Here is a 57671-nt window from a genome sequence, read left to right as displayed (position 1 = left end):
GCCGCTGTCCGGTGCTTCGACCTGGTCGATGCCGTACTCCACGCCCTGCTGGTAGGTCACCGGCAAGGACGTGATCCCGGATGGTCTGAAAGTGGAGTAAGAGAAGTGAATGCGATCGCCGTTGGCGTACTGCACCACCGCCTGGCTGCCGCCGCCCGCGCCATTGAAATTCGCCTCGAACAGGCAACCGATGAACGTAACGTCGGTAGGCGTTCCCGGAACGCCTGACGTGCCGATCACCAAGCCATTGGGGAAGTAGCAGTAGTGGTAGGTCTGGCCGCTTTGGATCGGGCCGGAACACTCCGTGCCGTTTGGCGTTTCGGAATACGTCGTATAGGTGCCCGGATAGCCCAGTGCGGCCTGATAGCCGGTATTGGCCGAAGTCGGCCAACCGGGCGGGGGCTGGGCCACTACGGCGGCGGCTATGCCGCTGTAGGCAATGAGGCAGAGGGGTAACAATCGAGTGATGAGATTCACTGGCCTTGAATAACTGACTTCCATCGTCTGCTCCGTGGTCGGTGTTGTTAACCGCGCGCCAGACTAGCTACACCCAACGGCTTGAAGTGTGACCGGATCGCCTGGCTGAATACCGGCCAGGTAATGAAAACGCTGCAGTCATGACCCGCTTGATGCCGCAGGTAATGGCTTTACGGCCTGCCTCGCTGGAAAGCGAAAATTTACGCGTTCTTTATGCGAGGTGCCGTTTTCGCTACCCGCTTCTTATGCGCCGGTGCCTAAAGTGCGCAGCTGTAAAGCATCGAGCGACACCCATGGACTTTGTCTATCTACTCTTCGGCTTCGTGCTGGCAGCGGCCACGCTTGGCTTTTTGATGCTCTGCGACCGACTGGGGCCGCGCAGCTGACCGCGCGAGGCGCGGCCAAGACTTCATAACGGAGCGAATCGCATGAACTTCTTCTACGGACTGGCTGCCGCGATCGCGGTGGCTTTGACGGTTTACCTGTGCGTGGCCCTGCTCAAGCCGGAGTGGTTCGAATGACTGCCAACGATTTCCTGCAGATCGGCATCTTCCTGGTCGTACTGCTGCTGCTCATCAAGCCGATGGGCAGCTATATGGCGCACGTGTTTGCCGACGAACCCAACCGGCTCACGCGCATCGGTGCCGGCTTCGAGCGCCTGGTCTACCGCGTCTGCGGCATCGATGCCCAAGAAGACATGGGCTGGAAGCACTATGCCATCGCGATGCTGCTGTTCAATGTGTGCGGCATGGTGCTGGTGTACGCATTCCAGCGCCTGCAGGGCTATCTACCGCTCAACCCGCAGCATTTCCCGGCTTTGAGCCCGGACCTGTCGATCAACACCGCCATCAGCTTCATCACCAATACCAACTGGCAGGCCTATTCGGGTGAGTCGGCGATGAGCTACCTCACGCAGATGGCGGCGCTGGCAGTGCAGAACTTCTTGTCGGCCGCGACCGGCATCGCCGTTGCGATCGCCGTTATCCGCGGTTTTGCGCGCAAGACCGTCAAGGGTATCGGCAACTTCTGGGTGGACCTGACGCGCACCACGCTTTATGTGCTGCTGCCGATTTCGTTCCTGCTCGCGCTGCTGCTGGTGTCCCAGGGTGTCATCCAGAACCTCAAGCCGTACGTGGACGTGCCGGTGGTGCAAACCACCACGTATGCCAATCCCGTGACCGACGCGGCCGGCAATCCGGTCAAGGACGCGTCCGGCAACCCCGTCACCAAACCCGCGCAGCTCACCACGGAAACCCTGCCGATGGGACCGGCGGCCTCGCAGGTTGCGATCAAGATGCTGGGCACCAACGGTGGCGGTTTCTTCGGCGCGAACTCGGCTCATCCCTATGAGAATCCCACGCCGTTCTCCAACTTCCTGGAAATGCTGGCGATCTTCCTGATTCCCGGCGGCTTGTGCCTAACCTTCGGCCAAATGGTGGGAGACAAGCGCCAGGGCTGGGCAATTCTTGTCACCATGCTGGTGATCTTCATACCGCTGGCCATTGGCGTTACGGCGGCCGAGCAGGCCGGCAATCCGATCCTGCATACGCTGTCGATCGACCAGCATGCCTCCGGCCTGCAGTCGGGCGGCAACATGGAAGGCAAGGAAACGCGCTTCGGCATCGCCGCCAGCAGCCTGTTCACGGCAGTCACCACAGCTGCATCGTGCGGGGCCGTGAACAACATGCACGACTCGCTCACCCCGCTCGGCGGCCTGGTGCCGATGTGGTTGATACAGCTCGGCGAGGTGATCTTCGGCGGCGTCGGTTCGGGCTTTTACGGCATGATTGCCTTTGCGGTGGTGGCGGTGTTCATCGCCGGGCTGATGGTGGGACGCACGCCCGAATACATCGGCAAGAAGGTCGAGGCCTACGAAATGAAGATGGCCAGCCTGGCCGTGCTGATTCCGTGTGCGCTTGTGGTGATTTGCACGGCAATCGCCGTGATGACGCCGACAGCTACCGCTACGGTCGCCAATCCCGGTGCCCACGGCTTCAGTGAGATTCTCTATGCCGTAACGTCTGCTACTGGCAATAACGGCAGCGCGTTCGGCGGCCTTTCCGCGAACATTCCCTTCTGGAACGTGATGCTGGGCGTGTGCATGTTCTGGGCGCGCTACACGCTGGCCATTGCGATGCTCGCACTGGCCGGTTCGCTGGCCGCCAAGAAGCATGTGCCAGCCTCGGCTGGCACGCTGCCGACGCACACGCCACTGTTCGTCACCTTGCTCGCCAGCGTGGTGATCGTGGTTGGCGCGCTTACCTTTCTGCCTGCCCTGGCGCTCGGCCCGATCGCCGAATACCTGATGTCGGTCCACTGATCGTATGGATACCCGTTCCATGACCTCGCATACCCATACCGTAAGCACGTTCAATCGTGCCCTGATCTGGCAGGCCGTTGCGGACGCGTTCCGCAAACTCTCGCCACGACTGCAGTTCCGCAACCCGGTGATGTTCGTCGTGTTCGTGTGCAGCGTGCTGACCACGCTGCTGTGGATCCAGGCGCTGACCGGTCACGGCGAAGCGCCCACCGCCTTCATCTTCTGGGTGACGATCTGGTTGTGGTTCACGCTGTTGTTTGCCAACTTCGCCGAAGCGCTGGCCGAAGGCCGCGGCAAGGCGCAGGCGGCTGCGTTGCGCAGCACCCGCAAGGACGTGATCGCCAAGAAACTGGCCGAACCCAAGCGCGATGCCGCGATCGTGTTCACGCCGTCGAACGAACTGCGCGCCGGCCACTATGTGCTGGTGGAAGCGAACGAGCAGATTCCCGGCGATGGCGAAGTGCTGATCGGGGCGGCGAGCGTCGACGAGAGCGCCATCACCGGCGAATCCGCACCGGTTATTCGCGAAGGCGGCGGTGACCGCAGCGCCGTCACCGGCGGCACCCGCGTGCTGTCGGACTGGCTGGTGATCAAGATCACGCAGAACCCGGGCGAGAGCTTCCTCGACCGCATGATCGCGATGGTGGAAGGCGCTTCGCGCCGCAAGACGCCGAACGAGATCGCGCTGACCATCCTGCTGGCCAAGTTCACGCTGATCTTCCTGCTGGCCTGCGCCACGCTGCTGCCTTATTCCATCTACAGCGTGCAGGTGGCGGGCAAGGGCAATCCCATCACCCTCACCGTGCTGATTGCGCTGCTGGTGTGCCTGATTCCCACCACTATCGGCGCCTTGCTGTCGGCGATCGGCATTGCCGGCATGGACCGCATGATCCGCGCCAACGTGATCGCCACTTCCGGCCGAGCGGTGGAAGCGGCCGGTGACGTGGACGTGTTGCTGCTGGACAAGACCGGCACCATCACGCTCGGCAACCGCCAGGCGGTGGCTTTCCATCCTGCGCCCGGCATCGAGGAGCGTACCCTGGCCGATACCGCGCAGCTGGCCTCGCTGGCCGATGAAACCCCGGAAGGTCGCAGCGTGGTGGTGTTGGCGAAAGAGCGCTTCGGCCTGCGCGAACGCGAGCTGTCCAACCTGCATGCGGAATTCGTGCCGTTCACCGCACAGACGCGCATGAGCGGCGTGGACTTAGGAAGCCGTCGCATCCGCAAGGGCGCACTCGACGCGGTGGAACGCTATCTCGACGGCCTGGGCAGCCATCTGCCGCCGGCGGTGAAGCGCATGGCCGAAGACATCGCGCGTCGTGGCGCCACGCCGTTGATCGTGGCCGAAGGCGACCGCGCGTTGGGCGTGATCGAGCTGAAGGACATCGTGAAGGGCGGCATCAAGGAGCGCTTCGCTGAACTGCGCCGCATGGGCATCAAGACGGTGATGGTGACCGGCGACAATCCGCTGACCGCCGCGGCCATCGCCGCCGAAGCGGGTGTGGACGATTTTCTTGCCGAGGCGACGCCGGAAGCCAAGCTGAAGCTGATCCGCCAGATGCAGGCTGAAAGCCGGCTGGTGGCCATGTGCGGAGACGGCACCAATGATGCGCCGGCGCTGGCGCAGGCCGACGTGGCGGTGGCAATGAACACCGGTACGCAGGCCGCGAAGGAAGCCGGCAACATGGTGGACCTCGATTCCAACCCCACCAAGCTGATCGAAGTGGTGGAGATCGGCAAGCAGATGCTGATCACGCGCGGCTCGCTGACCACCTTCTCGATCGCCAACGACGTGGCGAAGTACTTCGCGATCATTCCGGCGGCCTTCGCTACCACTTACCCCGCGCTCAACGCATTGAACGTGATGAAGCTGGCCACGCCGCAGAGCGCGATCCTGTCGGCCGTGATCTTCAACGCGCTGATCATCATTTTCCTGATTCCGCTGGCGCTGAAAGGCGTAAAGTACCGCCCCTTGGGAGCTGGACACCTGTTGCGCCGGAATCTGCTGATCTATGGCCTGGGCGGCATCGTCGTGCCGTTCGTAGGCATCAAGCTGATCGACATGCTGCTCGTCCTGTTTGGTCTCGCCTGAGGAGGCGTTGCGAATTATGCAAACCGTAAAACTCTCCCTTTCCCTACCGGATGCCACCCACCCCAACATGCAGGTCCATGTTTCCTCGGGGGAAGCCGACTGCGACGTGGTGATCGAACTGCCGGTACGCGCCAAGGGGGCGGTCACACGGACGCCGGACACACCCATGACGGCACAAGACGAATACGTGCTTGGCGGTTACGCCGGCATTTGACAAAAAAATCGGTATCGCTGACTGGGCGATGCCGCCCAGTAACGATAGGTTCGAGAGGAAGGTATGTATATCAAGAAGGCTCTAGCTGCAGCGATCCTGCTGGCCGCAGCACCGGTATTTGCGCCGGCAATGGCACAGTCCACCAACGTCAGCAACATGCCTGCAAGCACCAGTCTGCCGGCATCCCCCGTCGTAGCCGAAAGCGGCGATTGCAGCAGGGGTTTCCTATCGCGCTTCGCCGCAGCCTATCGTGAAGATGCGCAGCCAGCCGACCCGAACGCCGCCGCGCCCAAGCGCCGCGCAATGGATGCGCCGTTCGACTCCCCGCCGTTCCCCAACTCCGAATGGCAGATGGGCGGCGTGCCCGCGCCGATCGGCGTACCGGACACGGACAGCACCTATCCGCTGGAGAAGGCGCTAGGCTGCACCAAGGTAGGCCAGTGGATGCAGCGCAATCGCATCGAGGTGTATGGCTGGCTGACGCCGGCATTGAACGCCAGCAGCTCCAACTTCAGCAATTTCCCGCTTTCCTACAACACGCGCCCGAACCGCGGGGAACTGGATCAGTTCGTCACCAACATCACACGCGTCGAGGATACCGTCCAGACCGATCACATCGACTGGGGTTTCGACATTTCCAACCTCTATGGTTACGACTATCACTACACGGTGACCAAGGGCGTGTTCAGCAATCAGCTGTTGAATCACCCGGCGCCGAATCAACCGCTCAACGGCAAGATCTACGGTGATGATCCGATGCTGTTCTACGGTGACATCTACATTCCATGGGTAGCCGAGGGCATGATCGTGCGCATCGGCCGCTGGCTGTCGCTGCCGGACATCGAGGCGCAGTTCTCGCCGCAGAACTATCTGATGACGCACTCGATCCTATATACGGCCGATCCGTATACGCAGACCGGGATCATGACCACCACCCGGCTCAACCAGCAGTGGACGTTCCAGATCGGCATCAACGCCAGCAACGACACCGCGCCCTGGAACCATTCCGCGCGTCCTTCGCTGCAGACCTGCGTGCGCTGGGTGTCAGCCGACAACAATGACATGCTTTATCCCTGCATCAACAACTGGAACAAGTCGGACTACAACTACAACAACGTGCAGATGTACGTGGCCACCTGGGGTCATCGCTTCAGCAAGAACGTGCATATGCAGACCGAGGCCTACCGCATGTACGGCCGCAATGTTCCCGGCTTCGGTCCCTACGGTACACCTGGCTCTGCGGGCTCGTCGTCACTGCCCGGCACGGCAGGCGAATTCGGCATCGTCAACTACCTGAACTTCGAGCTGGATACGAACAACATGCTGTCAGTCCGCAACGAGTTCTACAACGACGAGAAGGGCCAGCGCACCGGCTTCGCCACCCGCTACAGCAGCCACACCGTTGGCCTGACCCACTGGGTGTCGCAGGATCTGGAAATCCAGCCGGAACTTCGCTACGAGCGCTCGTATGACACGAACGCGTACAACGCCGGCAAGAAGGACTACCAGGTCATTGCCTTGCTCGACGCGATCATTCACTACTGAGGTAACCGCCATGAGCCGGTTGATTCGCAATGCCGTATCGATGCTGTTGGTGATGACCGTCATCACCGGCATCGCCTACCCGCTGGTGGCCACCGGTGTGGCGCAAGTGCTGTTCCCGCACCAGGCCAACGGTAGCCTGATCGAGCAGAACGGCAAGCCGATCGGCTCCGAACTGATCGGCCAGTCCTTCGACGACCCCAAGTATTTCTGGGGTCGTCCTTCGGCCACCGCGCCGCAGCCGTACAACGGCACGGCTTCCAACGGTTCCAACCTGGGTCCCAGCAACACCGCCTTGCGCGACGCGGTGCAGCAACGCATCGATGCCTTGCGCAAGGCTGATCCGGGCAATACAGCGCCGGTGCCGGCGGATCTGGTCACGGCCTCGGGCAGCGGGCTGGATCCGGACATCAGCCCGGCAGGAGCGCAGTATCAGGTGGCGCGCGTGGCACGCGTGCGGCATCTGGACACTGCCCAGGTGCAAGGGCTGGTGGCGAAATACACGCAAGGGCGGCAGCTCGGCTTGCTGGGCGAGCCGCGGGTGAATGTGTTGCAGCTGAATTTGGCGTTGGATGGCCTGCAAAACAAGTAACAAGTCACTTGCTCCCTCCCCTGCGTGAGTAGGGGAGGGAGCCGATCGCGGCGAGGATGCGAGTACACGCCTATGATGTCCCCATGACCGACACCTCCCGTGACGCCCGCGCCGACGCCCTGCTCGATGTCGTGCAGGAAGAAAGCAGCCGCCGATTGAAGATCTTCCTGGGTGCAGCACCGGGCGTTGGCAAGACCTACGCCATGCTGTCCGCTGCGCGCGAATTGAAACGGCAAGGCGTGGACGTCGTGGTCGGCCTGGTGGAAACCCATGGCCGCACCGAAACGGCGGCGCTGCTGGAAGGGCTGGAGATCCTGCCGCGACTCGCGCTGAGCTATCAGGGGCGTGAATTCACCGAGTTCGATGTTGACGCAGCGTTGGCGCGCAAGCCGGACATCCTGCTGGTCGACGAACTCGCACACCGCAACGTACCCGGCAGCCGGCACGAGCGTCGCTGGCAGGACATCGCCGAACTGCTCGATGCCGGCCTTGAGGTCTATACCGCGCTCAACGTGCAGCACCTGGAAAGCCTCAACGACCAGGTTCGCCGCATCACTAGCATCACCGTGCGCGAAACGGTGCCAGACGCCGTGCTTGATCGCGCACGCGACATCGTGCTGGTGGACTTGCCGCCGCGCGAACTGATCGACCGCCTGCGGCAAGGCAAGGTCTACGTGCCCGAAACCGCAGCCGCCGCGCTGGATGCGTTCTTCTCGCCCACCAATCTGGCAGCCCTGCGCGAACTGGCCGTGGATACCGTCGCCGGCCACGTCGACAACGACTTGCGCGAACACATGCTGGCGCGCGGCGGCAAGATGCCGGTGCGGCGCCGGGTGATGGCCGCCATCGACGGCCACTCGCAAAGCGAATACCTGGTGCGCGTCGCGCGCCGCATTGCCGAGCGTCGCGGTGCGCCGTGGACTGTGGTTTTCGTGGACACTGGCGCTGCCCTGGACGACGCACGCCGAGAGCGCATCGATACGGCGATGCGGCTTGCACGCCGCCTGGGTGGTGACGCGATGATCTTGCGTGGCCATGCCATTGCCGATGAGTTGCTGGTGCATGCCGACCGCGAAGGCGTCGGCCAGATCATCCTGGGCCGCACGCGCGAGCGGCTGATCGCGCGCATGCTGGGCCGTTCGCTCACCCAGCAACTGCTACGCCGTGGGGCGCATCTCGAACTGACCATCATCGCCACGCCGGCCGAGCGCGTGCGTGCGCGCAAGCGCTTGCGCCTGATGCCGATGTACGGACGGCGCGACGAATACATTTTCGCCAGCGTGGTCACGGTCATCGCGATCGGATTGTCCTTTATCGCCGACCGCTATCTGTCGGTAGCCAATCTCGCCCTGATTTTCCTCATCGCCGTGATGATCGTGGCGGTGCGCACACGCATGGTGGTGGCGGTTTACACCGCAACCATGTGTTTTCTCGGCTACAACTTCTTTTTCGCGCCGCCACGCTACACCCTGGCCATCGCCAATTCCGACGACCTGCTGGCGGTGACGCTGTTTTTCGCGGCTGCGCTCATCTGCAGCCGCCTGGCGACCCGCCTCGCCAGCCAGGTGGAATCACTGCGTGCCGCACATGACTATTCCCACGCGTTACTGACGCTGGGGCAGCGCCTTTCCGCCAGCACCGACGCGGACGGCATCCGTAATGTGGGCGGCGCGGCCCTGGCGCACGCCCTGCGCTGCGACGTGGCCATCCTTTCGCGCGACGTGGAGCACCGCCTGCAGGTCGCGGCCAACAGTTCGCGCACGCTTACGCTGACTACGCAGGATATGGCAGCGGCCGAATGGTGCGAACAGCATGTCGAGCCGGCCGGACGCTATACCGATACGCTCAATGCCGCCCGTTGCTGGATGCTGCCGCTGGGTAGCGAAGATCATCACCTTGGCGTGGCGGCGTTGCACTTCGAAAGCGGGGTGTCGCCGGATATCGACCGGCGCAGCCTCGCGCTGGCGATGGTGCAGGATATCGGCCAAGCCCTGGAACGTGCGCGGCTCGCTTCCGAACTGGAAGGCGCGCGCGTGCAAGGCGAAACCGAGCGCTTGCGCAATGCGCTGCTCTCCTCCGTGTCGCACGACCTGCGCTCGCCACTGGCTTCGATGATCGGCTCCGCCGGTACGCTGTCCAATTATTGGGAGCAGCTTCCTGCCAACGAGCGCCAGGAATTGCTCGATGCCATCCTCGGCGAGGGCCAGCGGCTTGACCGCTATATCCAGAATCTGCTCGACATGACGCGCCTGGGCCACGGTACGCTCAAGCTCAACCGCGACTGGACCGATTCGGCCGAGATTGTCGCCTCGGCCATCACGCGCATGCGCAAGCTGTTTCCGGAGTTGCGTGTGGATACCACACTGCCCGACGAAACCGTCTTGCTGTTCGTGCATCCAGCCCTGATCGAGCAGGCGTTGTTCAATATCCTGGAGAACGCGGCGCGTTTTTCGCCGCCCGGTGAAGCCGTGCGCGTGGTCGTGCGCGTGGCGGGGGATCGGCTGTTCATCGACGTGGTCGACCGCGGCCCGGGTATTCCCGAAGAAGAACGCGCACGTATCTTCGACATGTTCTATTCGGTGTCGCGCGGCGATCGCGCACCGCAGGGTACCGGCCTCGGGCTTGCGATCTGCCGCGGCATGATCGGTGCGCACGGCGGCAGCGTGGAAGCCTTGCCGGGCGATGGCGCAGGCACCACCATTCGCATCAGTCTTCCCTTGCCGACGCCGCCATCGCCATGACAGCCGCCACTCCCTGCGTCCTGGTCATCGATGACGAAACGCAGATCCGCAAATTCCTCGACATCGGTTTGCGCGCCGAGGGTTACGACGTGCTGCTGGCGGCCAACGCCGCCGAGGGCCTGGCGCTCGCGGCCACCCGCAGTCCCGACCTGGTGATCCTGGATATCGGCTTGCCCGATCGTGAAGGCCACGAAGTGCTGGCCGAATTGCGCCAATGGACGCAGGTGCCGGTGCTGATGCTTTCGGTGCGCGATGCGGAAAAGGAAAAGGTAAAAGCACTGGACTCGGGCGCGAACGACTACATGACCAAGCCGTTCGGCATCCAGGAGTTGATGGCGCGCTTGCGCGCCTTGCTGCGCAATCGCGCCACGGGCGCGAGCACCGAAGCCCTGCCGCGCTATCAGGACGATCGCCTGCATATCGACCTGGGCTTGCGCGAGGTGACGCTGGACGGCGAACCGCTTGCGCTCACGCGCAAGGAGTACGCGGTACTGGCGATGTTGGTGCTTCACGCCGGCCGCGTGGTGAGCCAGCAGCAGTTGTTGCGCGAGATCTGGGGCGGCACGCATGTGCACGACACCCACTACCTGCGCATCGTGCTCGGCAAATTGCGGCAGAAGCTGGGGGACGATCCGGCGACGCCGCGCTGGCTGAAGACGGAGCCGGGAGTGGGGTACCGCTTTTTGGCGGGGAATGGCTGAGCCCGGCATTGTCAGGGGGAGTAAGGGCCAGCTTCCTGCTTGTGTCGATGTTGCGGCCGGCACTCATATCGTCCCGGCATCGTGGGTAGCCATGCTGCCAAGACATTTGTAATGGTTCCTGTTCCCTTTCAATATGAGAGATCCAGGCAAAATGGCCGTGCCAACCTTCCCGATGCGAAAAACCAAACTTGCCTGTCTGATTGTTGCGCTGGCGCTATTTGCCACCCAGTCATTGGCCGTGACCCGCGATGAGGCAATGAGTCTTATTGCACAAATCAACGCAAAGTGGGCCGAGGTTCCCGCGGCCCAGGAGCACTACAAGCCCGCCCCTGCCGGCTGGCACCAGGTCGCGGAGAATTCCGTACCTGTCACGTTGTCCTTTCCCTGTGCGCCGCAACTGCTCGGGTCATCCAACCAATCAGGTGCGGACGCCTTTCAGTATGGCTGCGCCAAAGATGGTTTGATTTATGGCTTCGTTCTTCTTCAACGCCACGCCGACTATAGCGATGAGATAGCGAAAGCATTTCTTGCGGGACAGGAAACGAGCATAAGCGGGCACTTTCAGGGCGGCGCGCAGAATGCTTCGATTCATCCCCTGCATCGGGTCTCCTATGAAGGTGCCTGGGGTAGGCAGGAGATCTATTCGTCGAAAAACCTGAGCATGGAAACGCGAGTGCTGATACGAAAGAACCTGGCGGTTGAACTGGTCGTCCGGTCAAGCTCGGACATGCCTCAGGATGCCGCGGAGACTTTCTTCAACTCCCTGCGATTCAAGGAACCGTAGGAACGCGGTTCCGCCGGAAGGAAGGCACGGACCGCGGGAAGGATTGATCGCTCCTTCAACCGCGGCATCCCGTGCACATCAGGTTCCTCGTTGGCGATTGGCCGTGTATCCAGCCGCCCGCCCTTCAGGCAGCACTTCCGGGCTGCTTCCGCAGGCCATCGCTGTGGGTGTCCCCCAAGAGGAGCAATGGCGTTCAGCGCTTCGAAAACAGACCACCCGCTGCCAGTAGCGCGCCCACCACGATACCGCCGATGCCCATCCATGACGGAATCGCCTTGTCATGGGTGGCGGTGAGCTTGGCCGAGCCGATCTGCACCAAGGTGTCGGTTTGCGAATAGCTGCCGTGGCCGAATACGACCCACAGGCCGCCGGCCAGCAGCACGAGTCCCAGGACGATCAGAATGGCGCGCATGCTTGGCTCCGCGAAAATGTTGGGGCGATCATAGGCGCCGGCATCGAGTAAAAGGAAGGCGGTACCCATGGCCGCTTCACGGACGCTTCATTCGTAGGCTGGGATGACAATCCCAGCATCAGGAAGCCATATAGATAGCTGGGATGTCATCCCAGCCTACGCCTGCGTTAGAACTTGTAGTCGAGCATCAGGCGGTTGTAGACGAAGCTCTGGTTGGTCGGATTGAGATTGTCGACGCCGCCGTTGGAGAGTTCCCAGCGGTCGCGCAGCGTCAAGCCCTTGAGGGCGCCGTCCAGGTGATAGATCACGTCGAAATACAAGTTGTGGCTGTTGCCGCGGTAATACGTCAGATACTTTGCGTAGGCGGCGGTAAGTTCCAGTTTCTTGTCGAGCAGGTCGTAGGTGAATTTGCCTTTCCACGCATGACCCGGGCCGGTTTCGACCAGGCCGCGGATCATCGAAGTGGTGAACAGCGGATCGGAGCCGTAGTTCATGGTGTATGGCGAAATTGCCGCGCCGCCGCCCACCGCGCCGGCTTCGCGCGCCAGCTTGTTGTAGTAAATGTCAAAGCGGCCATTGGGAATTACCACGCCGAGGTCGCCGCCGATGGCTCGACTCTTCACGTGTGTTCCCGCCACGCCGAAAAGCTTGGTGCCCGTTTCGGTGAAGCGGTTGTCCGATCCGTCGTTTTGCACCAGGTATTGCGCGCCGATAACGGGATCGAAGCCCGAACCGGTATCGAACACGTAGCTGCCTACTGCATACACGGTGCGGGCGAAATGGATGAAATCGTAATAGCGCAGCTGCGCGCTCAGCCCGCCGTGGACGTAGGTAGTGCCGCCCTCCCAAGTGCCCGGTGCGGAACGCGCGTGCAGCGGGAGGGAGCCGTTGTTGCCGTACATCGAATCGCCGTCGTATTTGGACGGGTAGTACAGGTTGTCCGGATACATGCCGGGGGAAGTGCGGCTCTTCCAGCTGTATTCACGCAGCGCGAACACGTTCCAGCCGCGCAGTGGCGTGATCTGCAGCTTCAGCGCGTTGTACGAGGAAGGAATGACGCGCGAATCGTTGTTGCCCATCCACGGATCGTCGGCGAGGTATTGATAGCCGCCGCGAAACAGGAACATGTCGTGCTGGTATTGCAGATAGGCTTGGGCAAAGGTGCCGATCGAGTTGTTGGGGCCGGCGAGCGTGGTGTCGATCTTCGCCGGGTTGTTCGAATGCGTACCGAAGGAGTTGACCGTTGCGAACGTCCCGCCGACGCTGAAGCCGGTGAGGAAGCTGCCGGTTTGCGCGTTGATCAGGGCGCCGGTGGAGAACGCGCTGGCGTTCGGTACGGTCTTGCTGGCGTAGAGGCGGTTGAAGTTGTAGAGGCGCAAATCGCCGTCCACATGGCCGTTGCTGAAGATGTCGCCATCGGCGTGCGCCACGCCGCACGCCGCGAGCAGTCCAACCATGGCGGCGGCAAGGGCCCGTTGCTTCGTCATGCCAGTACCCCGTCCCAAAGTGATCGATCGCCGGGCTCCCCAGCCTGGCGTTATGTAGTTGAGTATATGACGGTTGGCGGGCCGCGCTTATGACGGTTTTGGCAGCCGCGGGCGTCCTCTTAGCGAGTAGTCCCGAGCATCACGCTGGAGGCTTTCACGACAGCCAGCACGGGGGTCCCTTCCTTCAGGCCCAGCTGGGACACGCTTTCCGTGGTAACGACTGCAGCCATCACGTTGCCGCCGGAGAGCCGTACCCGTACGTCGGCATTCACCGGCCCTTCGATGACCTGCACGACCGCACCGGGAAATTGATTGCGTGCCGATAGCCGCATGCCCTCTTCGGGCAGGGCCAGCAACACTGAGGAAGCCTTGATCAGGGCGATGGCCTCGCTGCCGACCTTCAAGCCGAGATTTTCCGTGCTCTCGCAGGTCAGATTGGCGACCACCCGTTCGCCGCCGGGCAACTGAAGCTCCACGGTGTCATTGACCACGCCCTTGTGGATCGCCGTGACTCGGCCGGAAAACTGATTGCGTGCGCTGGTGCGGAACATAAGGCTCCTGATCAGCTGGATGTCGGCGGCGGAAGCGTCGGTGAGGTTCTCGAATTGTTCGAGAAAACGTCGATGCACCTCTTCCAGCGCCGCAAAGGTTTCGACCAGGCGCCGGCCGCGTTCGGTGAGATGCGTGCCGCCGCCACCCTTGCCACCGGCCGCGCGCATCACCAGGGGCTCGTCCGCCAGATTGTTGATGGCGTCGATCGCATCCCATGCCCCTTTGTAACTCATGCCGCACGCGCGCGCAGCGGCGGTGATGGAGCCGGTCTGTTCGATCTTCGCCAGCAGGGCGATGCGATCGGCGCCAGCCAGCGCCTGGTCGCCCAGCTGCAGTGACAATATGCCTTTGAGCTTGAACATTCCCCGCCTGCTGAACTTAATTGGCTGACGGGATCCATTGTAGGCTGGGATGAAATCCCAGCATCGCGCCACTGCACGTAAGCTGGGATGGTCATCCCAGCCTACGTATCCCGGCGAGGGGGAAGATCACTGGGCGTAGTCGTAGTAATCCACGCCCAGGTCCTGGAACGCCGCCTCGTACGTATCGCCGGTACGCGCGATCACGAACTGGTTGGTGGGAGGGCGGTCGAGCGCTACGTCGTGGCCATCGTGCAAGGCTTCGTACTGCTCACGGGTGAGGTCGGTGGATTCGGCCAGTGCTGCGCGGAAGCCGATCTTCGCCGCCGCTTCGCGCCAGCCCGGCACCACGCGCAGCGGGATCGCTTCGGATGCGTCGCCACTGCCATAGCCGATGGCATACAGCTTGGCGTTGGTCCATTCGACCTGGTCTTCCAGCGCCTGTTCGAAGCCGGCGGCGATCCATGCTGGCAACGCGGCGGTGTAGAGATTGCCCAGCTCCATGGCCCAATCGGTGCCCAGGTTTACGCGCGTAGCCAGCAATTGCTGGAACGCGGCACTCTTGCGCACCAGGCCGGACAGCTTGGTAGTGAGCGGGTGGGCATCCTGGGCGGCGTCGGCATGCGCGCCCTGGCGCACGAACTCGCCATACAGGTCCGGCGTGTTGCGGCATTCGGCCACTACGCCTTCCGGCGATACGCCAGCCTGCTCGCACAAGGCCCGGAAGTCGGCGTGGGGCTGCGGCGCGCGTGCCAGCGCGCGGGCATAGATGAAGGCCAGGGCCTGCAGCGGCATCATGTGGTACGGGCGGTGGAAGAACAGCCCGCCGGCGCCGTTGAGGAAATCCAGATCCGCCATGCCCAGTCGTTGGATCATGGCGTCGGTGGCCTGGCCCACTTCGTCCAGGTAGGCGAAGGTGGAGTACTTGCCGCTGAAGATCGGGAAATCGTGCAGGCGACGGTGACGTTGACCGTATTCGTGATGGAAGTGGCGCAGGAACGGCTTGCGGAAATCGGGGCCGCGGTAGTCCGAGGCGCTGCCGGCGTGGGCCAGGTCCACTTCGAACATCTTCGGCTGCGCTTCCACCAGCATCGCCACCGCGCCAGCGCCTTGCGTCTGCTCGCCGCTGGAGCCGCGCTCGTAGGCGGCGATGTCGCTGCACACCACGATCGCCTGGCGGCCGTTGGCGTCGAACGCCACGTAGCGCAGCGCGCTCTTCAGCGCATATACGCCGCCCAGGCAGGCGTGCTTGAATTCCGGCACTTCCAGCTGGCGCGAAAGGCGCGGCAGCCCCAAGCGTTCCAGCTCGCGATCTACCATGCCGCGCACGATCACCGCACCGGCGGAGTTGTCCTTGCTGCTTTCGGTGCCGAGCGCCAGCTGGCCGACGTTGCGCGGGTCGATGTTGTACTGGCGGATCAAGCGCAGCACGGCGGTGGCGGCCATGGTGTAGGCGTCTTCATACGCCGCCGGCTGACGGAAGCTGCGGCCGACCACGGCCTGAACCTTATCCCAGGAGTTGCCCGTCCATTCGCACCAGTCGCGCAGGGATACGCGGGGGCGGGGTACGTACAGGCTCATGCCGCTCACGCCTGGGTTGCTTCGTGCTGCCGTCTCGTTCGCTGTATTCAAAAGCTTGTTCCTCGGTGGTGTCGGACTCCGGCCGCAATGACCTCGCCGTGCGCGCTTGGGAGCACGCAAGCTGCGGGGACAGGGAGACGCGTCGCAGGGCGGACGTTCTTCAAGCCGAACGCTGCCGCCCGGGCGGGGGGATGCGAGCGCCCGGCCGAACCACGAGATTTTAACCACGTTAGCTTTCAGCGAGTCGACTTTTGGTTACATTCGCAATCGCCGGCCCCCTTTGGGGCGGCGGCGTGAACGATGTCGACGCGTGGAATTACCAGGCCTTGATCGCCGTGTCCGGTCCAGTAAAGGCCTGGGTGCCGGGCTGCGAGCCCAGCCAGTCCCGATAGCCGCTCATCCAATGCTTCAGTCCACGGATGTAGGCGGACAAGGCGGGGCCGGCGCTTTCTCTCACCCCGCTGGCCGTGCAGATGAAGGCGTCGATCTCGCTGCGGATGCGCTCACTCACACGATCCACGCTACGCTGCAGCGTATAGCCCTGGCTGGCATACAGCGAAACCGTGTTTCGATGCGGAGCCGACTGGCGTACGTCCATGCCCAGGTGTTGCACGTCGCTGCTCCAGCACACGATGCGATTGGTGTGACGGCGCAATTGCTGCACGTTGGCCTGATCGTATTCTTCCTGCGGCAGCGGCAGGCCGTTGCCAAAATCGATCAGATACAGGCAGGGGTAAAGGCCTCCGGCATGGCGCAGGATGGCTTCGTGCCGATGCGCGCGCGGTGCGCGCGCATGCGAATGCTCCAGCATGCGCAGGCCGGCCATCCCTACCCACAGATGCATGGCATGCGCAAAACGCTCAAACTGGGGATCGGACATGCTCAGCCGCAATTGCCGGCACAGGTCCATCCAGGCGGTCTCGCCATACACCGGTTCGTTGCCGACGCGGCCGATGTCGAGCACATCGATGACCGCGGTGAGGTTGGAAATGGTATAGGCCGACACTTTCTCGGTCTGGCCGACGAACCAGTCGTCGACCAGGAAATACCAGGCATAGAAATTGGCAATGGTCTGCAGTCGCTCCAGCGACGCATACGGATGGCAGCGCGCGGCGAGCCAGCCTAATTTGGCCTGCGCAATGCGGGCGCGGTAACGCTCGTTGGGAATCAGCCCATGCTGCAGCAGCCATTGCTGCATGCGTGCTTCCACGAACGGTGCATGCGGGGAGCACGCGCTCGCCCAGGGATATCGAAGATTCGGCAGGCGCAATCCATTGGAAACCTGGTCTTCCACCGAAGGTGCGAACGGTGCGTGGGTAGCATGCAGACTTTCTAGGCGATGCATGGCGGCTCTCTCCGTGAGGAACGGCACGAACGGGATGACCGGCGAAGTGCTGCCAAGGAAAACCATGCCGCCGCCAAGCTTGTGGAAATTGTCGGGCGCCAAGCAGCCGGCCCGGGCAGCGGTCGTTACATCACGCTTTCATCGGGCGCCGGACGGGAGGCGCCGCGTGACTATCAAAGGAATTGGCCCCGGTTCCTAGAATTGAGGACTACGTGTGAAATTCTAGGCTTGGAAACGTGACGACAATGTGAATTAGAAATGCTAAGTAGTTTGATTTTTATAGGTTTAAGCGGGACGGGTTGATTCAGGGCTTGTCGGCTGGGAAGGTCATCCCAGCCTCGTGTTACGGGATGCGCGCGAATAGCACCCCATGCCCGGGCAACTCCAGTTGCCCATTGCGCAATGCGCCTTGCTGCAAGCCATGCCCGTCCAGCGGCGTGGCGGCATCGAATCCGGCCAGGGGCACCGCTTGCGGGTGCTTGCCGAGGTTGAACGCTGCCAGCACCTGCTCGGAGCCATGCTTGCGAACGAAGGCCAGGATCGGCTCGGGCAAATCCAGCAAACGGATGTCGCCCTGCCGCAGCGCAGGTTGCGCGGCGCGCCATCGCATGAAGCGGCGGAAGCCATGCAGCACCGAGTTCGCGTCCGCTTCCTGATGCGTCACGGCCAAGGTCTTGTGCGCTTCGTCGATCGGCAGCCATGGCGGCGCCGAGCTGAAACCTGCGAAGGGGCCGTCATTCCAGGGCATCGGCGTACGGCAGCCATCGCGACCCTTGAAGGTGGGCCAGAAGGTGATGCCGTAGGGATCGCGCAGGGATTCGAACGGCAGTTCCGCTTCGGTAAGGCCAAGCTCTTCGCCCTGGTACACGCATACCGAGCCACGCAGCGAGCACAGCATGGCGGTGAGCAAGTTGGCCAGGCGTGGCGAGGCATTGCCGTTGCCCCAGCGTGTAAGCACGCGTTCCACGTCGTGGTTGGAAATGGCCCAGCACGGCCAGCCTTCGCTTACCTGTGCCTCCAGTTGCGCCACAGTCTGGCGAATGTACCCGGCGCTGTAGTCGCTGCTGAGCAATTCGAAGCTATAGCCCATGTGCAGGCGCTGGCCGCGCGTGTATTGGGCCATCGTTGCCAGCGAATCTTCCGAGGATATCTCGCCGAGCGTTACCGCGCTCGGATAGCGGTCGAGCAGGGCGCGTAAATCACACAGGAAATCCAGGTTTTCCGGCTGCGTATTGTTGTACAGGTGGTATTGGAAGGCGTACGGATTATCCGGGCTGAAGCCACGGCCCACGCGCTTTTCCTTCGGCTTGGGTGGGTTGTCGCGCAGCTGCCGGTCGTGGAAGCAGAAATTGATCGCATCCAGCCGCAAGCCATCCACGCCCTTGTCCAGCCAGAAGCGCACGTTGTCGAGCACGGCCGCGCGCACGGCCGGATTGTGGAAATTGAGATCCGGCTGCGAGGCGAGGAAGTTGTGCAGATAGTATTGGCCGCGCCGCGGCTCCCATTGCCACGCCGAGCCGCCGAAGATCGATAGCCAGTTATTGGGCGGGCTGCCATCGGGCTTGGCGTCCGCCCACACATACCAGTCGGCCTTTGCGTTGTCTGTGTTCTGGCGGCTTTCCTTGAACCAGGCATGCTGGTCGGAGGTGTGGCTGAGCACCTGGTCGATCATCACCTTCAAGCCCAGGCCGTGTGCCTTGGCGAGCAGTCGATCGAAATCCTGAAGCGTGCCGAACAGCGGGTCGACGTCGCGGTAATCGGCAATGTCATAGCCGAAATCGGCCATCGGCGAACGGAAGAACGGCGCGACCCAGATCGCATCCACGCCCAGGCTCGCCACGTAGTCCAGCTGCTGGATGATGCCCGGCAGGTCGCCCACGCCGTCGCCGTTGGTATCCAGAAAACTGCGTGGATAGATCTGATAGATGACGGCGCCGCGCCACCAGGATGCATCGGTCATTGGAAACGCTTTCCTTGGATAAAGCCGAAACTCGCCGGCCCTGCTTTTTTTCCTTAAGCGAAGGCTATCCGCCCGTTGCCCGGGTTTCAGGCTAACGCGCCCTGGGCAGGCAAGCAAAGCTGTTGGCGTGGTGCAGCTTAGTCGCGAGGCTTGGATTGCTCGCAGGGCTTGCATACGTATTCATTCGTGCTGCGGTTGCGGCATCGACGGCGCGGCGAAAAAAACCTCGTCGCCAGGCAGTGCGCTCGGGCACTGCGTAAAAATGGCGTAATGCCCGCGTTTCCCGCCGTTTCAGCGTAGTAGTGCGCGCAAGCGGGTCGCGCATGTTGCGCTGCGATGACAGCTGACCAGGGCAAGGTATGAATACGTATGCAGGATGTGGTCTGCTTGGAAAAACGCGCCCTACCATCCACTCACGCCGTCGGATTCGTCCGTCTGCGTGGGCGCCGACCGTACCGCGAAGCTAAGCGTCGGCGGCCGACAAGAGGCGATTACAAGAAATGAATTTTGGGGAGGGGACTCGTGATACTCAAGCGTAATTTGCTGGTGATGGCTCTTGCTGCGGCCGGTCTCACCATGGCTTTCGGCGTGCAAGCAGCGACGGATGACACTGGCGCACAGACTGCAGCCGGCACCTCGCAGCAGACCAACACGGCCAGCACCAGCCAGGCCACCACCAATCCGAAGAGCCAGCAGGAGCTGGCCAAGAGCCTGTCCACCGTGACGGTGACCGGCTTCAGCAGCAGTGTCGAGAAGTCGATCGACTATCAGCGCTATGCCGACACCATCCAGAGCGTAGTGACCGCTGCCGACATCGGCGGTCTGCCGGACCAGTCCATTGCCGACTCGCTGACGCATCTGCCGGGCGTTTCCGCCGAGCGCATCGCCGGCCAGGCCTCGCAGATCAACATCCGTGGCTTGTCGGGCGACTTCATCCAGACCACGCTGGATGGCCGCGAACAGCCTTCCACCAGCGGCACCAACTACATCCAGTTCGATCAGTATCCGTCGGAGCTGATCAACATGGCGACGGTATACAAGACCTCGCAGGCCTCGCTGGTCACCGGCGGCGTGGCTGGCACTATTGCGCTGCAGACGGCCAATCCGCTGGAAAACAGCAAGGACCAGTCGCTCAACATCGACGCGCGTGGCAGCTATGACGGCCAGGCTCACGACGTGCCGGGCGCCAATCCGGTCGGCTATCGCCTGAGCGTTGCCTACCAGGGCAAGTTCCTGGACAACACTCTGGGTGTCGGCCTGGGCTTTGCGGACATGTATCAGCCGCATGTATCCGAGCAGTTCGTGGGCGAGGCGTCGGATGGCGGCCTGTACAAATTGAATAAAGACTCATCGCAGACGGCCTATCTGCCGGAAGGCTACCAGTTGCAGCAGAACGGCGGCGAAGAGCGTCGCCGCGGCTATCTGGGCACGGTGGTGTGGCGTCCGACCAAGGAGCTGCAGCTGACGGCGGACACCTTCTTCTCGAAGTTCAACAACAGCTCATTCGGTTACGGTCTGCGCTCGCAGAATTTCTACGGTAACAACGCGCAGATCACCAATCCCGTGCTCAGTTCACTGGGTACGGTGATCGGCGGCACGGTGGCCACTAATCCTGCCGGCGTCGGTGGCAATCAGTTCTCCAACGAAACCACGGCTGACAACTACACCACCAACACCGATGTGTTCTCCGGCGGCCTGAATCTGAAGTGGAACCACGACAACTGGCACATCGATTCCGACATCTCGATGTCGCATGCCAGCAGCCACGAAATCAACGTCGATACCACGGCCGATCCCTATACGGGCCTGGGTACCAGCAATCCGCAGCTGATGGCGCAGTCGACCAACTTCCTGTTCAAGGGTCGCAATATCGGTGACGTGTCGATGGCCAATCCGGGCCTCTACACCAACCTCAACGACATGGGTCTGTCGCGTTATGGTGTGTATCCCTACATCTACCACGACCGCGACAAGGCTTTCCGCACCAGCGTGCAGTACGACCTGCCGAACAACCCGGTGTTTTCGGCGATCGAAGCGGGTGTCTACGCCAATAACCATACTTACAATGCGGATCGCGAGGTCTACGTCTACGGTTCGGAGTGGAACACTTCGCCCGTTCCCGGCGAGCCGCCGCTGAGCATTCCTTCCTCGGCCGCTCAGGTCACCTGCTGGAAAGGCAAATTCAGCGGCTTCCCCTGCTTCCTGACCCTCAACGGCCCGGCCATCCTCGCCGCGCATGGCATCGTTGCCAATCCGGTGAAGAACATCACCGACCAGAGCTGGTCGGAAATCCAGAGCGGCTCAGTCAACGAAAAGACCCGCGACGTGTTCGTGATGGGTGATCTCGACGCGCAGGTGTTCGGTCACGAGCTGACCGGCAACGTGGGCGTGCGTGTGTCGCGTCAATCGCAGTACAGCTACGGCCTGCAGCAGGTCGGTAACGGTGCGGGCGTGCTGATTGTCGATGGCAACGGCAAGAGCAGCATGGACTATGCGCCGATCAAGTCGGGCAAGACCTATACCGACTATCTACCGTCGATGAACCTGATCTACCACTTGACGGATCAGGATCAGATGCGCTTTGCCGCGGCGAAAGTGCTGTCGCGTCCGCCGATCAACACCATGCTGGCCGGTGCTGGTTCGTGGGTATCGGCTGGCCAGTACAACGTGTGGGGCGGCACTAGCCCGCTGCTGAACCCGCTGCGCGCGCAGCAGTACGATCTGGATTATGAGCATTACTTCGATGATTCCACCGGTGCGGTGACGGCCGGCGTGTTCTTCAAGAAGATCAACTCGTTCATCGAGAACGTCACCTACAACAACTTCGACTTCGCCTCGGCGGGCATTACCGTGCCGACCGATCCGAGCACCGGCAAGCCGTACTTGAACGGCCAATACCAGACCTCGTACAACGCCAAGGGCGGCGATCTGCGCGGCGTGGAAGCTTCTTTCACCAAGACGCACTTCCTGCCGGGCATCTGGTCGGGCCTGGGCTTCGATGCGAACTTTGCGTACACCAAGAGCAACGTGCGCAACGCGACCACCCTGGCTGGTCCCACCACTTACATCGGTCTGCCAGGCCTGTCCAAGCGCGTGGCCAGTGCGGCGGTGTTCTACGACAACGGCACGTTCTCGGCGCGCCTCTCGGCCAATTATCGTTCGTCGTTCCTCTCCAACACGCAGATTGCAGTGACCAACCAGTTGGTGACGTTTGCCTCGGAAACCGTGTACGACTTCCAGGCGGCCTACAACATCACCAAGCAGTTCAGCGTCGTCTACCAGATGCTCAACCTGAGCAACCAGCCGACCAAGACCTATTTCGGCGGCAATCCGCAGCAGACCGGCACGATCCAGTACTTCGGCCGTACCAGCTACCTGGGCGTGAACTTCCAGCTGTAACACTCCCCCGGCCCGGCTCCGTTGACGATTGGGGAGCCGGGTCCTTTTCCAGGCGTGAGCCGATTCGCCTTCGTCGCTTTCCCGACTGTTGCGCGGCCGTGCCGCGACGACGACACTCCATCCCCGGGAGGGCGAACTTATGTTCAAGTTCAGAACGGTTCTACGTTCCTTCGCAGTGGCTGCGGCGCTGGCGCTGCTGTCGGTGCCATCCTTGGCGCAAGAAAAAGCACCGGCCAAGCCGGCTGCGCAGGCATCCGGCGTCTATTACGAGATCTTCGTCCGTGCCTTCTACGATAGTAACGGCGATGGCATCGGCGATCTCAATGGCGTCACCGCCAAACTCGATTACATCAAGTCGCTGGGCGTGAGCGGCATCTGGTTGATGCCGATCAACCCATCGCCTAGCTACCACGGCTACGACATCACCGATTACGAGGGCATCAATCCGCAGTACGGCACGCTGCGCGATTTCAAGAAGCTGCTGGCCGAGGCGCACAAGCGCGGCATCCAGGTGGTGATGGACATGGTGATCAACCACACCTCCGACCAGCACCCCTGGTTCAAGGCGGCACTGGATCCCAAGGACCCGCACCACGACTGGTACCTGTGGGCCAAGCCGGGTACGGACCTGAAGGCCATCAGCGCGGTTGGCGGCCCGGCCTGGCATCGCGCATCGAACGGTGCTTACTACGAGGGCACGTTTACCGCCGCCATGCCGGACCTCAATTACGATCATCCAGCCGTCCGCAAAGCCATGATCGACGTAGGCCGGTTCTGGCTGCGGCAGGGCGTGGATGGTTTCCGCCTGGATGCCGCGCAGCACATCTACGACGACCTGCGCACGGACATGAGCGATCCGATCGCGCTGCAAAAGAACGTGCGCTGGTGGGCCGAATATCGTCGCGCGCTGGAAGCGACTAATCCCCACGTATGGCTGGTCGGCGAGGTGGCACGACAGAATCCGGATGACCTGAACCCGTACCTGGGCCCCTTGAACGCCGTGTTCGATTTCCCGCTCGCCACGCAGTTGATCGAGAGCGTGACCCAGGAGCGCAACCTCGGCATCGGCCGTGGGCTCGAATACACCTATGCGGCGTATCGCAAGCATGCGAACGGCGCGTTCGACGATGCACCGTTCCTGTCCAATCACGACCAGGAACGCGTGATGAGCCAGCTCGACGACAACATGCTGCATATGCGCATCGCGGCCTCGCTGCTGCTTACGCTGCCCGGCCATCCCTTCATCTATTACGGCGAAGAGCTGGGCATGCAGGGCAGCAAGCCCGACGAGGACATCCGCGAACCGATGCGCTGGTATCGCAACGGCAAAGGGCAGGGCACGGCCAGCTGGAAGGATTGGAGCAGCACGGACGACTCGACCGTCTCGGTTCAAGCGCAGGAAGCCGATCCCGCTTCGCTGCTGAACCTGTATCGCAAGCTGATCAGCTGGCGCAAGCAAGTGAGCGCGTTGCGCGATGGCGTATTGCACGACGTGCCAGCCGCCGATCCGCATGTATTGGCGTACACGCTAGAGGATGCGCAATCGCGTGTGCTGGTCGTGCACAACCTGTCGCGCGAGCCGCGAGTGCTCGAACTGGGGAGTGAGGCGCACGTTAGCTCTGTACTGCTGCAGAGGGAGGGTGGGGCCGTCCTGGCCGATGGGAAACTGACTCTGCCGGCCTACGCCACCGTGATCCTGCAGTAGGCTGGGATGTAATCCCAGCATCGTGATGCCCCATGCATGAAAAAGCTGGCATGCCAATTGTCCCCCGCGCCGGCGAAGTATGGGTATAGTCGGGCGGCTCGTGCATGCCAGCTACTTTGCAACAGGAAAGGATGGGTGGATGACAACCCTGCGTAATTTGGCCTTCTACGGCCTGCTGATCGCTTCCATGTCGTGCTCGGCCTTCGCCGAGCAAACCCCGCCAAGCTTCCAGCTCGATCACGCGGACACACGCGGCATCGAGCTTAAAGCTGGCAACGACCGCATCAGCGTGCGTTTCGTCGCCCCGAACGTGGTGCAGATCCATGCTATGCCGCATGGCGTGAGTACGCGTCCCGGCATCGTGATGGACCCGCATGGCTCGCGCGATACCCTTGCCAACCTGCGCGTCCGCACCACAGCGAGCACGGCGTCCGTGGCCAGCGGCGAGCTGACCGCAACCTGGGACAAGCCGACCGGACGACTCAGTATCGCCGACGCGCAAGGGCACGTGCTGGTACAGACGGATCCGGCCACGCTGATGGATCGTCACATCGATCTACAACATGCTGCCGGCGATCCGCTGTACGGCATCGGCGGCTATGACGCCTTCGAGCCTGCCAAGGGTGGGCTGCTGCGCCATGGCGTACAGATCGCGAAGGCCGGCGAGCAGGGCTATCCGGGTGGTCCCTTCGTGTGGAGCACGCGGGGTTACGGCGTGCTAGTGGACACCGTCGGCGCGAAGTTCGATCTGGCCGATGGGCGTATCGACGTCAGCGGCATCCGTCGCGAGGACGTCAGCTATGACGTGATTGCCGGCACTCCGCCACAGATCTTCGCTGCGCTCGCCACCCTCAGCGGTGCGCCGCCGTTGTTCCCGAAATGGGCGATGGGCTTCACCAACAGCCAGTGGGGCATCGACCAGCAGGAGTTGCTGGCCATCGTGCATGGCTACCGCAGCCGGCATATCCCCATCGACAACTTCACCTTCGACTTCGACTGGAAGGCGTGGGGCGAGGACAACTATGGCGAATTCCGCTGGAACGAGAGCAAGTTTCCCGGTGGCTCCAATGGCCAGCTGAAGAAGGAGATGGACCAGCTCGGCATGCACATGACCGGCATCATGAAACCGCGCATCCACGTCGATACGGTGGAAGGGCGCTATGTCGAGGCGCATGGCCTGTGGGCAGCGAGTCGTCCACAGAACATGGACTACTTTTCGCTGAAACCGGTGCGCGAGGTGGACTTCGACCGGGCTGCGGCGCGCGAGTGGTTTTTCAACGACGCGCTGAAGCACTCTTTCGATACCGGCATCGTCGGCTGGTGGAACGACGAGGCGGACGATACCAACAGCAATACGCAATTCCTCAATATGCAGCGTGCGCTGTATGAAGGGCAGCGCGCCTATACGCCAACCCGTGTATGGTCGATCAATCGCGACTTCTACCTCGGCGCGCAGCGTTACGCCTATGGCCTATGGTCGGGTGACATCGATACCGGCTTCGACAGCATGGCGGCACAGCGCCAGCGCATGCTCAGCGCCATCGACGTGGGCGAGATGAAGTGGGGCATGGACAGTGGCGGTTTCAAAGGCCATCCGGACAACGAGAACTACGCGCGCTGGATCGAATTTGCCGCCTTCGTGCCGATCTTCCGCGTGCACGGCACGCTGGGCGAAAAGCGCCAGCCATGGGTCTATGGACCGGTCGCCGAAAAGGCTGCGACCGACGCGATGCGCTTGCGCTATAGCTTGATTCCGTACATCTACAGTTATGAGCGTGCCGCCACCGCCGATGGCGTCGGCATCGTGCGGCCGCTCAGCTTCGACTATCCGGACGACAGCCAGGTGCGCGATGACGTGGATGCCTGGATGTTCGGCGAAGGGCTGCTGGTGTCGCCGGTGGTGGGAAAAGGCCAGACGGACAAAGAGATCTACCTGCCGGCAGGCGAATGGACGGACTACTTCACCGGCAAGCGCTACCAGGGCGGTCAGACCATCCATTACGCGGTGGACAGCCAGACCTGGGATGACATTCCGCTGTTCGTTCGCGACGGGGCGATCATTCCCACCCAGCCGGCGATGGACTACGTAGGGGAAAAGCCTGTCACCGAACTTACGGTGGACGTATTTCCCGCCGAGCGCGCCACACACTTGGACTACTACGACGATGACGGCGACACCTATGCCTATGAACATGGCGTGTTCTACTCGCAGCGACTGACTACGCAACGTCGCGGCGATGACGCGGAATTGGGCATCGAAGCGCCGCACGGCAGTTACAAGCCCGCGTTGAAGTACTACCTGGTGAAAGTGCATGGCGTGGCTGCTACCCGCGTAGGAGCGCTCAAGCCTTATGCGAATGCGGACGCCCTGCAGGCGGCCAAGGGCGAGGGCTGGGCGGTTGGTCACGATCGCTATGGCGAGGTGACGTTGCTGCGGCTCGCAGCGGCGAGGGCGCGACACGTGGTGTTGCGAGCGGCCGGTTCGCATTGAACGGCAGCGGAGGCTGGGATGACAATCCCAGCTACCAGGCTGGCTTCCCGAGGCTGGGATTTCATCCCAGCCTACCTATGCCATCGCCATAATCGGTTATGAGTCACCTATCCGCGGAGTGTGCATGCTGAGCGTTGTAATGATGGCGGCCCTGGCCGCAGGCGCCCAAGGAGACGTATGGCGCGACGAGATCGCGTGGCGCGGACTTGAGGCGCATATGAGCGTGGCCAAAGACGGACGCTTTACATTGACCGGCCCGTTCGGCAGGCGCGACATCGGCGCACAGCGCATGCACGCGGAAACCGCCAGCCCCATGTTCGACGGCCTGTTCGCCCTGGCGCAGGACGAGCTGACGCAGGATTCGGTCACCGCCATCCGTGACGGCGCGTTCGACAACGGCCAGCCGATCCCCTGCACCTGCTTCGAGACCGGCGCGGAATGGCCATACGTGTGGACGCGCGATCTGTCTTATTCCATCGACCTGGGGCTGTGGAAATTCGATCCGCAGCGTTCGCGCAACGGCTTGAGCTTCAAGCTGTCGGATGTGCGCGATCCGGCCCAGCCGCAAGGGCGGTACGTGATGCAGGACACCGGCTCGGGCGGTAGCTGGCCGATCAGCACCGACCGCGTGGTGTGGTTCCTGGGGGCGCAGCATCTGCTCGATGACAAGGCCTTTGCCGCCGACGTGTACAAAGCGTTGAACGACACGCTGGCACAGGATCGGCAGTATGCGTTCGATCCGGGGTTGGGACTGTATCGCGGTGAAACCTCGTTCCTGGATTGGCGCGAGCAAACCTACCCGGCATGGACGGCGAGCAACGTGGTGTTCATTGCCCAGTCGTTTGCGCTGTCCACCAATGTCTTGCACTACCAGGCGCTGCAGCTGGCCGTGCGACTGGCAAAAGAACATCAGGATGCCGCCAAGGCGAAGCACTACGAAGAGCAAGCCGCCGCGCTGAAGAGCGCCATCAATGCACGCTTCTGGCGCGCGGATCGCGGCATGTACATGAGCTACATCGGTGGCGACGGCACGCCTTACGATACCTACGATCTGCTCGGCACCGCCCTGGTAATCACCAGTGGCATAGCCGAAGGCGAAAGCGCGCGCATCGCCTTGGCCAACTACCCCACCTGGCAGGCGGGCAGCCCGGTGATCTGGCCCGAACGCAGCGATCAGCCGATCTATCACAACCGCGCCATCTGGCCGTTCGTGAGCGCTTATGCGCTGCGCGCCGCCCGTGCCGTGAACGATCCGGCGCGCATCGCCCATGAGCTGCGTTCCATCATGCGCGGCGTCGCCATGAGCGGTTCCAACATGGAGAACTATGAACTGGTCACCCAGGCTACCCATGTGGATGATGGCAAGCTCAGCGGCCCGGTGGTCGATTCGCCGCGGCAGCTGTGGTCCGTGGCTGCCTACCTGGACCTGGTGAGCGAAGGCGTGTTCGGTCTCGCCGCGGATGGGCGCATCGAGCCGAAACTGCCAACTTCCCTGGTGCCGACCTTGTTCGGCGATAGAGACAGCATCAGTCTGCACGGCCCTGAGCGGACCATCACGCTGCGCTTGCCACACAAGCTGCGGGGCAATCTGCTGATAGCCGACACTATCAAGCAGCGAGGTAGCGAAACGGTGGTGACGCTAAAAGCCATCGACCAGCCCTCGCTGCCCCTGCGTACTGGCGCGCCGCTATACGCGCCCATATCTCCCGACGCGCCTGCCATCGATAAAGACAACAAGGGCTGGCGGGTGGAGGAGGATGGCAAAGTGGTGCTGTATGCGGACGGGCAGCGCGTGGGCAGCATCGATGGCGGCACTTACATCGCACAAGGGGCGAAGCCACCGTGCGTAAGCGTGACGCGGGTGGACGAGCATGGTCTCGAATCGCTGCATAGCCCGACGGTTTGCGGTGGCGAACCGGTGGCGATCGACGATAGCTGGCCGCGCACGTGGGTCGCGCCCGCCACGGGCCGCTACCGGGTATGGCTGCGCTATGAAAACAACCACGGACCGGTCAATACCGGCGTGACCGCGGCGGTGAAAATGCTGGTGATGCACTGTGGCAACGAGGCACCGCAACGTGTGCCGATAGTGATGCCGCATAGCGTAGGTGAGCAGTCATCCAGTTACGGCGTGGTTGCGGCGAAGGCCGGTGCGACCTGCCGCTTCGAGCTGGAGCAAGGCTTCAACATGAGCGATCTCAGCCATTTCGCGCACTACACCGGCGGCAAGGGGGGCAGCGAAGGGCCGCTCAACGATGCGCGCGTCGGCGATCTGATCATCACACCTGCGACAGGTACGCCATGAATCGCAAACCGAGTTTGTCGTTCTGGCAAATCTGGAACATGTGCTTCGGTTTTCTGGGCATCCAATTCGCCTTTGCGCTGCAGAACGCCAATGTCAGCCGCATCTTCCAGACCTTGGGGGCGAGCGTGGGTGACATTCCCATGCTGTGGATCGCCGCGCCGTTCACCGGGCTGATCGTGCAGCCGCTGATCGGCTATGCGTCCGATCGCACCTGGGGACGGCTTGGTCGGCGGCGGCCCTATTTCCTGGCGGGCGCCGTGCTGACCACGCTGGCCTTGCTGTGGATGCCCAACTCGGGACTGCTATGGATCGCGGCGGTGTTGCTTTGGGTGATGGATGCATCAATCAACGTGTCGATGGAGCCGTTCCGCGCGTTCGTCGGCGACCAGCTGCCGACCGGGCAGCGGCCGCTCGGCTATGCGATGCAGAGTTTTTTCATTGGCCTGGGCGCGGTGGTTGCGTCGCTGCTGCCGTATCTGCTCGCGCATCTGGGCGTGAGCAATGTGGCTGGCCCCGGCGGCATTCCCGCCACGGTACGCGACGCGTTCTATGTTGGTGCTGTGGTGTTGCTCGGTTCGGTCTTGTGGACGGTGCTGTCCACCCGGGAATACCCGCCCGAGCAACTGCACGAGTTCGATGACGCGGTGAAGTCGGAGCCGGCGCGGGTGGAGCGCGCTAGCGCGCGAGCGCATGGCCTGATCTGGCTGCTGGCCGGGCTGCTGGGTGGCTGGCTCGTGCACAAGTACGGTCTGGAGCACGAGCTGTACCTGTTGGCCGGTGGACTGGCGGCCTTTGGGCTCTCGCAATTGTGGCTGAGCGTCGCGCGGGGAAGCGGCATGTTTACGCAGGTGATGACGGACATGCACACGATGCCGCCCGCCATGCGTCGTCTGGCGCTGGTGCAGTTCTTTTCCTGGTTCGCGATGTTCGCGATGTGGATCTACACCACGGCCGGCGTTGCGCAAGTTCACTTCGGCAGCAGCGATCCGCAATCGGCGGCCTACAACAATGGCGCCAATTGGGTGGGCGTGCTGTTCGCGGCCTACAACGGCTTTGCCGCAATCGCGGCACTGGTGATTCCCTGGATGGTACGTTGTTGGGGGCTGCGCATCAGTCACCTGGTCAACTTGTGGCTGGGCGGCGCGGGACTGGTTTCGTTCCTGTTGATCCGCGATCCGCATTGGCTGTTGCTGCCGATGGTGGGCGTGGGTTTTGCCTGGGCGTCGATCCTTTCCCTGCCGTATGCGCTGCTGTCGGACAATCTGCCGGCGGAGAAGATGGGTGTCTATATGGGCATCTTCAATTTCTTCGTGGTGATCCCGCAGTTGCTTGCCGCCAGCGTGCTGGGCGTGTTGCTGCGCGTGTTTTTCCACGGGCAGCCGATCTATGCGCTGGTGCTCGGTGGCGCCAGTTTGCTGGTGGCGGGAGTGAGCGTGTTGCGGGTGAAAGAGCCTGCGCTTGAGGGAATGTCGTCACAACGCGCTTGATCCGCAAATGCTGGGATTGTCATCCCAGCCTACGGATGGCGCGCGGCTTGCGCGCTGGCGGCGGCGCGCTGTTGCAAGAAGGTTCGTTCCCGTCCATTGCGCGTCAGCGCAGCCGCGCGCTCGAACTCATCGCGCGCCTCGGCATGCCGTTCCAGGCGGCTAAGCAGATCGCCACGCACACTGGGCAGCAAGTGATAGTTGCGCAGCAGCGGTTCATCCGCCAACGCGTCGACCAGCGCAAGTCCGGCCGCCGGCCCGGATGCCATCGCTACTGCGACGGCACGATTGAGTTCGACGATCGGCGACGGCAACACCTGTGTCAGCTCGGCGTATAGCGTGGCGATGCGCTGCCAATCCGTGGCGTCGGAGGTGCGCGCACGGGCATGGCAGGCGGCTATGGCCGCTTGCAGGACATAAGGCCCACGCGGCGTGCCACCCAGTTTTTCCGCGCGTTCCAGCGCGGCCAGCCCGCGGCGGATCAGTAGCGGATCCCAGCGGCTGCGATCCTGGTCCGGCAGCAGAATGGGTTCGCCTGCCGGCGTGGTGCGCGCACGCAGGCGCGAGGCCTGGATTTCCATCAGCGCCATCAAGCCCAGCACTTCCGGTTCCTGCGGCGCAAGGCCAGCCAGCACGCGTCCCACACGCATGGCTTCGTTGCACAGTTCCGGGCGTATCCAGTCATCGCCCGAAGTGGCCGCATAGCCTTCGTTGAAGATCAGGTAGATCACCTCAAGCACGGAGGCGAGCCGCTCGATGCGCTCTTCGCCGCGAGGCATTTCGAAGGGAATGCGCTTTTCCGCCAGCGTGCGCTTGGCGCGCACGATGCGTTGCGAAATGGTCGGCTCCGGCACCAGGAAGGCGCGTGCGATTTCGTCCGTGGTCAGGCCGCCGAGCAGGCGCAGGGTGAGTGCCGCGCGCGCCTCGGCGGAAAGCACCGGATGGCAGGCCGTGAAGATCAGCCTGAGCAGGTCGTCGCCGATGTCGTCGTCGAGCATGCTTTCCAGCTCCGACTTGCCGTCCTCGGCTTCGCCTTCCGCTTCGTAGACGAGGGCCTCATGTTTGCGCTCGATCAGCTTCTTGCGCCGCAGCTGGTCGATGGCGCGGTGCTTGGCGGCTGTCATCAGCCAAGCGCCAGGATTGTCCGGTACGCCGCTTTGCGGCCAGCGCTCCAGCGCGGTCACCAAGGCGTCCTGCGCCAGCTCCTCGGCCAGCCCCACGTCGCGCACCATGCGCGCGAGGCCGGCAATCAGACGCGCCGATTCGATGCGCCATACCGCTTCGATGGTTCGATGGATGTCGGTGGCCGTCATAGCCACCGATCACAGCACTTGCCTGGGCGCGGCGCAAGTTCATGTCGGCACATCAGGCCGTTGGCTGCTGCAAGTCTTCGGCCACTTTGCGCCCGTCAGCCGGGAAATCCGCCAGTTCGAACACCTGGCGGATTTCGACCGTATCACCCGGGTTGAGCGGACAACGGGTCGCCCATGCCACCGCTTCGTCGCGCGAAGCCACGTCGATCATCCAATAGCCGCCAACCACTTCCTTGGCCTCGGCAAACGGGCCGTCGACGATCTTCGCTTTGCCGTTGACGGAGCTTACGCGTACGCCGGCCGAAGGCGGATGCAGGCCGTCCAGGGCAAGTAGCACGCCGGCCTCCTGCAGTGCCTTGTTGAAGCGCATCATTTTCTCGACCGCTGCGGCGCTTGGCTTGGCATCGGGCGCGGCATCGCAGTGGCCTGCGGGCAGCATCAGCAGCATGAAGCGCATGACCTTATCTCCCTACTGCTGCCCCGGGATGATCACCATCCAGCTGATGCCGAAACGGTCGACCACCATGCCGAAGTAGGGCGAAAAGAATGACGGAGCCAGTGGCGCATGCACCTGGCCGCCATCAGCCAGTGCGTTGAAGGCGCGATCGGCTTCGTCCTTGCTCTCGACGGTGAGCGAAAGCGAAAAGCCCTGGAATTTCGTGTCTGCATTGACGCAATCGTCGGACGCCATCAGCACGGTGTCGCCTATGCTGAAGTCGCTGTACATGATGTGGTCGGCGACTGCGTCCGAGTTCGGGCGTTGATCGGGCGGTGCGTCGCCGTAGCGCATCTTCGCGTGGATCTTGGCGCCGAGGTGCTTCTCGTAGTAACCCAGGGCTTCCTCGCAGCGGCCGCTGAAGAACAGATAGGACTGAACGTACATGGGTGCTTCCTCCATGGCTTGGACTGTGGTGACCCGCGCCCAGGGCAGTCTGTGCGGGGTCTTCGGATAGATGACGAAGCAGGAAAGCGGAAATCGACAAGCTGGTGGGGCAGGATTACGGGTTCGGCAAAGGCAAGCGTAAGCGATGTCAGGCGCGTTCTGTTCCTACGCGACAGCCAGGATCTGCCCTTCCGAAAAAAGCCGATTTCGGCGATGGCCCGGCTGCCGTTCCGGGTGTATCGATGTAGGTACCCTTAAGCCCAAGGAAGCCTCGACCATGGACCCCAGCGAAGCACGGCAGATTCTCGAAACCCTAGCCAATGGCGTAGACCCGGCCACCGGCGAGGCGATGGCCGAGCAAACCCCGTTCAACTGCCCCATGGTGGTTCGTGCGCTGTTCCACGCGATCAGGGCGCTGGAACAACGGGAGAAGCCGGCGCGACACCCCTTGCCCGGCAATGCGGGCAAGCCCTGGAGCAAGGAAGAGGATGCCAGTCTGCTTGAGGCCTACGACGCCGGCGCGCCGATCAAGCATCTGGCCCAAGAGCACTCGCGTACAAAAGGGGCGATCCAGTCGCGGCTGCTGCGCCACGGCCGGCTGCAGCCGGTGACTGCGGATGGTTGAAACGGGGCTTCGCATCCCTGACGTGTAGGCTGGGATGACAATCCCAGCTTCCCGGGTGGCATCCCGATGCTGGGATTGCCATCCCAGCCTACGTCGGCGAGAACTGGCTCGAGCGCCGCACCACCAGCTTGACCGGCAGCAACTGCGTTTGAACAGGCTCGCGGCGGATCAGGCACAGCAGGTTGTCCACCAGCGTCTCGCCGGCCAGCTTGGTGTCCTGCAGTACGGTGGTCAGCGGCGGATTGAGGAAGCGGGCCATCGGGATATCGTCGAAGCCCGCCACGGCCACCTGCTCGGGCACCTTGATGCCGTGGCCGGCGAGCGCGCGCATGGCGCCGATGGCGATCAGGTCGCTGGCGGCAAAGATGGCGTCGAACGGCAGCTTGCGTTCCAGCAGTTTTTCCAATGCCTCGTACCCGGCCTGCTCGGTACTCTCGGCGGCATCCACTTGCAAAGCGGCTTCGGCTTCCATGCCAGCCTCTTCTAGCGCGGCGACGTAGCCGCGGTAGCGGTCGAAGAATTCAGGGTAGTGACTGGAGGCATCGCCAAGGAAGGCGATGCGCCGGCAGCCTTGCTCCAGCAGATGGGTCGCCACCGCCTGGCCGCCCTGGAGGTTGTCGCAGCCAATGGAAATGTCCGGCTGGTCGGGCAGTACCGCGCCCCAGCGCACGGAGCGGGTGCCCTGGGCAGCCAGCTTCTGCATTTTGTCGCGATAGGCCAGGTAGTCGCCGTAGCCCAGCAGGATGATGCCGTCGGCCTTCTTGGTGTCCGCATAGTCGGCATGCCAATCGTCGGACAGCTGCTGGAATGAAATCAGCAGGTCGTAGCCACGCAGTGCACAGGCACGCGTGATCGAGCCCAGCATCGAAAGAAAGAACGGATTGATGTGCGAGTCGTCGGCGGTAGGGTCTTCGAACAGCAGCAAGGCTAGCGTGCCGGAGTGCTGCGAACGGAGGTTCGAGGCGTTCTTGTCCACCTTGTAGTTGAGCTGGTCGGCCGCGGCCTTGATGCGCTGTCGGGTTTCCTCGCTTACCAGCGGGCTGCCGCGCAACGCCCGCGAGACCGTGGATTGCGAGACCCCGGTCAGGTGGGCGATGTCGAAGGAAGTGGGTTTCCCTTTGATGGACACAGCAGAGCAACTCATCGCTTGACCGGCACGCAATGGCCGGCCCAATAACAGCATCCTAACGGCTTATCGGTCCCTCTGTCCCGCCGCAGGGCAAGAAAAGCGCCGGATATGAAGGGCCCCGCGGACTTTAGGGGTAAGTCCGCGGGGCCGGGGGAATCGGAGACCCAGGGGAGAGGTCCGATTCCGGGTGGCGACCCAGGGAGGTGGGCGCCACAGGGGGATGCCGTTGCGTGCATCCAATCGTTAGAACGCGCCATGCCCGGAAAAGTTGCACGAGGCTGTGCGAGCGTCAGTTTGTGGTCAGCAATGATTCATGCGCTGATGCGCAGGAGAGAAAGCGCACTACCCCATCAATGCGCTTCATCCCAGTTTTTGCCGACGCCCACTTCCACCACCAGCGGCACGCGCAGTTCCGCCGCGCTGGACATACGCTGACGGATCGCTTCGCGCACGGTCGGAACGGCGTCGGCCCGCACTTCGAACACCAGTTCGTCGTGGACCTGCATGAGCATGTGCGCGTCGTCGCGACCCTTCAACCAGGCGGCCACGGCGATCATGGCGCGCTTGATGATGTCGGCGGCGGTGCCCTGCATCGGTGCGTTCACGGCGGCGCGTTCAGCGCCGGCGCGTATGGCCTGGTTGCGCGAGCTCAGGTTTTCCAGGTACAGGCGCCGCCCGAACAGGGTTTCCACGTAGCCGTCGCGATGCGCTTGCTCACGCGTGGCTTCCATGAAGGCATGCACGCCCGGATAGCGCGAAAAATAGCGCGCCATGTAATCGCTGGCCTCGCCGCGATCGATGCCCAGCTGGCGTGCGAGGCCGAACGCGCTCATGCCATACATCAGGCCAAAGTTGATCGCCTTGGCGGCGCGGCGCTGGTTGCTGCTCACTGCCGCCGCTTCGAGGCCGAATACTTCCGCGGCGGTGGCGCGGTGGATGTCGTCGCCGGCATGGAAGGCGCGCAACAAGCCTTCGTCGCCGGACAGATGCGCCATGATGCGCAGCTCGATCTGCGAATAGTCCGCTGCCATCACCTGCCAGCCATCGGGTGCGATGAACGCCTGGCGGATGCGCCGGCCTTCCTCGGTACGCACCGGAATGTTCTGCAGATTGGGATCGGTGGAAGAAATGCGGCCGGTCGCTACCGCGCCCTGGTGGTAGCTGGTGTGCACGCGACCGGTGCGCGGATTGACGATCTCGGCGAGCTTTTCCGTGTAGGTGGAACGCAGCTTGGCCAGGCCGCGGTAATCCAGGATCAGCCGCGGCAGCGCATGCTCCTGTGCGATCGCTTCGAGCGCTTCCTCGTTGGTGGAAGGTTGCCCGGTCGGTGTTTTCAGTTTGGCCGGCAAGCCCAGTTCGTCGAACAGGATGGCTTGCAACTGCTTGGGCGAATCGAGATTGAACTCGTGCCCGGCCGATTGCCATGCTTCCTGCTGCAGCTCGTGCATGCGCTTGCCGAGCTGCTGGCTTTGCTTGCGCAGTTCATTCCCGTCGATCAGCACACCGCGCTGTTCCATGCTCGCCAGCACCGACACCACCGGTATTTCGATTTCCTCGTAGACCTTGCGCAGCTTCGGTTCGCTTTCCAGTTGCGGCCAAAGCGCGTGGTGCAGGCGCAAGGTGATGTCGGCATCTTCGGCGGCATAGTTGCAGGCGGTGTCCAGGTCCACCTGCGAGAACGAGATCTGCTTGGCGCCCTTGCCGGCAACCGCTTCGTATTTGATCGTGTCGTAATCGAGGTAGCGCTTGGCCAGCGAATCCATGTCGTGGCGCGTGGCGGTGGCGTTCCACACGTAGGATTCCAGCATGGTGTCGTGCTTCAGGCCCTGCACCACGATGCCGTAGTGCGACAGGATGTTCATGTCGTACTTGGCGTGCTGGCCGACTTTCGGTCGGGCAGGATCTTCGAAGATCGGCTTGAGCGCGGCCAGCACCTCCTCGCGCGAAAGTTGCTTGGGTGCGCCGGGATAATCGTGTGCCAGCGGGATATAGCAGGCCTTGCAGGATTCCACGGCAAGACTGACGCCGACGATATCCGCCTGCATCGCATCGAGGCTGGTGGTTTCGGTATCGAAGGCGATCAGCGGCGCTTGCTTGATGCGCGCCAGCCAGGCATCGAGCTGTGCCTGGGTGGTGACCAGCTCGTATTCGCCCTTGCCCGATTCGATGCTTGGCTTGGCGGCAGCGGGTGTGGGCGCGACGCCAGGTGCTGCCGCGGGAGCGGGCGTGGTAACGACCTCTGCCGTGGCGTTTTCCAGCTCTTTCAGCGCGGCCTTGAATTCATAGCGTGTATACAGCTCACGCAAGGCTTCGACATCGGGCTCGCGCAGCATCAACTGCGGCACGGTGAAATCCAACGGGACATCGGTCTTGATCGTGACCAGCTGGCGCGACAGAGGCAACGCGGGTAGCGCTTCGCGCAGGTACTCGCCGATCTTGCCCCCGACCTTGTCGGCGTTCGCCATCACGCCATCCAGCGAGCCATATTCGGCCAGCCATTTCGCGGCGGTTTTCGGGCCGCATTTGCTCACGCCAGGAACGTTGTCGACGGTATCGCCAGTGAGGCTGAGGAAGTCGACGATCTGCTCCGGCTTCACCCCGAACTTCTCCATTACCGCCGCGCCGTCCATGGTGGTGTTGGTCATCGTGTTGATCAGCGTGATGCCGGGGCGCACCAGCTGTGCGAGGTCCTTGTCGCCGGTGGAAATCAGCACTTCGATAGCGTGCTCGTGCGCCTGGCTGGCCAGCGTGCCGATCACGTCGTCCGCCTCCACGCCGCTGACGCGCAGGATCGGAAAGCCCAGCGCGCCGACGATTTTCAGCATCGGCTCGATCTGCGCGCGCAGGTCGTCCGGCATCGGCGGGCGGTTGGCCTTGTACTGGTCGTACAGCACATTGCGGAAGGTCGGTCCCGAAGCATCGCTGACGAAAGCCACGTAGTCGGGTTTGGCCTTCAGCGTGGAGCGCAGCATGTTGACCACGCCAAACAAGGCGCCGGTGGGTTCGCCCTTGGCGTTGCTCAAGGGGGGCAGCGCGTGGAAGGCGCGGTAGAGGTACGACGAGCCGTCGATGAGCGTGAGTTTTGGCATGCCCGGATTCTAGTGGAAGGCAGGGAGCGCGTAGGCTGGGATGGCAATCCCAGCATCGGGATGCCGGGTGAAAGTGGACGTTATCATCCCAACCATCGGGAAACGCCTGGTGCGCATGGCATGCCAGTCATTCACCGCCGGGCGAACCACGCACTGTTATGCTTTTGTGACCTTGACGAGGCTTCCCCGCCATGAAATGTGTAGCCTGCTTGCTAGCCCTTACTGTTCTGGCCGCCTCTTCGGCCTACGCGCAGACGTCCTCCAATTCTTCCGGCACGCCGCATTTCGCACCCGCGCCGCCGCCGCCGGGCATGAACGATCCGGGCGTGAATCCGGCCAAGGAGCCAGCCGCTGCCAGCACCAGCAGCAAGCCGGTATCCAGCCCGGCCGAACTGGAGCCCAGCCATTTGCCCGGCAAGCCGATCCCGGTGCCGAAGGTGGCAGGGGCGCCGGCGCCGCATGATGCCCATGGCCAGACACCGCCGGACGTGTCGGTGCGGCAGGAAGGTGAGAACACCATCCAGGAATACCGCCAGAACGGCCGCGTCTACATGGTGGTGGTAACGCCTAAGCACGGTCCGCAGCAGGTGTACAACGTGGATGAAAACGGCTACATGTTCGACCCGGTCAGCCGCACGCGGGTGAAGCCGGTGCAATACAAGGTCTTGGAGTGGGGCAATCACAAGCCGGCTACGGAATCGTCGACGGAAGACAACGGTCAATGACACCCGGCGCATGAACCTGCGCGAAAGCTGGTTGCTGTTCGCCCTGGGCTCGGCGTTCTTCGCCGCGCTCACGGCCTTGTTCGGCAAGCTGGGCGTGGCGGGCATCAATTCCAATCTCGCCACTTTCATTCGCACCCTGGTGATCCTCGCGGTCACCGCCGGCATCCTCAGTCTGCGCTCGGAATGGGCGAAACCCGCTGGCTTGCCATGGCACAGCTGGATGTTCCTGGTGCTCTCAGGCATTGCCACCGGACTTTCGTGGCTGTGCTACTACCGTGCGCTGCAATTGGGCCCGGTAAGCAAGGTGGCGCCGATCGACAAGCTCAGCGTGGCTATCGCGATCGTGCTGGGCTTGGCTGTGCTGGGTGAAAAGCCGAGCTGGCCGCTGCTGGTCGGCGGCCTGCTGATCGTCGCCGGTTCCCTGGTGATCGCCCTGTTCTGAACGTAGGCTGGGATGGCAATCCCAGCACTGCCGCCCGCGCGGGAATGGCGGCATGTGAGTTACGTGTTGACGCGTCTTCAGCGTGCGGGATCCAACTCGACGTAATGACGAAAGATGCCTTCTTGATTGAATGGAATACGTCGTGGCGAAGCAAGATACGCCGCGATATTCGGCCGATTGGCAATACGCTCGGCCAAGGCGCGCAAGCGTGGAATTCGCTTCTGCATACGACGCATCGCATTGGGAAAGGCGTAGTCCAGTCCGCTGATCAGCTGGAACAGCGATAGATCGACATACGAATGGCGCGAAAGCGCCTGCCGACCGTTGCCACGTTCCAGCACCTGCTCGAAATAGGCGAGGAATTTCGGCAGCCGCTCCTCGCGAAACGCCTGGCTGCGCTTGCGTGCGGCGGCACGCTGCTGTTCGTAATACATGTCGGCGCCAATCGGATGATGCGTGTCGTGAATTTCCACTACGAAATCGGCAATCGTCAGCTGCAGCTGCTGCGCATAGATTTCCGCCATTTGCCCGCCGGGCACCAGCCCCAGATGCGGGCCGAGATAGGCCAGGATGGTCGGCGTCTGCGCGATCACCAGTCGGCCGGCCTTGAGAAACGGTGGCGCGAAGGGCAAGGCGCCATCCTGCTTGCCACGCAAGAACGACATGATCGCTTTATCGCCGCGTTCGCGCGCGATGTCGAGGTAGTCCGCGCCGGCGTCTTCCAGGGCGAGGCGCACGTATTCGCCGCGGCCCTGAATGCCGGTCCAGTAATAGAGTTCGTAACGCATGTTGATCTCCTGCTGACCTTTCTCGATTACGGGAGTACACGCCGATTCATCAAATCAGAACGTGCCTCTAAGAATTGAGAAGGAGAAGAGAGGCTTCAAGTCGATGTAAGCGTGCCCTTGGCCGCCAACTCGCGCAAGCGATTCCACACGAGTGTCGCCAACGGCGAAAGTGAACGCTGGCGGCGATGAATCAGCATGATGGCTCTGCGCTCGGTAGGAATTAGCGGCCGTACCGCGAGCGTGGTCGGCGGAGAGGAGAGCGTGGGTGTCACCGTCACGCCCAGTCCGGCTTCCACCATACGGAAGGCGGTGTGGGGATGGCCGGTTTGTTGCACCACATTCGCTTGCACGCCATGTCTTTGCAGCAACTGATCGATCAGCCGCCGGCTGCCGGATGAATAGTCCAGCAGCACTAACGGCTGCCCTTGCAGTTTCCGCCATGACACGGTCTTGTGTTGTGCCAGCGGATGATCCGGACGGCAGGCGAGGCAAAACGGATCGTGCATGATGACCTCGCTGTCGAACTCACCGGCTTCCGGTGGCTCAATGGCGAGCCCGAAATCCACCTCGCCGCCGCGCACGCTGTCCAGTACCAGGGTTTGCGATTGGTCATGCAGCTGAATGGTGAGTTCCGGATACTCGCGCACGCAGTCGGCAATGCACAGCGGCATCAGGCTCGCCGACAGTGTCGGTACCGAGGCGATGCGGATCTTGCCACGCCGCCGCTCGCCTTCGGAATGGACATGATCGAGCACGCCTTCCAGCTCATCCAGCACGCGCTCGATCGCGCTTTCCAGATAGCGCCCGGATTCGGTGGGCACCACCTCGCGCGTGCTGCGATCGAACAGGCGCACGCCAAGCTCGGCTTCGAGCTCGGCCACCTGCCTGCTTACGGCGGGCTGGCTCAGATGCAGATGCTCGGCGGCGCGGCGGAAATGGCGCTGCCGCGCCACCGCCAGGAAAACCCGCAACTGCCGGAGATTGACATTCATGCTCATAATGGATCAATAGATACGATAAGGTGATTTGAATTATCAATAGCCCTGCGTTGAAATAACGCCAATCCCCCGCTGTTTCTCTTTGCAGCCATGTCACTGCGCCGTTTCCTGCCCGATAATTTCACCCTTTGCCTGATCGCCAGCGTGATCACGGCCAGCCTATTGCCGTGCCGGGGCGGGGCTGCCGTGGCGTTCGATGGGCTGACCAACCTGGCCATCGCACTGCTGTTTTTCCTGCACGGCGCCAAGCTTTCGCGCGAAGCGGTGATCGCGGGGGTGACGAACTGGCGTTTGCACCTGACGGTGCTTGCCAGCACCTTCGTCCTGTTCCCATTGTTGGGCTTGTTGCTGAAGCCACTGCTGTTGCCACTAGTTACGCCCGCGCTCTATGTGGGCATCCTGTTTCTGTGCACTCTGCCATCGACGGTGCAATCCTCGATTGCGTTCACCTCGATCGCGCGCGGCAATGTACCGGCGGCAGTGTGTTCCGCTTCAGCGTCGAGCCTGATCGGCATCGTGGTGACGCCGTTGCTGACAGGGCTGATGGTGCAGGCGCACGGCCAAGGCGGCTTGTCCTGGCACTCAGTCGGCGCCATCGTGCTGCAGCTGTTCGTGCCGTTCGTGGCGGGACAGATCGCTCAGCGCTGGATCGGTGGCTGGGTGCAGCGACATCGGCCGCTGATTGGCCTGGTCGACCAGGGCTCGATCTTGCTGGTGGTGTATACCGCGTTTAGCGCGGCCGTGCTGCAAGGTTTGTGGAAGCAGTTGCCGCTGCCGGTGCTTGGCGGCCTGCTAATCGTCAATGCCGTCCTGCTTGCCATTGCGCTGCTGGCTACGCGTTACGGTTCACGCGCGCTGGGCTTCGATCGCGAAGACGAAATCACCATCGTATTTTGCGGCTCCAAGAAGAGCCTGGCCAGCGGCATACCGATTGCAAACCTGCTGTTTCCCGCGCCGATGCTGGGCATGATCGTGTTGCCGATCATGTTGTTTCACCAGATGCAGTTAATGACGTGCGCGGTGTTGGCGCGGCGGTATGCGCGGCGTGCCGAAGCCCGGCGCGAGGTAGCCAACGGACAAACGGTGATCGCCGAGCGGTGAGATTCAACTGTTCGGCAAGCGCATGCAACCCCACCCCAGCCCTCCCCTGCCAAGCAGGGGAGGGAGCGCATCGTGGCGAGCGTCAGTGGCGGAAATGGCGCATGCCGGTGAATACCATCGCCATGTCGTGTTCGTCCGCAGCGGCGATCACTTCCGCATCGCGCATCGAACCGCCCGGCTGGATCACGGCGCTAATGCCTGCCGCCGCCGCCGCATCGATGCCGTCGCGGAACGGGAAGAAAGCGTCGGAAGCCATCACCGAGCCGCGTACTTCCAGTTTCTCATCCGCCGCCTTGATGCCGGCGATGCGCGCGCTGTATACGCGGCTCATCTGGCCGGCACCGATGCCGATGGTCTGGCGGTTGCGCGCGTACACGATGGCGTTGCTCTTCACGTACTTGGCGACCTTCCAGGCGAAGATCAGGTCGTCGATTTGTTCCTGCGTAGGAGCGCGGCGCGTAACGATTTTAAGATCTGCTGCGCCGACCATGCCGCGATCGGCTGTTTGCACCAGCAAGCCGGAACCGACGCGGCGCAGGTCGTAGGCGCCGGCAGCACTCGTGTTGTCCGTGGGCACAGGAATATGCAGCACGCGAACGTTGCTCTTCTTGGCGAAGGCTTTCAGCGCGTCGGCGGAATAAGCAGGGGCCAGTACCACTTCGATGAACTGGCGCTCCACCATCTTCTGTGCCGTGGCGCCATCGACTTCGCGGTTGAACGCGATGATGCCGCCGAAAGCGGAGGTGGGATCGGTCTGATAGGCCAGGTCGTAAGCGTGGCCGATGCCCTCCAGGCTTACCGCCACGCCGCAGGGATTGGCGTGCTTGACGATCACGCAGGCCGGCTTGGTGAAGCTGCGCACGCACTCCCATGCCGCATCCGCATCGGCGATGTTGTTGAAAGAGAGTTCCTTGCCCTGCACTTGCTGGAAGGTGGCGAGCGTGCCGGGTGCGGGTTGCAGATCGCGATAGAAGGCGGCTTGTTGATGCGGGTTTTCGCCATAACGCAGATCCAGCGTCTTGACGAAGCGGCTGTTGAGCTGGGCAGGGAAGGCATCGTGGCCGGCGACGGCGTCTTGCGCATCGTTGAGTTCAAGGCCCGAGAGGTAGTCGCTGATCGCCGCGTCGTAATTGGATACGCGGTTGAACGCAGCCACCGACAGCTTGAATCGCGTGGCGCGGCTCAAGCCCCCATGCTGCTCGAACTCCGCCAAGGCTTCCGCGTATTGATCGGGCGAAGTAAGTACGCCGACGTCGTTCCAGTTCTTGGCAGCGGAGCGCAGCATGGCCGGGCCGCCGATGTCGATGTTCTCGATCGCCTGCTCCAGGCTGCAATCGGGCTTGGCCACGGTGGCTTCGAACGGATACAGGTTCAACACCAGCAGGTCGATCGGTGCTATGCCCAGTTCGGCCATCACTGCGTCGTCAGTGCCGCGTCGGCCGAGCAGGCCGCCATGCACCTTGGGGTGCAAGGTCTTGACCCGACCGTCCATGATTTCCGGAAAACCCGTCACGTCGCTGACATCCTTGACCGGTATTCCGGCTTCGCGCAACGCCTTGGCGCTGCCGCCGGTGGAAAGCAGCTCCACCTTTGCCGCAGCCAGGCGTTGGCCCAGTTCAATCAGCCCGGTCTTGTCCGAGACGCTGATCAAGGCGCGGCGGATGGGAGTGACGGCAGGTGCGGGCATGGCGGCTTCCGAGACGTGAAAGCCACGCATTATAGCGCGATATGGCAGGTGTTTGGACGGCTAAACAGGGGCGGCCGGACCCGGCCTTGGGCTTACAGCAGGCCGTGTTGGGCGAGCTTCTTGCGCAGCGTGGCGCGATTGATGCCCAGCACCGCCGCGGCGCGGCTCTGGTTGCCATCGTGGAAAGCCAATACTTCACGCAGCAACGGACCTTCGACTTCGCGAATCACCAGCGCATGCAAACCTTCGTCGCACGACGTATCGCCAATGTCCGCCAGGTAGCGGCGCACTGTACGGCTGACGCATTCACTCAGTGCGCTCTGCGACGAGGATTCGCGAACAGCCTCGTTGGCAGGCAGTCTGACGGCGTTCAAGGACATTTCCCCTCACGTACTCCATACGCAACGGCTGCATGGGCCGTCGCCATGTTTTGGCAGTTACCGCTTGCGCGGCGGGTAGGCGTTGCACGCCGGGGAACAGGACATTCCTTTAGCGCGAGGGACCGAGTGTACTCGTGACGGGCGACAAAATTAAGAGCCTTCCGACATGAAAAGTCTTGCAAGCGCATAACGCCATACCGAACAGGCACTAAGCCGCTGTTATTCAAATTCCATGTCAAAGGCGACCGCTTGATGCCCCGGATCCTCCACCTCGAAGACCAGGGCGGTAGTGGCGCCCGGCGCGAGGCCGCGGTGCAAGGCTTCGACGTCGTCGAGGTATTCAAAAGGATTAAGGCGGCGCATGGCGATCACCTTGCCGTTACCGTCGGTCAGGCGAAGGATGACCATCGGCCAGGGTTGGGTGAACGTTGCATCGTTGCGCAGCGTTGCACTGATCAACAATGCGCCCGGAACCGAGGGATGCGTTTGCACGTCGCGTGCCAGCAGATGCAGCTTGCCAACATCGCGCACCATCGGCACGCGGCATTGCAGGACGGCACATGCTTGCCGCAGCCAAGGGCCGACGGTGGGGTCAGCGATCAAGCTGTCGCGCAAGGCCCATCCCATTTGCGCTGCAAGACCGAGCAGTAACACTGCGCATGCGACGATCCATGGCCAACGGCGCGGCCGCTCGCGATGCGGGTTCCTCGCAAAGCGCGGGGTCACCACCAGATCGGCGAAATCGTCGCGCATCGGCGGCGTTTCGGCCGGTTCGGGCTCGGTCTTTGCTTTGGGGCGAAACACCGCCAGCTCCAGGCGTGGCGGCTCCACGCCTGGCTCATTGACAGGCAGTTCGTGGAACGGCTCCGGCGGCAACTGATCGGCCAACGTGGCGATGCTGTCGAAGCCCGTACCGCAATGCCCGCACATGACGAAGCCGTGCGCCTGCGCGAGCGTGCGCGCATCGACTGAAAACACGGACAAGCATTCAGGGCATTGCGTATACATGCGGAATGCGGGAACTAGTGTCCGGCAAGCTTAGCAGGGTAGCGGGCAATCAAATGCGGCGCCGGCCGCTGATGCGCACCCAATCTTCGTTCACATCCACACGCAACTGATCGAACCATTCGGCATAGCGCTCGAGCAGTTCCTCGTGCTGGCCCTTGAGGATGCCGGACAGCGCAAAGGGCGCGCCCGGCCTGGCCAGTGCAGCAAAAGTGGGTGCCAGCTCGTCGAGCGGGCCGGCCAGGATATTGGCGACGAACACGTCGGATACTTCGCCGGCAAAGTCTTCGGGTAGGAACAATGCCAGTCTGTCGCCGACGTTGTTGCGCTCCGCGTTGTCAGCAGAGGCTGTCAAAGCTTGTGGGTCGTTGTCTAGGCCAATCGCGGATGCCGCGCCCAGCTTCAGGGCGGCGATGGCCAGGATGCCCGAGCCGCAGCCGTAGTCGATCACGCGCTTGCCGGTGAGATCCAGGCTGTCCAGCCATTGAAGGCATAACGCTGTAGTGGGATGCGTGCCGCTGCCGAAGGCGAGGCCAGGATCGAGCTGCACGATCGCCAGCTCGTCATCTTCCGGCGGCGCTATGTTCCACGGGTAGATCCATAGTCGGCGACCGAACGGCATCGGCTTGAACTGGTCCATCCATGCTCGTTCCCAGTTCTCATCGGCTACGTCATGGAAGCTGAGCTGATCGGGTTCCAGAAACGGCAGCAGTTCGCCCAGTGCTTCGCTCAGGCCGCGGCGGTCGGTATCGGCCTCGAACAATGCATTCAAGGTGATCGTTGGCCACAACGGCAATTCACCCACGCCCGGTTCGAAAATTGCCTGCTCATCCGGCGTTTCGGCGTTGGCGTCGCGCAAGGTGATCGATAGCGAACCGAGATCTTCCAGGGCCTCTTCCACGCGGGGCTGTTGTTCGGCGCGGACGGTCAGGGAGAGTTCGAGCCAGGGCATCGGTGTTCCGGAAGGTAGGGTACGGCGCTATTTTCCCTCTCCCCGTCGGGGAGAGGGTAGGGTGAAGGGTGAGTCTTGCGACGAAGCTCAACTTTGCGAATCAATGCCCGCTATGCGGATGTTCCTTGTGCTCGGCCATCCGCTTCTCCAGGTAGTGAATGTTCTGTCCACCTTGCTGGAAACCCACGTCGGACATGATGCGCTGCTGCAGCGGAACGTTGCACTTCACGCCTTCGATCACCGTCTCGGCAAGCGCCAGGCGCATGCGCGCAATCGCGGTTTCGCGATCGGGACCGTGCACGATCAGCTTGCCGATCATCGAATCGTAATTGGGCGGAATGCGATAGCCGTCGTACAGATGCGTATCCACGCGCACGCCGGGGCCGCCTGGTGCTTCGAAGCGCTTGACGGTGCCGGGCGAGGGCATGAAGGTTTCCGGATCTTCCGCGTTGATGCGGCACTCGATCGCGTGGCCGTGGATCTTGATGTTTTCCTGCTTGAGCGAAAGCTTTTCGCCGGCGGCGATCAACAGTTGCTCGCGCACCAGGTCCACGCCGGTGATCAGTTCGGTCACCGGATGCTCCACCTGGATGCGCGTGTTCATCTCGATGAAGTAGAAGCGGCCGTTCTCGAACAGGAATTCGAACGTGCCCGCGCCGCGATAGCCGATGCGCAGGCAGGCGTCCACGCACACCTGGCCAATCTGCGCGCGCTGCTCCGGCGTGATGCCGGGGGCGGGGGCTTCCTCGACCACTTTCTGGTGACGGCGTTGCATCGAGCAATCGCGTTCGCCCAGGTGAATCGCGTTGCCCTGGCCGTCGGCGAGCACCTGGATTTCCACGTGGCGCGGATTTTCCAGGAATTTCTCCATGTACACCTGATCGTTGCCGAAGGCCGCCTTGGCTTCCTGCTTGGTCATGGTGATGGCGTTGCCCAGATGCGCCTCGGTGCGCACCACGCGCATGCCACGGCCGCCGCCGCCGCCGGCGGCCTTGATGATCACCGGGTAGCCGATCTCACGCGCGATGCGCATGTTTTCTTCGACGTTGTCGCCGAGCGGGCCGCCGGAGCCGGGCACGCACGGCACGCCGGCGGATTTCATGGCGCGGATCGCTTCGACCTTGTCGCCCATCATGCGGATCACGTCGGCGGTCGGTCCGATGAAGATGAAGCCGGACTGTTCCACCTGTTCGGCGAAGTCGGCGCGCTCGGCCAGGAAGCCGTAGCCGGGATGGATCGCGTTGGCGTCGGTGATTTCCGCCGCGGCGATGATGCGCGGAATGTTGAGATAGCTGTCGACCGATGGCGCCGGGCCGATGCAGATGGCTTCATCGGCCAGGCCCACGTGCTTGAGATTGCGATCGGCGGTGGAGTGCACCGCCACGGTTCGGATACCGAGGCTGTGGCACGCGCGCAGGATGCGCAATGCGATTTCGCCGCGATTGGCGATAACGACCTTTTCGAGCTTCTGCATAGTCGTCGGGCCGTTCAGGCGATCACGAACATCGGCTGGTCGAATTCCACCGGCTGGCCGTTGTCGACCAGGATGGCCTGCACGGTGCCGCCGACTTCGGCCTCGATCTGGTTGAACATCTTCATCGCCTCGATGATGCCAAGCGTTTCGCCGACCTTCACCTGCTGGCCCACCTTCACGAAAGCGGCGGCGCCCGGGCTGGCCGAGGCGTAGAAGGTGCCGACCATCGGCGCCTTCACCACATGGCCGGCCGGCAGATTGCTGGCCGCCTCGCCGCTTTCGGCAGCGGGGGCTGCCACAGGTGCCGGGGCAGCCGCCGGGAGCGGTGCGGGCATGTGCATGGCGGGCGGTGCGGCGACGGTGATGCTGCCCTTGGGGACGCGCGACAGACGAACGACTTCCTCGCCTTCCTTGATTTCCAGTTCGGCGAGGTTGGACTCCTCGAGCAGGTCGATCAGTTTTTTGATCTTGCGCAGATCCATGGGGCTTTGCCTTCTTAAGGGTCTGGACCGCAGCTTGGCGGCCGGAAAGTGAAAGAAAACGGTAGGTGCCGGCTAGCCGGCAGGCTTGGATTCAAGTTTGGCCAGGGCCGCGTCCAGCGCCAGGCGGTAGCTGGCGCTGCCGAAACCGCAGATCACGCCCACTGCCAGGTCGGACAGGTAGGAGTGGTGGCGGAAGGGCTCACGGGCATGCACATTGCTCATGTGCAGCTCGATGAAGGGGATGGCCACCGCGGCCAGCGCGTCGCGCAGCGCCACGCTGGTATGGGTAAAGGCGCCCGGATTGATCAGGATGACCGCCACCTGTTCGTCGCGCGCCTGGTGGATCCGGCCGATCAGCTCATGCTCGGCATTGGACTGGTACCAGGCCAGCTCATGCCCGGCTGCCTGGGCGCGTTGCGCCAGCTGGTTGTTGATGTCGGCCAGCGTCTCGCGGCCGTAGATGTCCGGTTCGCGTACGCCGAGCAGGTTGAGGTTGGGTCCATGCAGGACCAGCAGCTTCGCCATAGGCTCCGGCATCCCCCGGGTGTCCAGAATCGGCGAGAGTGTGCTCGGTGTCGGGAGTGTTGTCCAGTTCGGCGCAGTTCGGCGATGTTTGACGGAGAAAGAAGATGTTAAACGTGCGTCGACGTATGGCGGTGCAAATGGCGTCAGGGCGTGCTTGTCGGCGAAAGCCAGCGCTCCAGCTGGCCCGGCTTCAGCCGCCCCCGTTTCATGGCCAGGATCTTCCCGTTTTCGTCCAGCAGCACATTAAAAGGCAGGATTCCATCCAGGTCGCCGAAACGCAGCGTGGTGCTGGGCGAGTCCAGCTGGCCTAACAGGTTCGGGTAGCTCGCCGGGTGCTCGGCCAAGTAGGCGCGTACGGCGCCCGGCTCATCCATGGCAATACCCAGGATGATCACGCCCTGATCGGCGAACTTGCGCTGGGCGGCATTCAGGCGGGGCATCTCTTCCCGGCACGGGCCACACCAGGTGGCCCAGAAATTCAGCAGCAGGCGCTTGCCCTGGTAGCCGGAGAGCCGGCGCTCGTGGCCATTGAGATCGACCAGGGCCACGTCCGGACGAAGATCGCCGACGTCCGCTACATGCACGCCGGCTGGCACGCGCGCCAGCCGTCTTGCATGTTGCACCCAGCCGCCGGCGATGGCGGCCAGCAGGGCCAGGGCGAGAATGAAAAGGTTGGGGCGACTCAACATGGGAGCGGAGCGGGACGGCGCGTAGGCTGGGATGACAATCCCAGCACCGCCATGCATGCAACGCAAGCGATGCCGGGATCGGGCATCCCAACCTGCATGTTTACTTCGCAGCCGCGGTCAACGCCTGCTCCACCAGCGAGTAGGTCAGCACCGTGGGCAGCTTGCGGCCAACGCTGCCGTCCTTGGGAAACACCACGTACAGCGGCACGCCCGGCGAGTGGTATTGCTGCAGGAAGCTGGAGATGGCCGGGTCCTCGTTGGTCCAGTCGCCCTTCATATAGACGGCGCCGGTACGCTTGAGCAGCGCCTTGAAGTCATCGCCGTCGAGCACGGCGTGTTCATTGGCCTTGCAGGTGACGCACCAATCGGCGGTCATGTCGACGAACACCGGCGTGCCGGCCTTGCGCAGCTCGGCGAGCTTGTCCGGCGAGTAGGCGACGACGCCATCCGTGCTTGCCGTCGCCTGCGCAGCGAGAGGCAACGTGGCGAGGTAATACAGCGGCGCCACGGTGAATAATGCGAGCACGGCCACCAGTATGCGACTCAGTGCGCCGCGATAGCGGCTGCGTTCGAACCACCAAAGCGTCGCCGCCAACAGTACCGCGGCAACCAGCAGCAAGCCGACTGCATCCGCGCCGCGCTGATGCGCGAGCACCCACGCCAGCCACGCCGCGGTGAGGTACATCGGAAAGGCCAGCACTTCCTTCAGTGTTTCCATCCAGCGACCGGGACGCGGCAGCCAGCGCGACAAGGCCGGAACGAAGCCTATGGCCAGGAACGGCAGCGACAAACCTATTCCCAGCGCGAGGAACACGCAGATGGCGCTGGCGATCGGCGCTACCAATGCATACGCCAGCGCGGTGCCCATGAACGGCGCCGTGCAAGGACTGGCCACTACCACCGCGAGCACGCCGGTAAAGAAATCGCCTGCCGGGCCGGAGCGATTGGCGAGCGAGCTGCCGGTATTGCCCAGCGATGCGCCGAATTGCACCACGCCTGACATCGACAGCGCCACAGCCAGCATCACCAGCGCGAGCACGGCGACCACCAGCGGACTCTGCAGATGCGCGCCCCATGCCGTTTTCAGTCCAATGATCACGCTGCCCAGCACAGCGAAGCTCACCAGCACGCCGGCCGTGTACATCAAGGCGTGCAGGCGTCGCCGTGCAGGATTCTCACCGCTCTCGATCAAGCTGATCGCCTTGATCGACAGCACCGGCAACACGCAGGGCATCAGGTTCAGCACCAGGCCTCCACCCAAGGCGAGCAGCAAGGCGTAAAAAAAGTTGACGTCGAGCGAATGGTTTTGCGTGGCGTCGCCCGGCGGCATTTCCGGCGCCGGATTGGCCGCCGTTTGCATGCTCGTGCTGGTGCCGCCACCCAGATCGACATGCGCTTCGCGGGTCATCAGCGGATAGCACAGGCCGCCTTCCTGGCAACCCTGGAAGCTTGCTACCAGCGCGAGCGACTTCATGCCGCTGGTATCGCCGTTGATGCCGACCGGCAAAGCCAGTTCATCGAAGTACACGGTGGTCTTGCCGAAATGCGCATCCTCATGGCTGGTGCCGGCCGGCCAGGCCGGCGACAGCGAAAGCTTCGGCGCGTCTTTGACGGAGAGCTTGGTCTGGTCCCGATACAGGTAATAACCCTTGGCGATGGTCCAGCGCAGCAGCAGATGGTTGGCGTCTTGCGCGATCGCATCGAGCTGGAAAGCTTGTTCCGCCGGCAGCGGCTCATGGCTGCCGCCGCCCAATGGCTGGGCGCCCGAATGGAACAGATCATTGAGTTTGTTCGACGGCGGCGCGCCAGCTGCGGCGGGGACCGGCAGCGAGAGTTGTTCGGTATGCGGCGGATAACAGATCTTCGGATCGGTCTCGTGGCAGCCCTGATAGCGCACGCTCATCACCAGCGTGGTGGTGCCGGGTGCGAGCGTGTAAGGAATGCTCGCGTCCACGCCATGGTGATACGTCTGAACCGGTCCGAGGTAGGGATCGTTGTGCTTTTCGCCATCGGGCAATTTGGCTTCGCCCAGCGTGACGCCGTTGCCGCCCTTGAACGCCATGCGTCCGCGGTACAGGTAGTAATCCTGCGCGATCGTCCAGTGCAGCTTGATCACGCCGGGTGTGCTGGCGTCGGCGCTGAGCTTGTAGGCCTCGGTGACCGGCAGCAGATTGTCTTCGGCGTCCTGGGCCAGGGCCTGCATGCCGAACGCCAGGGTCAGCAGGGTGAAGAGATAAGCGGCGACGCGGCCGTAACGAAGCGAGCGCATTCCAACTCCAGTCATGGGGATCGCGTGGGGGCGCGACCAGGATTATGGACCAGCTCGCGAGCGGAGCTGGCTTCTATTCGACCGCGTTCAGCGGTGTGGGTGCCGCAGAGCGGCGGATTTGCAGCATGCCGGTGGTGAGCGCCACGCCCAGCAGGATCACCGAGCAGCCGCCGGCCATCGCCAGCGTGATCTTTTCGCCCAGGAACAGCGCACCCCACACCACGCCAAAGACGGGGATCAGGTAAAGCACTGCCATCGCCCGGGTTGAGCCGATGCGCGCCAGCAACCGGTAAAACAACACGTAGGCCAGGGTGGTGCAGGCTGCGGCCAGACCGAACATGGCAAGCCATGCCTGCAGCGAGGGTGACTGCGCCGGCCACATCCAGGCGGTGAAGGGCAACAGCATGACGGCTGCCGCGACCTGGCTGCCGATCGCTACGGTGAGCGGCGATACGCTCTGTACACGCCGATGGCTGTAGTGCGCGCCGAAGGTGTAGCAGACGTTGGCGCCCACACAGGCCGCCATCGCCCAGCCAATGCCGGCACCGCCGTGGCCGAAGCCCATGCTGCCGCCGATCAGCCACGCTACGCCGGTCAGGCCGATCACCAGTCCGCTCGCCTGCGCAGCGTTCAAGCGTTCGCCCAGCAACAACCAGCCGGACGCGGCCACCAGCAGCGGTGCGATCGCGTCGAAGATGGCCGACAGCCCGGACGGCAGATACTGCGCGGCGTAGGAAAACAGCACGAACGGCAGCGCCGAATTCGCCAGGCCGATCAAGGCGACCGAACGCCAATTGGCACGCAATTCCGCCAGCCGCTCGCGTGACATCAGCAAGGGGATGCAGCAGATCGCGGCCCCGATCGCCCGCATGCCCGCCAACGCCATGCTGCCGAACTGCGCCGCGCCCATGCGCATGAACAGGAACGAGGCTCCCCACAGGGCTCCGAGCAATACAAGGGTGGCGACGTCGGACTTTTTCATGGGCAATGCACTCGCGGGGGCGGTCAACCAACACTAGATCCGGGCGATGACAGGGCTTGTCAGCAGAGTTCCGCTCAGGCGCGAGCCTTGGTGTCCTGGTTGAACAGCACGTTGCGTTCTTCTTCGGACAGGGCCTGCTTGGGGGCATAGACGTTCTCGACATCCTGGTAGGTGCGCTGGGTAGCCGGTCGCGCTGCCATGGTTTCGAACCACTGCCGCAAATGCGGAAACTCGGCGAGGCGTTGTCCATGTGCTTCGTGCGGAACCACCCAGGGGTAACAGGCGATGTCAGCGATCGAGAATTCGCCGGCGATGAACGGGCGGTCGGCCAGCCGGCGGTCGAGCACGCCGTACAGGCGGGCGGTTTCGCGGGTGTAGCGTTCGATCGCGTAGGGCACCTTCTCAGGGGCGTACACATTGAAATGCCCGATCTGCCCGGCCATCGGGCCCAGACCGGCCATCTGCCAGAACAGCCATTGCAGCACCTCGGTGCGGCCGTGGAGGTCCGTCGGGATGAAGCGGCCGATCTTTTCGGCCAGATACAACAGAATCGCGCCGGATTCGAACAGCTTGACCGGTTCGTTGCCGTCCGCGGGGGCGTGATCGACGATGGCCGGGATCTTGTTGTTCGGCGAGATCGCCAGGAATTCGGGCTTGAACTGCTCGCCCTTGCTGAGGCTGACCGGTACCAGGCGATAAGGCAGCTGCGCCTCTTCCAGGAACAGCTTCACCTTTAGTCCGTTCGGCGTGGCGGCGAAATAGAAATCGATCATGGCGTGGCTACCTGTCCGGTGAGGGGGTGTTGCTTCGAGATCAGCGTAAGCAAGGTCGTGGTCTTGCAAAAGGGCCACATTAGGGCAAATCTACGGGTCCAGTTGGGTCGGAACCGGCAACGTGGAGCATCCCTTCGAATTTCCGCTTGAATTGCCGGAACGCGGCTCGCGCCAGCGCATGGCCGCGCTGCATCGCCAGCTGCGTGCCGCCATCCTCGACGGACGCTTGAAGCCCGGGCTGCGCTTGCCGGCAACACGGGAGCTGGCCGAGGCGCTGGAGGTGTCGCGCAACACCGTCGTGGCGGCCTACGACTTGCTGCTTGGCGATGGCTATATCGAGGCGCGGCGCGGCGCCGGCAATTTCGTGGCCGATCTGGCCATGCGCCGTAGCGGCCGGCATGCCCAGGCCGACAACCTTCCCCCCGACAGCCGGACTCCCGACAGCCGCCTGGCGTCGTATTGGCAAAACTTTACCAGCGTGCCCACGCCGATGCGGGCGGATGGGTTTGCCTACGACTTTCGCCTGGGCATACCCGATAGCCGCTCCTTTCCCTACGACATCTGGCGGCGTCTTTCCGCACGCGTCTTGCGCAATCTGTCCAAGGCCGCGCCGTTCTACGACCTGGCGCAGGGGCGGTTGCCCTTGCGCCAGGCGATCGCCCAGCACATCTCGTTTGCACGCGCCGTGTCGTGCGAGGCCGAGGATGTGGTCGTCACCAGCGGCGCGCAGCAGGCCTTCGACCTGCTTGCGCGCGTGCTCGTTACGCCAGGGCAAACGGTCGTGGCGGTGGAAGACCCCGGCTATCCGCCCCTGCGTGCGGTGTTTCTAGCTGCCGGTGCGCGTGTGGTCGACGTACCGGTGGATGAGGAGGGCTTGATCGTCGACCAGCTTCCCCGCGACACGAACGTGATCTACGTGACGCCTTCGCACCAGTTCCCGCTCGGCGTGGTGATGTCGCCGCATCGTCGTGTCCAGTTGCTGGAGTTTGCGCGTACGCATGGCGCCTTGGTGATCGAAGACGACTACGACAGCGAGTTCCGCTATAGCACTCGACCGCTGGATGCCTTGCAGACGCTGGATCGCGACGACAGCGTCTGCTACGTCGGCACGTTTTCCAAATGTCTGTTCCCCACCTTGCGGCTCGGCTATGCGGTCGTGCCGCCGTGGCTGCGCACCGCCTTGGCCAATGCCAAGCACCAGGCTGATTGGCATGGCGACGTGCTGGCGCAGGACAGCTTGGCGGCGTTCATTGCCGAAGGGCACCTGGTGCGTTACGTGCGACACATGCGCAAGCTGTATGCGGAGCGGCGCGATGCCTTGCTGGATGCCTTGCAGCGCTATGGCAAGGGAAAATTGCATGTGTATCCGTCGGACGCCGGTCTGCATCTGGCGGCACGGCTGGATGTACCGGTCGACAGCTCGATCTTGCTCGGGCGCGCCATGGCCAGCGGGATCAACCTGGAGCCGCTGGACTGGGATGCGAGGGATGGTGCGCTCGTGAATGGCCTTGCATTCGGCTTTGGCTTGATCGACTTGGAGCGGATCGACGAAGGCATTGCCAGCCTGATGAAGCTGATCGGGTGATACGTAGGCTGGGATGGTCATCCCGGCCTACGGTGGTCCAGCAGGATTGCCGCAAAGTGGCTCTTATCGGCGGCCCGGCAAATGGGGAGCATGCACCCACCCCACCCAAGGAGATCGTCGTGCGCATCGTGGTTCTGTTGTTTTTGTTGTTGTTCGGCACACTCGCCCAGGCCGAAACCGGTGAGCAGCATGCGCAGGCCGCCGCGCGCGGGCTGGTTGGTACGCCGGCGCCCCGGCTGGTGCTGAAGACGATCGACGGTCAAACCATCGACCTGGCCAGCTACTACGGCAAGAAGCCGGTGTATTTGAAATTCTGGGCTACCTGGTGCGTGCCATGCCGTGAGCAGATGCCCCATCTGAAGCATGTTTACGAACAGGCGGGCTCGGAGATGGCGGTGATCGCCGTCGACGTCGGTTTCGACGACAGCGTGGAAGACGTGCGTCGCTACCGCAAGGAGATGGGCTTGAAGATGCCGATCGTGTTCGACGATGGCAGCATCGGCGAGGCGTTTCATTTGCGCGTGACGCCGCAGCACGTGGTGATCGGGCGCGATGGCCGCATCCTGTACATCGGTCACGAGGCTAATGCGAAGCTGGATGCGGCCTTGCTGGCTGCGCGCAAGTCGGCCCCCGCCACTGCGGTTGCCACGGCGGCAGCAAGCGAATCCAGCGGCGCGGACAAACAATTGCCGGATTTGACGGTTCCCACTCTCTCGGGCGCGGCGTTTCATCTGCGTGACGCGGACGCCAAGAGCCATCCCACCGTGCTGGTATTCATGTCGCCGTGGTGCGAGACCTATCTGGCAAAAAGTCGCCCGGCACTGGCCGCCAGCTGCCGCGCCGTGCGAGAGCAGGTTACGGCGCTATCGACTGACGACCACGTTCGCTGGCTGGGCATCGCTTCCACCCTATGGGCAGGCAAGGACGATCTGCGTGCCTATCAACAGGAACACCACCTTGGCATGCCCTTGGCCTTGGATGACTCCGGTGAGCTGTTCCGCCGCTTTCGCGTGATGCATGTGCCCACCTTGCTGGTGTTCGATGCGCAAGGCCAGCTCGTGCGGCGCATCGAAGGGGTGGACGCGCACTTGGGTGATGAATTGAAGTCGCTGGTGGCCATGTGAATCGGGCAGGGAGATAAGTCGTGCGCTACATGACAGTCATTGCCCTTTGCATGGCGCTGGGCGTCAGCGGCAGCAGCCTCGCCGCCGAAGAGCACGCCTTGCTGACCTCGCCGTTGACGTCCGTCCACGATCGTCAGTTGCAAGCGGTCACCGTGACGTATGCGCCCGGACAGGCTTCAGCTGCGCACCGACACGGCGGCGACGCCTTTGTGTATGTGCTGAGCGGCCACATCCGCAGCCAGGTAGGCAGCGACGCTGTGCGCACGTATGGCCCGGGCGAAAGCTGGTTCGAGCCGATGGGCGCGCATCACGTCGTCAGCGGCAATGCGAGCGCCACCGAGCCGGCGACTATGCTGGTGGTCTTCGTCGCGGCTCCCAGCGCAACGCTGACGGTATGGGATCACCCGAAAACTCCGTAGGCTGGGATGCCAATCCCAGCATCGCGAAAGCTGGGATTTCATCCCAGCCTACGCTGCCTATCGCTCAGGGCGAGAACCAGGTCTTTTCAACGTGCTTGGTATCCAGGTATTCGCGCACCGAAACGATCTTGCCGGCTTGCAGCGAGATCAGGAAATGATATTGATTGCGGTACACCTTGCCGTTGGTCAATTCGCCATGACCGCTGACCTGAGCGCAAACCCGTCCGTCTTCAGCAGTAAGGCTGTGCACCGATAGCTGCAGATCGCTCTTTAGTTGCTGGCGCATGTTCGCAAGGATGCCGGCTACCCGCTTTTTATCGTGTTCGCCCGCAGCGGGAACCCCTTCAAGCTCACCGGCGATCCACCATTTCACATCATCGCTCAGCAAGGCCAGCATGCCATCCAGGTCGCCCTTGCTGATGCGCGCAAACAATTCGTTGACGACGCGCTTGTTTTCCTCGGTGTTCATCGCTTCCTCTCCTTGCTCAATGTCCGCTAGAGCGTACCCAATCCAGATAGGCCGCATGCCCGTGTTCCACCGGCACAGCGATCAGTTCGGGCAGTTCATACGGATGCAGCGCCAACAAGCGTTCCCGCAACGCATCGAAGCGTGCCGCGGTGGTCTTGATCAACAGCAGTTCCTCGCTGTCGGTGGTGACTTCGCCGCGCCAGCGGTAAGTGGAGCGGATGCCTGGGACATGATTGACGCAAGCGGCCAGGGATTCATTCACCAGCGTCTGCGCCAGCTGTTGCGCGCTGGCCGCGTCGGGGCAGGTGCAGTAGCACAGCAGTACGCGTTCGGGAGCGGACACAGGGCTTTCCTCACGAAGATGGCGGGGATGGCTGCTTCGACATCAGTCCGTAGTTGCTGAATTTTTCCAAAGCCTGCGCAACTTCGGAGTCAGTCAGCAACACCGGCTTGCCGATCTGCAGCGCCAGCGCGTATTGCCGGGCCAGGGTTTCCACCTCCACCGCCCGCCACATCGCCTGTTCCAGGTCGGGGCCGGCGGCGAGCATGCCGTGGTTGGCCATCAGGCAGGCCAGGCGCCCGTCCATGGCCCGCATCACCGCATCGGACAGCTGTTGGCTGCCATAGGTGTAGTAGTCGGCGCAGCGGATCGAATCGCCGCCGCTTACCGCGATCATGTAGTGGGCGGCCGGGATCTCCATCCGGCACATCGACAAGGCAGTGCTGTAGGGCGGGTGGGCGTGGACGATCGCATGCAGGTCGGGGCGGGCGGCGTAGATGTCGCGATGGAAGCGCCATTCGCTGGACGGGCGCAGCCCCTCGGCATGGCTGCCGTCCATGCCCACCTGCACCACGCCCTCGGGCGTGATCTCGCCGTAAGAGGTGCCGCTAGGGGTGATAAGGAAGCCGTCGCCGTGGCGCACGCTCAGGTTGCCCGAGGTGCCCTGGCTCAGGCCCGACGGGGTCAGTTTCAAGCCGTAGGCGACGACCTGCTCGCGTAATGTCTGGTCCTTGCTCACTGCGTGGCTGCCCGTTTGCTGCGATGGAAACGGGGCATCCTCGGCATTTTTGCGGCCGCTGTCGATCCTCCCTAGGGACGCTCTGATCTATTCCACGTGCCCGGCATGACGTCCAGAAGGCCCGCAGGGCGTGCCGCGCGGCACAGGGCAGACTGGCCGTCTGTTCAAGCCGCGGGGCACGCCCTGCGGGCCTTCTGGACG

At 62.9% G+C, this 57671-nt stretch carries 49 protein-coding genes (1 of these 49 running past the window's edge); 21 read left to right on the top strand and 28 right to left on the bottom strand.

Annotation, left to right across the window (positions count from 1 at the left end; all coding sequences use genetic code 11):
• A protein-coding gene (locus QQJ96_RS00585; RefSeq protein ID WP_284329942.1) for a hypothetical protein crosses the window boundary here: on the bottom strand, nucleotides 1–501 show its 5' end (the start). It extends 594 nt beyond the left edge of the window; the window shows 501 of its 1095 coding nt (coding positions 1–501); it begins with the start codon at nucleotides 499–501; its stop codon lies beyond the left edge, outside the window.
• Between the two features lie 404 nt (nucleotides 502–905).
• Between QQJ96_RS00585 and kdpF the strand changes: the two genes are divergently transcribed.
• The 9 genes from kdpF to QQJ96_RS00540 all read left to right on the top strand — a co-directional run bounded on the left by kdpF (nucleotide 906) and on the right by QQJ96_RS00540 (nucleotide 11463).
• Nucleotides 906–998, top strand: coding sequence for a K(+)-transporting ATPase subunit F (gene kdpF, locus QQJ96_RS00580; RefSeq protein ID WP_115479695.1), 93 nt, complete (start codon nucleotides 906–908; stop codon nucleotides 996–998).
• Complete coding sequence (gene kdpA, locus QQJ96_RS00575) at nucleotides 995–2797, top strand: potassium-transporting ATPase subunit KdpA (RefSeq protein ID WP_284329941.1); 1803 nt, start codon at nucleotides 995–997, stop codon at nucleotides 2795–2797. The genes kdpF and kdpA overlap by 4 nt, the downstream gene beginning before the upstream one ends.
• Before the next feature lie 19 nt (nucleotides 2798–2816).
• Nucleotides 2817–4889 (top strand): potassium-transporting ATPase subunit KdpB, encoded by a 2073-nt coding sequence (gene kdpB / locus QQJ96_RS00570; protein ID WP_284329940.1) that lies wholly within the window; start codon nucleotides 2817–2819, stop codon nucleotides 4887–4889.
• A 16-nt stretch (nucleotides 4890–4905) separates the two neighbouring features.
• Complete coding sequence (locus tag QQJ96_RS00565; protein ID WP_284329939.1) at nucleotides 4906–5103, top strand: hypothetical protein; 198 nt, start codon at nucleotides 4906–4908, stop codon at nucleotides 5101–5103.
• Nucleotides 5104–5166: 63 nt separating this feature from the next.
• Nucleotides 5167–6648 carry an outer membrane beta-barrel protein gene (locus QQJ96_RS00560; protein WP_284329938.1) on the top strand — a complete coding sequence of 494 codons (1482 nt, stop codon included), beginning with the start codon at nucleotides 5167–5169 and terminating at the stop codon, nucleotides 6646–6648.
• Nucleotides 6649–6658: 10 nt separating this feature from the next.
• Nucleotides 6659–7237 (top strand): potassium-transporting ATPase subunit KdpC, encoded by a 579-nt coding sequence (gene kdpC, locus QQJ96_RS00555; RefSeq protein WP_284329937.1) that lies wholly within the window; start codon nucleotides 6659–6661, stop codon nucleotides 7235–7237.
• A gap of 83 nt (nucleotides 7238–7320) precedes the next feature.
• A complete protein-coding gene (locus QQJ96_RS00550) occupies nucleotides 7321–9978 on the top strand; it encodes a sensor histidine kinase (protein ID WP_284329936.1) in 2658 nt (885 codons plus the stop codon).
• Entirely contained in the window at nucleotides 9975–10679 is a 705-nt protein-coding gene (locus QQJ96_RS00545) for a response regulator (RefSeq protein WP_284329935.1), read from the top strand. Before QQJ96_RS00550 ends, QQJ96_RS00545 begins: the two co-directional genes overlap by 4 nt.
• 151 nt (nucleotides 10680–10830) lie before the next feature.
• On the top strand, nucleotides 10831–11463 hold the full coding sequence (locus QQJ96_RS00540; RefSeq protein WP_284329934.1) for a hypothetical protein: 633 nt from the start codon (nucleotides 10831–10833) through the stop codon (nucleotides 11461–11463).
• A gap of 193 nt (nucleotides 11464–11656) precedes the next feature.
• Here the strand turns inward: QQJ96_RS00540 and QQJ96_RS00535 are convergent, their stop codons facing one another.
• From QQJ96_RS00535 to QQJ96_RS00510, 6 genes are all read right to left on the bottom strand, one after another.
• Nucleotides 11657–11875, bottom strand: coding sequence for a hypothetical protein (locus tag QQJ96_RS00535; RefSeq protein WP_284329933.1), 219 nt, complete (start codon nucleotides 11873–11875; stop codon nucleotides 11657–11659).
• A 167-nt stretch (nucleotides 11876–12042) separates the two neighbouring features.
• On the bottom strand, nucleotides 12043–13362 hold the full coding sequence (locus tag QQJ96_RS00530; protein ID WP_284329931.1) for a hypothetical protein: 1320 nt from the start codon (nucleotides 13360–13362) through the stop codon (nucleotides 12043–12045).
• 119 nt (nucleotides 13363–13481) lie between these two features.
• On the bottom strand, nucleotides 13482–14276 hold the full coding sequence (locus QQJ96_RS00525; protein ID WP_284329930.1) for a TOBE domain-containing protein: 795 nt from the start codon (nucleotides 14274–14276) through the stop codon (nucleotides 13482–13484).
• Nucleotides 14277–14402: 126 nt separating this feature from the next.
• Complete coding sequence (locus tag QQJ96_RS00520) at nucleotides 14403–15863, bottom strand: hypothetical protein (protein ID WP_284330115.1); 1461 nt, start codon at nucleotides 15861–15863, stop codon at nucleotides 14403–14405.
• A gap of 307 nt (nucleotides 15864–16170) precedes the next feature.
• Entirely contained in the window at nucleotides 16171–17199 is a 1029-nt protein-coding gene (locus QQJ96_RS00515) for a terpene synthase family protein (protein WP_284329929.1), read from the bottom strand.
• A 343-nt stretch (nucleotides 17200–17542) separates the two neighbouring features.
• Complete coding sequence (locus QQJ96_RS00510) at nucleotides 17543–19159, bottom strand: alpha-glucosidase family protein (protein WP_284329928.1); 1617 nt, start codon at nucleotides 19157–19159, stop codon at nucleotides 17543–17545.
• A gap of 522 nt (nucleotides 19160–19681) precedes the next feature.
• On the opposite strand from QQJ96_RS00510, the gene QQJ96_RS00505 reads away from it, so the two are divergent.
• The 5 genes from QQJ96_RS00505 to QQJ96_RS00485 all read left to right on the top strand — a co-directional run bounded on the left by QQJ96_RS00505 (nucleotide 19682) and on the right by QQJ96_RS00485 (nucleotide 30546).
• Entirely contained in the window at nucleotides 19682–22558 is a 2877-nt protein-coding gene (locus tag QQJ96_RS00505; RefSeq protein WP_284329927.1) for a TonB-dependent receptor, read from the top strand.
• Between the two features lie 139 nt (nucleotides 22559–22697).
• Entirely contained in the window at nucleotides 22698–24263 is a 1566-nt protein-coding gene (locus QQJ96_RS00500; RefSeq protein ID WP_284329926.1) for an alpha-amylase family glycosyl hydrolase, read from the top strand.
• A gap of 139 nt (nucleotides 24264–24402) precedes the next feature.
• Nucleotides 24403–26754, top strand: coding sequence for a TIM-barrel domain-containing protein (locus QQJ96_RS00495; protein ID WP_284329925.1), 2352 nt, complete (start codon nucleotides 24403–24405; stop codon nucleotides 26752–26754).
• Nucleotides 26755–26878: 124 nt separating this feature from the next.
• The gene (locus QQJ96_RS00490; protein WP_284329924.1) at nucleotides 26879–29059 is read left to right on the top strand and encodes an alpha-L-rhamnosidase-related protein; all 2181 of its coding nucleotides are present in this window, start codon (nucleotides 26879–26881) and stop codon (nucleotides 29057–29059) included.
• Nucleotides 29056–30546 carry an MFS transporter gene (locus QQJ96_RS00485; protein ID WP_284329923.1) on the top strand — a complete coding sequence of 497 codons (1491 nt, stop codon included), beginning with the start codon at nucleotides 29056–29058 and terminating at the stop codon, nucleotides 30544–30546. The genes QQJ96_RS00490 and QQJ96_RS00485 overlap by 4 nt, the downstream gene beginning before the upstream one ends.
• Nucleotides 30547–30575: 29 nt before the next feature.
• Here the strand turns inward: QQJ96_RS00485 and QQJ96_RS00480 are convergent, their stop codons facing one another.
• Genes QQJ96_RS00480 through QQJ96_RS00470 form a run of 3 tightly spaced genes read right to left on the bottom strand, consistent with a single transcriptional unit; the run spans nucleotide 30576 to nucleotide 32739 of the window.
• Complete coding sequence (locus QQJ96_RS00480) at nucleotides 30576–31856, bottom strand: RNA polymerase sigma factor (protein ID WP_284329922.1); 1281 nt, start codon at nucleotides 31854–31856, stop codon at nucleotides 30576–30578.
• Nucleotides 31857–31908: 52 nt separating this feature from the next.
• Entirely contained in the window at nucleotides 31909–32313 is a 405-nt protein-coding gene (locus tag QQJ96_RS00475) for a YciI family protein (protein WP_284329921.1), read from the bottom strand.
• 12 nt (nucleotides 32314–32325) lie between these two features.
• Nucleotides 32326–32739, bottom strand: a complete 414-nt coding sequence (locus tag QQJ96_RS00470) for a VOC family protein (RefSeq protein ID WP_284329920.1) — start codon at nucleotides 32737–32739, stop codon at nucleotides 32326–32328.
• A gap of 277 nt (nucleotides 32740–33016) precedes the next feature.
• Here QQJ96_RS00470 and QQJ96_RS00465 point away from each other — a divergent pair, with 277 nt between their 5' ends.
• Nucleotides 33017–33364 (top strand): hypothetical protein, encoded by a 348-nt coding sequence (locus tag QQJ96_RS00465; protein WP_284329919.1) that lies wholly within the window; start codon nucleotides 33017–33019, stop codon nucleotides 33362–33364.
• 88 nt (nucleotides 33365–33452) lie between these two features.
• Here the strand turns inward: QQJ96_RS00465 and QQJ96_RS00460 are convergent, their stop codons facing one another.
• Entirely contained in the window at nucleotides 33453–34493 is a 1041-nt protein-coding gene (locus QQJ96_RS00460) for a LacI family DNA-binding transcriptional regulator (protein ID WP_284329918.1), read from the bottom strand.
• 350 nt (nucleotides 34494–34843) lie between these two features.
• On the bottom strand, nucleotides 34844–37582 hold the full coding sequence (gene polA, locus QQJ96_RS00455; protein ID WP_284329917.1) for a DNA polymerase I: 2739 nt from the start codon (nucleotides 37580–37582) through the stop codon (nucleotides 34844–34846).
• Between the two features lie 191 nt (nucleotides 37583–37773).
• Between polA and QQJ96_RS00450 the strand changes: the two genes are divergently transcribed.
• Both QQJ96_RS00450 and QQJ96_RS00445 read left to right on the top strand, forming a co-directional pair.
• Nucleotides 37774–38307, top strand: coding sequence for a DUF2782 domain-containing protein (locus QQJ96_RS00450; protein ID WP_284329916.1), 534 nt, complete (start codon nucleotides 37774–37776; stop codon nucleotides 38305–38307).
• Nucleotides 38308–38317: 10 nt separating this feature from the next.
• The gene (locus tag QQJ96_RS00445) at nucleotides 38318–38749 is read left to right on the top strand and encodes an EamA family transporter (protein ID WP_284329915.1); all 432 of its coding nucleotides are present in this window, start codon (nucleotides 38318–38320) and stop codon (nucleotides 38747–38749) included.
• 77 nt (nucleotides 38750–38826) lie between these two features.
• On the opposite strand, the gene QQJ96_RS00440 is transcribed toward QQJ96_RS00445, so the two are convergent.
• A complete protein-coding gene (locus QQJ96_RS00440; protein ID WP_284329914.1) occupies nucleotides 38827–39537 on the bottom strand; it encodes a glutathione S-transferase in 711 nt (236 codons plus the stop codon).
• A gap of 95 nt (nucleotides 39538–39632) precedes the next feature.
• Nucleotides 39633–40529 carry a LysR family transcriptional regulator gene (locus QQJ96_RS00435; protein ID WP_284329913.1) on the bottom strand — a complete coding sequence of 299 codons (897 nt, stop codon included), beginning with the start codon at nucleotides 40527–40529 and terminating at the stop codon, nucleotides 39633–39635.
• Between the two features lie 96 nt (nucleotides 40530–40625).
• On the opposite strand from QQJ96_RS00435, the gene QQJ96_RS00430 reads away from it, so the two are divergent.
• The gene (locus QQJ96_RS00430) at nucleotides 40626–41636 is read left to right on the top strand and encodes a bile acid:sodium symporter family protein (protein ID WP_284329912.1); all 1011 of its coding nucleotides are present in this window, start codon (nucleotides 40626–40628) and stop codon (nucleotides 41634–41636) included.
• An 82-nt stretch (nucleotides 41637–41718) separates the two neighbouring features.
• Here the strand turns inward: QQJ96_RS00430 and purH are convergent, their stop codons facing one another.
• The 11 genes from purH to QQJ96_RS00375 all read right to left on the bottom strand — a co-directional run bounded on the left by purH (nucleotide 41719) and on the right by QQJ96_RS00375 (nucleotide 52854).
• The gene (gene purH, locus QQJ96_RS00425) at nucleotides 41719–43323 is read right to left on the bottom strand and encodes a bifunctional phosphoribosylaminoimidazolecarboxamide formyltransferase/IMP cyclohydrolase (RefSeq protein ID WP_284329911.1); all 1605 of its coding nucleotides are present in this window, start codon (nucleotides 43321–43323) and stop codon (nucleotides 41719–41721) included.
• A gap of 92 nt (nucleotides 43324–43415) precedes the next feature.
• Nucleotides 43416–43703, bottom strand: coding sequence for a helix-turn-helix domain-containing protein (locus tag QQJ96_RS00420; protein WP_126686780.1), 288 nt, complete (start codon nucleotides 43701–43703; stop codon nucleotides 43416–43418).
• Between the two features lie 219 nt (nucleotides 43704–43922).
• Nucleotides 43923–44711: a zinc-ribbon and DUF3426 domain-containing protein gene (locus QQJ96_RS00415; protein ID WP_284329909.1), complete on the bottom strand. Its 789-nt coding sequence runs from the start codon at nucleotides 44709–44711 to the stop codon at nucleotides 43923–43925.
• Between the two features lie 49 nt (nucleotides 44712–44760).
• Entirely contained in the window at nucleotides 44761–45660 is a 900-nt protein-coding gene (prmA, locus tag QQJ96_RS00410; protein ID WP_284329908.1) for a 50S ribosomal protein L11 methyltransferase, read from the bottom strand.
• A gap of 100 nt (nucleotides 45661–45760) precedes the next feature.
• The gene (accC, locus tag QQJ96_RS00405; protein WP_284329907.1) at nucleotides 45761–47134 is read right to left on the bottom strand and encodes an acetyl-CoA carboxylase biotin carboxylase subunit; all 1374 of its coding nucleotides are present in this window, start codon (nucleotides 47132–47134) and stop codon (nucleotides 45761–45763) included.
• 14 nt (nucleotides 47135–47148) lie between these two features.
• Nucleotides 47149–47616 (bottom strand): acetyl-CoA carboxylase biotin carboxyl carrier protein, encoded by a 468-nt coding sequence (gene accB / locus QQJ96_RS00400; RefSeq protein ID WP_284329906.1) that lies wholly within the window; start codon nucleotides 47614–47616, stop codon nucleotides 47149–47151.
• A 72-nt stretch (nucleotides 47617–47688) separates the two neighbouring features.
• Nucleotides 47689–48141, bottom strand: coding sequence for a type II 3-dehydroquinate dehydratase (gene aroQ, locus QQJ96_RS00395; RefSeq protein WP_284329904.1), 453 nt, complete (start codon nucleotides 48139–48141; stop codon nucleotides 47689–47691).
• A 143-nt stretch (nucleotides 48142–48284) separates the two neighbouring features.
• Nucleotides 48285–48830, bottom strand: a complete 546-nt coding sequence (locus tag QQJ96_RS00390; protein WP_284329903.1) for a TlpA family protein disulfide reductase — start codon at nucleotides 48828–48830, stop codon at nucleotides 48285–48287.
• 100 nt (nucleotides 48831–48930) lie between these two features.
• Complete coding sequence (locus tag QQJ96_RS00385; RefSeq protein ID WP_284329902.1) at nucleotides 48931–51099, bottom strand: protein-disulfide reductase DsbD family protein; 2169 nt, start codon at nucleotides 51097–51099, stop codon at nucleotides 48931–48933.
• Nucleotides 51100–51172: 73 nt separating this feature from the next.
• On the bottom strand, nucleotides 51173–52081 hold the full coding sequence (locus QQJ96_RS00380; RefSeq protein ID WP_284329900.1) for a DMT family transporter: 909 nt from the start codon (nucleotides 52079–52081) through the stop codon (nucleotides 51173–51175).
• Between the two features lie 74 nt (nucleotides 52082–52155).
• Nucleotides 52156–52854, bottom strand: a complete 699-nt coding sequence (locus QQJ96_RS00375; protein ID WP_284329899.1) for a glutathione S-transferase N-terminal domain-containing protein — start codon at nucleotides 52852–52854, stop codon at nucleotides 52156–52158.
• Between the two features lie 121 nt (nucleotides 52855–52975).
• On the opposite strand from QQJ96_RS00375, the gene pdxR reads away from it, so the two are divergent.
• From pdxR to QQJ96_RS00360, 3 genes are all read left to right on the top strand, one after another.
• Nucleotides 52976–54439, top strand: coding sequence for a MocR-like pyridoxine biosynthesis transcription factor PdxR (gene pdxR / locus QQJ96_RS00370; protein WP_284329898.1), 1464 nt, complete (start codon nucleotides 52976–52978; stop codon nucleotides 54437–54439).
• A gap of 119 nt (nucleotides 54440–54558) precedes the next feature.
• Nucleotides 54559–55563, top strand: coding sequence for a TlpA family protein disulfide reductase (locus tag QQJ96_RS00365; protein ID WP_284329896.1), 1005 nt, complete (start codon nucleotides 54559–54561; stop codon nucleotides 55561–55563).
• A 29-nt stretch (nucleotides 55564–55592) separates the two neighbouring features.
• The gene (locus QQJ96_RS00360) at nucleotides 55593–55982 is read left to right on the top strand and encodes a cupin domain-containing protein (protein ID WP_284330114.1); all 390 of its coding nucleotides are present in this window, start codon (nucleotides 55593–55595) and stop codon (nucleotides 55980–55982) included.
• A 64-nt stretch (nucleotides 55983–56046) separates the two neighbouring features.
• Here the strand turns inward: QQJ96_RS00360 and QQJ96_RS00355 are convergent, their stop codons facing one another.
• From QQJ96_RS00355 to QQJ96_RS00345, 3 genes are read right to left on the bottom strand one after another with little or no spacing between them, the layout of a single operon-like run.
• Nucleotides 56047–56451, bottom strand: coding sequence for a nuclear transport factor 2 family protein (locus QQJ96_RS00355; protein WP_284329895.1), 405 nt, complete (start codon nucleotides 56449–56451; stop codon nucleotides 56047–56049).
• A gap of 16 nt (nucleotides 56452–56467) precedes the next feature.
• Nucleotides 56468–56794, bottom strand: a complete 327-nt coding sequence (gene cutA / locus QQJ96_RS00350) for a divalent-cation tolerance protein CutA (protein WP_284329894.1) — start codon at nucleotides 56792–56794, stop codon at nucleotides 56468–56470.
• A 10-nt stretch (nucleotides 56795–56804) separates the two neighbouring features.
• Nucleotides 56805–57470 (bottom strand): class II aldolase/adducin family protein, encoded by a 666-nt coding sequence (locus tag QQJ96_RS00345; protein ID WP_284329893.1) that lies wholly within the window; start codon nucleotides 57468–57470, stop codon nucleotides 56805–56807.
• Nucleotides 57471–57671: the final 201 nt, after the last annotated feature.

This window comes from Dyella flagellata, from assembly GCF_030160275.1.
Taxonomy (GTDB): domain Bacteria; phylum Pseudomonadota; class Gammaproteobacteria; order Xanthomonadales; family Rhodanobacteraceae; genus Dyella_B; species Dyella_B flagellata.
The sequence above is the reverse complement of the archived record's forward strand: the minus strand, read 5'-3'. Positions and strand labels throughout refer to the sequence as shown.

Coding starts and splice junctions, on each gene's coding strand:
- QQJ96_RS00565 (WP_284329939.1), top strand. CDS start 4,906: ATGCAAACCGTAAAACTCTCCCTTTCCCTACCGGATGCCACCCACCCC.
- QQJ96_RS00500 (WP_284329926.1), top strand. CDS start 22,698: ATGTTCAAGTTCAGAACGGTTCTACGTTCCTTCGCAGTGGCTGCGGCG.
- QQJ96_RS00420 (WP_126686780.1), bottom strand. CDS start 43,703: ATGTCCTTGAACGCCGTCAGACTGCCTGCCAACGAGGCTGTTCGCGAA.
- QQJ96_RS00550 (WP_284329936.1), top strand. CDS start 7,321: ATGACCGACACCTCCCGTGACGCCCGCGCCGACGCCCTGCTCGATGTC.
- aroQ (WP_284329904.1), bottom strand. CDS start 48,141: ATGGCGAAGCTGCTGGTCCTGCATGGACCCAACCTCAACCTGCTCGGC.
- QQJ96_RS00485 (WP_284329923.1), top strand. CDS start 29,056: ATGAATCGCAAACCGAGTTTGTCGTTCTGGCAAATCTGGAACATGTGC.
- QQJ96_RS00475 (WP_284329921.1), bottom strand. CDS start 32,313: ATGCGCTTCATGCTGCTGATGCTGCCCGCAGGCCACTGCGATGCCGCG.
- accC (WP_284329907.1), bottom strand. CDS start 47,134: ATGCAGAAGCTCGAAAAGGTCGTTATCGCCAATCGCGGCGAAATCGCA.
- QQJ96_RS00375 (WP_284329899.1), bottom strand. CDS start 52,854: ATGATCGATTTCTATTTCGCCGCCACGCCGAACGGACTAAAGGTGAAG.
- QQJ96_RS00380 (WP_284329900.1), bottom strand. CDS start 52,081: ATGAAAAAGTCCGACGTCGCCACCCTTGTATTGCTCGGAGCCCTGTGG.
- QQJ96_RS00525 (WP_284329930.1), bottom strand. CDS start 14,276: ATGTTCAAGCTCAAAGGCATATTGTCACTGCAGCTGGGCGACCAGGCG.
- QQJ96_RS00430 (WP_284329912.1), top strand. CDS start 40,626: ATGTCACTGCGCCGTTTCCTGCCCGATAATTTCACCCTTTGCCTGATC.
- prmA (WP_284329908.1), bottom strand. CDS start 45,660: ATGCCCTGGCTCGAACTCTCCCTGACCGTCCGCGCCGAACAACAGCCC.
- QQJ96_RS00470 (WP_284329920.1), bottom strand. CDS start 32,739: ATGTACGTTCAGTCCTATCTGTTCTTCAGCGGCCGCTGCGAGGAAGCC.
- QQJ96_RS00360 (WP_284330114.1), top strand. CDS start 55,593: ATGACAGTCATTGCCCTTTGCATGGCGCTGGGCGTCAGCGGCAGCAGC.
- QQJ96_RS00545 (WP_284329935.1), top strand. CDS start 9,975: ATGACAGCCGCCACTCCCTGCGTCCTGGTCATCGATGACGAAACGCAG.
- QQJ96_RS00480 (WP_284329922.1), bottom strand. CDS start 31,856: ATGACGGCCACCGACATCCATCGAACCATCGAAGCGGTATGGCGCATC.
- kdpB (WP_284329940.1), top strand. CDS start 2,817: ATGACCTCGCATACCCATACCGTAAGCACGTTCAATCGTGCCCTGATC.
- QQJ96_RS00435 (WP_284329913.1), bottom strand. CDS start 40,529: ATGAATGTCAATCTCCGGCAGTTGCGGGTTTTCCTGGCGGTGGCGCGG.
- QQJ96_RS00490 (WP_284329924.1), top strand. CDS start 26,879: ATGCTGAGCGTTGTAATGATGGCGGCCCTGGCCGCAGGCGCCCAAGGA.
- QQJ96_RS00560 (WP_284329938.1), top strand. CDS start 5,167: ATGTATATCAAGAAGGCTCTAGCTGCAGCGATCCTGCTGGCCGCAGCA.
- kdpA (WP_284329941.1), top strand. CDS start 995: ATGACTGCCAACGATTTCCTGCAGATCGGCATCTTCCTGGTCGTACTG.
- QQJ96_RS00385 (WP_284329902.1), bottom strand. CDS start 51,099: ATGCGCTCGCTTCGTTACGGCCGCGTCGCCGCTTATCTCTTCACCCTG.
- QQJ96_RS00445 (WP_284329915.1), top strand. CDS start 38,318: ATGAACCTGCGCGAAAGCTGGTTGCTGTTCGCCCTGGGCTCGGCGTTC.
- QQJ96_RS00355 (WP_284329895.1), bottom strand. CDS start 56,451: ATGAACACCGAGGAAAACAAGCGCGTCGTCAACGAATTGTTTGCGCGC.
- QQJ96_RS00530 (WP_284329931.1), bottom strand. CDS start 13,362: ATGACGAAGCAACGGGCCCTTGCCGCCGCCATGGTTGGACTGCTCGCG.
- polA (WP_284329917.1), bottom strand. CDS start 37,582: ATGCCAAAACTCACGCTCATCGACGGCTCGTCGTACCTCTACCGCGCC.
- QQJ96_RS00535 (WP_284329933.1), bottom strand. CDS start 11,875: ATGCGCGCCATTCTGATCGTCCTGGGACTCGTGCTGCTGGCCGGCGGC.
- QQJ96_RS00440 (WP_284329914.1), bottom strand. CDS start 39,537: ATGCGTTACGAACTCTATTACTGGACCGGCATTCAGGGCCGCGGCGAA.
- QQJ96_RS00465 (WP_284329919.1), top strand. CDS start 33,017: ATGGACCCCAGCGAAGCACGGCAGATTCTCGAAACCCTAGCCAATGGC.
- QQJ96_RS00415 (WP_284329909.1), bottom strand. CDS start 44,711: ATGTATACGCAATGCCCTGAATGCTTGTCCGTGTTTTCAGTCGATGCG.
- kdpF (WP_115479695.1), top strand. CDS start 906: ATGAACTTCTTCTACGGACTGGCTGCCGCGATCGCGGTGGCTTTGACG.
- QQJ96_RS00450 (WP_284329916.1), top strand. CDS start 37,774: ATGAAATGTGTAGCCTGCTTGCTAGCCCTTACTGTTCTGGCCGCCTCT.
- accB (WP_284329906.1), bottom strand. CDS start 47,616: ATGGATCTGCGCAAGATCAAAAAACTGATCGACCTGCTCGAGGAGTCC.
- QQJ96_RS00540 (WP_284329934.1), top strand. CDS start 10,831: ATGGCCGTGCCAACCTTCCCGATGCGAAAAACCAAACTTGCCTGTCTG.
- QQJ96_RS00495 (WP_284329925.1), top strand. CDS start 24,403: ATGACAACCCTGCGTAATTTGGCCTTCTACGGCCTGCTGATCGCTTCC.
- purH (WP_284329911.1), bottom strand. CDS start 43,323: ATGCCCGCACCTGCCGTCACTCCCATCCGCCGCGCCTTGATCAGCGTC.
- QQJ96_RS00510 (WP_284329928.1), bottom strand. CDS start 19,159: ATGACCGATGCATCCTGGTGGCGCGGCGCCGTCATCTATCAGATCTAT.
- QQJ96_RS00515 (WP_284329929.1), bottom strand. CDS start 17,199: ATGCATCGCCTAGAAAGTCTGCATGCTACCCACGCACCGTTCGCACCT.
- kdpC (WP_284329937.1), top strand. CDS start 6,659: ATGAGCCGGTTGATTCGCAATGCCGTATCGATGCTGTTGGTGATGACC.
- QQJ96_RS00390 (WP_284329903.1), bottom strand. CDS start 48,830: ATGTTGAGTCGCCCCAACCTTTTCATTCTCGCCCTGGCCCTGCTGGCC.